This window comes from Draconibacterium mangrovi (assembly GCF_010586825.1).
Lineage (GTDB): Bacteria > Bacteroidota > Bacteroidia > Bacteroidales > Prolixibacteraceae > Draconibacterium > Draconibacterium mangrovi.
Window position 1 is genome coordinate 173,015 of record NZ_JAAAGB010000004.1, and the last position, 57,671, is coordinate 230,685.

At 41.4% G+C, this 57,671-nt stretch carries 41 protein-coding genes (2 of these 41 running past the window's edge); 19 read left to right on the plus strand and 22 right to left on the minus strand.

The features are described 5' to 3' along the window. From G4420_RS12465 to G4420_RS12480, 4 genes are all read right to left on the minus strand, one after another. Nucleotides 1-553, minus strand: partial view of an ABC transporter permease gene (locus G4420_RS12465; RefSeq protein ID WP_163323965.1) — the beginning only. Its footprint begins 668 nt before the window's first position; the window shows 553 of its 1,221 coding nt (coding positions 1-553); the start codon lies at nucleotides 551-553; the stop codon falls past the left edge of the window. 35 nt (nucleotides 554-588) lie between these two features. Continuing rightward, nucleotides 589-1,809: an ABC transporter permease gene (locus G4420_RS12470; protein ID WP_163323966.1), complete on the minus strand. Its 1,221-nt coding sequence runs from the start codon at nucleotides 1,807-1,809 to the stop codon at nucleotides 589-591. Between the two features lie 112 nt (nucleotides 1,810-1,921). Beyond that, nucleotides 1,922-2,665, minus strand: coding sequence for an outer membrane lipoprotein-sorting protein (locus G4420_RS12475; protein WP_163323967.1), 744 nt, complete (start codon nucleotides 2,663-2,665; stop codon nucleotides 1,922-1,924). Then, nucleotides 2,662-3,264 (minus strand): TetR/AcrR family transcriptional regulator, encoded by a 603-nt coding sequence (locus G4420_RS12480; RefSeq protein ID WP_163323968.1) that lies wholly within the window; start codon nucleotides 3,262-3,264, stop codon nucleotides 2,662-2,664. The genes G4420_RS12475 and G4420_RS12480 overlap by 4 nt, the downstream gene beginning before the upstream one ends. 286 nt (nucleotides 3,265-3,550) lie before the next feature. Here G4420_RS12480 and G4420_RS12485 point away from each other — a divergent pair, with 286 nt between their 5' ends. Both G4420_RS12485 and G4420_RS12490 read left to right on the plus strand, forming a co-directional pair. Beyond that, the gene (locus G4420_RS12485) at nucleotides 3,551-5,323 is read left to right on the plus strand and encodes a hypothetical protein (protein WP_204273676.1); all 1,773 of its coding nucleotides are present in this window, start codon (nucleotides 3,551-3,553) and stop codon (nucleotides 5,321-5,323) included. Between the two features lie 214 nt (nucleotides 5,324-5,537). Then, nucleotides 5,538-7,442 (plus strand): CocE/NonD family hydrolase, encoded by a 1,905-nt coding sequence (locus G4420_RS12490; protein ID WP_163323969.1) that lies wholly within the window; start codon nucleotides 5,538-5,540, stop codon nucleotides 7,440-7,442. A gap of 25 nt (nucleotides 7,443-7,467) precedes the next feature. On the opposite strand, the gene G4420_RS12495 is transcribed toward G4420_RS12490, so the two are convergent. The 3 genes from G4420_RS12495 to G4420_RS12505 form a co-directional block, all read right to left on the minus strand. Beyond that, nucleotides 7,468-8,424, minus strand: coding sequence for an L-threonylcarbamoyladenylate synthase (locus G4420_RS12495; protein ID WP_163323970.1), 957 nt, complete (start codon nucleotides 8,422-8,424; stop codon nucleotides 7,468-7,470). Nucleotides 8,425-8,529: 105 nt separating this feature from the next. Next, a complete protein-coding gene (locus G4420_RS12500) occupies nucleotides 8,530-9,102 on the minus strand; it encodes a DUF2179 domain-containing protein (protein WP_163323971.1) in 573 nt (190 codons plus the stop codon). A gap of 77 nt (nucleotides 9,103-9,179) precedes the next feature. Next, the gene (locus G4420_RS12505) at nucleotides 9,180-10,754 is read right to left on the minus strand and encodes a peptide chain release factor 3 (RefSeq protein WP_163323972.1); all 1,575 of its coding nucleotides are present in this window, start codon (nucleotides 10,752-10,754) and stop codon (nucleotides 9,180-9,182) included. Nucleotides 10,755-10,868: 114 nt separating this feature from the next. Between G4420_RS12505 and G4420_RS12510 the strand changes: the two genes are divergently transcribed. Together G4420_RS12510 and ovoA are read left to right on the plus strand one after the other, a co-directional pair. Beyond that, nucleotides 10,869-11,405: a GNAT family N-acetyltransferase gene (locus tag G4420_RS12510; protein WP_163323973.1), complete on the plus strand. Its 537-nt coding sequence runs from the start codon at nucleotides 10,869-10,871 to the stop codon at nucleotides 11,403-11,405. A 112-nt stretch (nucleotides 11,406-11,517) separates the two neighbouring features. Beyond that, a complete protein-coding gene (gene ovoA, locus G4420_RS12515) occupies nucleotides 11,518-13,617 on the plus strand; it encodes a 5-histidylcysteine sulfoxide synthase (protein WP_163323974.1) in 2,100 nt (699 codons plus the stop codon). A 96-nt stretch (nucleotides 13,618-13,713) separates the two neighbouring features. Here the strand turns inward: ovoA and G4420_RS12520 are convergent, their stop codons facing one another. Next, nucleotides 13,714-14,832 (minus strand): gamma-glutamyl-gamma-aminobutyrate hydrolase family protein, encoded by a 1,119-nt coding sequence (locus tag G4420_RS12520; protein ID WP_163323975.1) that lies wholly within the window; start codon nucleotides 14,830-14,832, stop codon nucleotides 13,714-13,716. A 165-nt stretch (nucleotides 14,833-14,997) separates the two neighbouring features. On the opposite strand from G4420_RS12520, the gene G4420_RS12525 reads away from it, so the two are divergent. Beyond that, nucleotides 14,998-15,816 (plus strand): prohibitin family protein, encoded by an 819-nt coding sequence (locus G4420_RS12525; RefSeq protein WP_163323976.1) that lies wholly within the window; start codon nucleotides 14,998-15,000, stop codon nucleotides 15,814-15,816. 184 nt (nucleotides 15,817-16,000) lie between these two features. Further along, complete coding sequence (locus tag G4420_RS12530; protein WP_163323977.1) at nucleotides 16,001-16,483, plus strand: PaaI family thioesterase; 483 nt, start codon at nucleotides 16,001-16,003, stop codon at nucleotides 16,481-16,483. A gap of 51 nt (nucleotides 16,484-16,534) precedes the next feature. On the opposite strand, the gene G4420_RS12535 is transcribed toward G4420_RS12530, so the two are convergent. Next, nucleotides 16,535-16,720 (minus strand): hypothetical protein, encoded by a 186-nt coding sequence (locus G4420_RS12535; RefSeq protein ID WP_163323978.1) that lies wholly within the window; start codon nucleotides 16,718-16,720, stop codon nucleotides 16,535-16,537. Between the two features lie 152 nt (nucleotides 16,721-16,872). Here G4420_RS12535 and G4420_RS12540 point away from each other — a divergent pair, with 152 nt between their 5' ends. After that, on the plus strand, nucleotides 16,873-18,780 hold the full coding sequence (locus G4420_RS12540; protein ID WP_163323979.1) for an OmpA family protein: 1,908 nt from the start codon (nucleotides 16,873-16,875) through the stop codon (nucleotides 18,778-18,780). 72 nt (nucleotides 18,781-18,852) lie between these two features. After that, nucleotides 18,853-20,202 (plus strand): outer membrane protein assembly factor BamB family protein, encoded by a 1,350-nt coding sequence (locus tag G4420_RS12545; RefSeq protein WP_163323980.1) that lies wholly within the window; start codon nucleotides 18,853-18,855, stop codon nucleotides 20,200-20,202. A 24-nt stretch (nucleotides 20,203-20,226) separates the two neighbouring features. Here G4420_RS12545 and G4420_RS12550 read toward each other — a convergent pair whose 3' ends face one another. The 5 genes from G4420_RS12550 to ilvD form a co-directional block, all read right to left on the minus strand. Continuing rightward, the gene (locus G4420_RS12550) at nucleotides 20,227-22,311 is read right to left on the minus strand and encodes a TonB-dependent receptor family protein (RefSeq protein WP_163323981.1); all 2,085 of its coding nucleotides are present in this window, start codon (nucleotides 22,309-22,311) and stop codon (nucleotides 20,227-20,229) included. 117 nt (nucleotides 22,312-22,428) lie between these two features. Further along, entirely contained in the window at nucleotides 22,429-23,538 is a 1,110-nt protein-coding gene (locus G4420_RS12555) for a mandelate racemase/muconate lactonizing enzyme family protein (protein WP_163323982.1), read from the minus strand. Between the two features lie 388 nt (nucleotides 23,539-23,926). Next, on the minus strand, nucleotides 23,927-24,469 hold the full coding sequence (gene ilvN / locus G4420_RS12560) for an acetolactate synthase small subunit (RefSeq protein ID WP_163323983.1): 543 nt from the start codon (nucleotides 24,467-24,469) through the stop codon (nucleotides 23,927-23,929). Nucleotides 24,470-24,503: 34 nt separating this feature from the next. Further along, nucleotides 24,504-26,201, minus strand: coding sequence for a biosynthetic-type acetolactate synthase large subunit (gene ilvB, locus G4420_RS12565; protein WP_163323984.1), 1,698 nt, complete (start codon nucleotides 26,199-26,201; stop codon nucleotides 24,504-24,506). A gap of 71 nt (nucleotides 26,202-26,272) precedes the next feature. Beyond that, entirely contained in the window at nucleotides 26,273-28,102 is a 1,830-nt protein-coding gene (gene ilvD / locus G4420_RS12570; protein ID WP_163323985.1) for a dihydroxy-acid dehydratase, read from the minus strand. Nucleotides 28,103-28,494: 392 nt separating this feature from the next. Between ilvD and G4420_RS12575 the strand changes: the two genes are divergently transcribed. Together G4420_RS12575 and G4420_RS12580 are read left to right on the plus strand one after the other, a co-directional pair. After that, nucleotides 28,495-29,961 carry a TolB family protein gene (locus G4420_RS12575; protein ID WP_163323986.1) on the plus strand — a complete coding sequence of 489 codons (1,467 nt, stop codon included), beginning with the start codon at nucleotides 28,495-28,497 and terminating at the stop codon, nucleotides 29,959-29,961. A 10-nt stretch (nucleotides 29,962-29,971) separates the two neighbouring features. Further along, nucleotides 29,972-31,732, plus strand: coding sequence for a DUF6057 family protein (locus G4420_RS12580; protein WP_163323987.1), 1,761 nt, complete (start codon nucleotides 29,972-29,974; stop codon nucleotides 31,730-31,732). A 39-nt stretch (nucleotides 31,733-31,771) separates the two neighbouring features. On the opposite strand, the gene G4420_RS12585 is transcribed toward G4420_RS12580, so the two are convergent. From G4420_RS12585 to G4420_RS12610, 6 genes are all read right to left on the minus strand, one after another. Continuing rightward, a complete protein-coding gene (locus G4420_RS12585) occupies nucleotides 31,772-32,968 on the minus strand; it encodes an MFS transporter (RefSeq protein ID WP_163323988.1) in 1,197 nt (398 codons plus the stop codon). Nucleotides 32,969-33,217: 249 nt separating this feature from the next. Next, nucleotides 33,218-35,080, minus strand: a complete 1,863-nt coding sequence (locus G4420_RS12590) for a RagB/SusD family nutrient uptake outer membrane protein (RefSeq protein ID WP_163323989.1) — start codon at nucleotides 35,078-35,080, stop codon at nucleotides 33,218-33,220. A gap of 29 nt (nucleotides 35,081-35,109) precedes the next feature. Beyond that, nucleotides 35,110-38,541 (minus strand): TonB-dependent receptor, encoded by a 3,432-nt coding sequence (locus G4420_RS12595; RefSeq protein ID WP_163323990.1) that lies wholly within the window; start codon nucleotides 38,539-38,541, stop codon nucleotides 35,110-35,112. 134 nt (nucleotides 38,542-38,675) lie between these two features. Then, a complete protein-coding gene (locus G4420_RS12600) occupies nucleotides 38,676-39,644 on the minus strand; it encodes a FecR family protein (protein WP_163323991.1) in 969 nt (322 codons plus the stop codon). 128 nt (nucleotides 39,645-39,772) lie between these two features. Further along, nucleotides 39,773-40,372: an RNA polymerase sigma factor gene (locus tag G4420_RS12605; RefSeq protein WP_163323992.1), complete on the minus strand. Its 600-nt coding sequence runs from the start codon at nucleotides 40,370-40,372 to the stop codon at nucleotides 39,773-39,775. Between the two features lie 119 nt (nucleotides 40,373-40,491). Beyond that, a complete protein-coding gene (locus G4420_RS12610; RefSeq protein WP_163323993.1) occupies nucleotides 40,492-42,147 on the minus strand; it encodes an alpha-L-fucosidase in 1,656 nt (551 codons plus the stop codon). A 240-nt stretch (nucleotides 42,148-42,387) separates the two neighbouring features. Here G4420_RS12610 and G4420_RS12615 point away from each other — a divergent pair, with 240 nt between their 5' ends. From G4420_RS12615 to G4420_RS12630, 4 genes are all read left to right on the plus strand, one after another. Further along, nucleotides 42,388-43,113, plus strand: a complete 726-nt coding sequence (locus tag G4420_RS12615) for a FadR/GntR family transcriptional regulator (RefSeq protein ID WP_163323994.1) — start codon at nucleotides 42,388-42,390, stop codon at nucleotides 43,111-43,113. Between the two features lie 14 nt (nucleotides 43,114-43,127). Then, the gene (locus tag G4420_RS12620; protein ID WP_163323995.1) at nucleotides 43,128-44,561 is read left to right on the plus strand and encodes a transglutaminase-like domain-containing protein; all 1,434 of its coding nucleotides are present in this window, start codon (nucleotides 43,128-43,130) and stop codon (nucleotides 44,559-44,561) included. Nucleotides 44,562-44,661: 100 nt separating this feature from the next. Beyond that, entirely contained in the window at nucleotides 44,662-45,849 is a 1,188-nt protein-coding gene (locus tag G4420_RS12625; protein ID WP_163323996.1) for a C40 family peptidase, read from the plus strand. 18 nt (nucleotides 45,850-45,867) lie between these two features. Beyond that, entirely contained in the window at nucleotides 45,868-46,881 is a 1,014-nt protein-coding gene (locus tag G4420_RS12630) for a dipeptide epimerase (RefSeq protein ID WP_163323997.1), read from the plus strand. 80 nt (nucleotides 46,882-46,961) lie between these two features. On the opposite strand, the gene murQ is transcribed toward G4420_RS12630, so the two are convergent. Then, complete coding sequence (gene murQ / locus G4420_RS12635; RefSeq protein WP_163323998.1) at nucleotides 46,962-47,783, minus strand: N-acetylmuramic acid 6-phosphate etherase; 822 nt, start codon at nucleotides 47,781-47,783, stop codon at nucleotides 46,962-46,964. 8 nt (nucleotides 47,784-47,791) lie between these two features. Further along, entirely contained in the window at nucleotides 47,792-48,625 is an 834-nt protein-coding gene (locus G4420_RS12640) for a hypothetical protein (protein ID WP_163323999.1), read from the minus strand. A 217-nt stretch (nucleotides 48,626-48,842) separates the two neighbouring features. Between G4420_RS12640 and G4420_RS12645 the strand changes: the two genes are divergently transcribed. The 5 genes from G4420_RS12645 to G4420_RS12665 form a co-directional block, all read left to right on the plus strand. Next, nucleotides 48,843-51,815: a golvesin C-terminal-like domain-containing protein gene (locus G4420_RS12645; protein ID WP_163324000.1), complete on the plus strand. Its 2,973-nt coding sequence runs from the start codon at nucleotides 48,843-48,845 to the stop codon at nucleotides 51,813-51,815. Nucleotides 51,816-51,834: 19 nt separating this feature from the next. Beyond that, entirely contained in the window at nucleotides 51,835-53,295 is a 1,461-nt protein-coding gene (locus G4420_RS12650; protein WP_163324001.1) for a glycosyltransferase family 2 protein, read from the plus strand. A gap of 116 nt (nucleotides 53,296-53,411) precedes the next feature. Continuing rightward, complete coding sequence (locus G4420_RS12655) at nucleotides 53,412-54,350, plus strand: DUF4922 domain-containing protein (RefSeq protein ID WP_163324002.1); 939 nt, start codon at nucleotides 53,412-53,414, stop codon at nucleotides 54,348-54,350. Beyond that, nucleotides 54,347-55,678: a SpoIID/LytB domain-containing protein gene (locus G4420_RS12660; protein ID WP_163324003.1), complete on the plus strand. Its 1,332-nt coding sequence runs from the start codon at nucleotides 54,347-54,349 to the stop codon at nucleotides 55,676-55,678. The genes G4420_RS12655 and G4420_RS12660 overlap by 4 nt, the downstream gene beginning before the upstream one ends. 1 nt (nucleotide 55,679) lies before the next feature. After that, nucleotides 55,680-57,671, plus strand: partial view of a glycoside hydrolase family 9 protein gene (locus G4420_RS12665; RefSeq protein WP_163324004.1) — the 5' portion only. The gene runs 462 nt beyond the window's last position; the window shows 1,992 of its 2,454 coding nt (coding positions 1-1,992); its start codon is at nucleotides 55,680-55,682; its stop codon lies beyond the right edge, outside the window.

The window sequence follows — 57,671 nt, forward strand, 5'->3', positions numbered from 1 at the left end:
CTGCAACCCGATAGCCTTTCGATGACAGATCACCATTAAAATCAACTAACTGTACATTTATTTTGGTACCAACTTTTAAGCGTAGTTTATCGGCCAGTTTTTTGCCCACCAGTACCGGCGGCATGCGGCTGGTTTTTTCAAGGTAAGTGCCATCAACCAGGTGTTCCCAAATATCAGTAACCTGTTTCTCTTTTTCCGGATCGATTCCTAACATTTTACCGCCGCCCGTTCCGTGAGCTGCCATTATAAAAGGCTCAGCAATCAGTCGGGGAGAGGCAGCCTCTACCGAATCGAGCGCTGCAATTTGTTCGGCCAGTGCAAAACCATTTGGTATAAATAATTCCGATTCGGTGTTGTCCAAAAAATGAGGAGCGTGCACCTGTATGTGCGACAACTCCGATCGGGTGGCCGATTCAATACGCGAGTTGTACATTCCATTCATAAATGCCATCATGAATATGCCTGCAAAAAGGCCCAGCGCAATGGCCGCAATCATTACTAAACTGCGGGTTTTGCTTCGCCAAACGTTTCGCCATGCTATTGAAAGTATCATCGTTTTAGTTTTTTCGTGATTAATTGTTTTAAGGCTTAACTGCGCATTGCTTTCGTGATTTTTAACCTGCTAACATTTGTTATCGGGAAAATCGCTATAAACAGGCTGATGAGGAAAACCACAATGATCTGGTTGTAGAAGAGCGAGGCTTTCATCGAAACGAACATGTACGGTTCCATGCCATAAATTTCGGTGGCTTTTGCCATATCGCCGGTAAGCGGAATCGGATTGTAAAAGAAGTACAGACAGAAAAAGTAACTGATTATCAATCCTACTGCACATCCGATAAATCCAATAAAAAGAGTTTCGATAAAGACCAGCGATGCTAATTTTCTTTTTTGCATACCTACGGCGTGTGTCACTCCAAACTCGCGCTGGCGTTCTTTTACCATCATAATAACTACGCTAAACATACCGAAGGCAATAACCAGGTAGAGAATCCCAAGCATGATAATTCCACCGCCGCGGTCGCTTTGAATTATTTGCACCAGTTCAGGTGTCATTTCTGTCCAGGTCATTACCGTGTTCTTTTCCGGCAGAATTTGCTCTATTTCTTTTTTTATGTGATTAACGCTGTAGTGATCATCGGTCATTACAACCAGCGAAGTAGACAAACCATAAGCTGAATAAAACTCACGGGCTGTTTCAATGTCCATGTACACCAGGCGTTTGTTAAACTCAGCATTGGGGTGTTTTATAATTCCTTTTATCGGAAATAAAGCACTGGCACTTATTCCGTGATATCCCTGCGAGATCATTACCAGCGTATCGCCCACCTCCAGTTCAAGATATTTGGCCAGTCCTCCGCTGATCACTACCTCTTTATCGCCTGACTTAATAAATTCTCCCGACAGCATTTTTTTCGAAAGGTTCGTAATCTGATCCTCTGCTTCGGGCTCAATTCCCATCACCATGGCCGGTTTACTTTTCATATGGTCGGCAGCCAATGAAAACGATTCCAGCCGGTTGGAAACCAGCGAAACGTCTTTTATATTTTTAATCTGGTTTTGTAATTCTGCATCTACTTTGAAACTATTGTCAAGCGTACGTTCGTCCCAGTAGGCGGTATCCTGCACCTGCAGATAACCGGTGTAGAACTTAACCGAATTGTCAATCATGCTGTCGTACGAACCTTCCTGCATCGACCGCATCCACGAGGCCAGCAGCACGCTGAACACGATAGAAGATATGGCAATGATTGTCCGGCGTTTGTTGCGCCAGAGGTTCCGCCAGGCGAGTTTTATGTTTGTTTTCATTGGATAAGGCTTGAATGTTCTTCTATTAGGTGTCATTTCGACGAGTTAGCGAGGAGAAATCTGTATCCTTGAAAGAGATTTCTCAGTCATTCTTCCTTCGAAATGACAGTCTTTATCGTATCCTTTTCATATTCTGCTGCGAAAAAAAGCTCTCCTTCAAATCAACATCAAACTCAATTTTATCAAAGATCATAACCGTTTTGTTGCCTTCTTCGTCGGCCGGAATCATTTCCAAACGTGTTGGCATTTCGCGGTCGTCCATCATTTTTACATCCGTCAGAATTTCGGTATTCACGAGGTAGCCGTCTTCATCGTAAAACTCAGCTTTCAGCCAGTGCAATTCTTCTTTCGATATCCACATAATCACTTTTCCCCAAACAACGGGCGCATCTTCGTGGGGTATCAGTTCAATTTTATAGCACGAATAGCCGTCAACTTCTTCTTCGCCAAGCAGTTTGTTCGAATAGTCTTTTGCCATTTGCGATTCCTTAACCAAATTGTCGTTGGTAAAATCCGAGCCCATCCACGACTGCATCATCATCGACGGAGGAATTTTTATCATCCTTTCGATGTTGGGTACCCAGTTCCACATTTCTTTGTCACGTTTCAGAAAAACCTGGCCTTTTTCTTTAGCCGGTGCGGTAATGTATATCAGCGAGTAGTCGTTTCCCAGGGTCCAGTTTTTCATCGAAACGGTGCGGCTCCATCCCGGGCGTTCAATAATCATGGTCATTTCTCCACGGCTGGATTCGCCTCTGAATTTTTCGTCGGCTTGTTTTATAATTGCTGTCATATCCTGGGCCAGCACAAAAAGGCCCACAAGCACAAAAGTTAGTGTAAGTTGTATGCGTTTCATTTTGGTAATTGTTGATTGTTAACGATTTTAAATGCTGCGGTAATTACGGCCTCTTCCAGTTTATCTATGGGGAAAACATCGGGGGCAGCCACACAATATAAAAAGGCGCCTTCTATTAATGAGGAAATGGCCATGAGGTCGCTTTCAGGATCTGTGCTGCCCTGATCTTTTATAAAACCATAAAATAGATTGAAAATGGGGGCCGCTTTTTCGGCATAGGTATCAGCAAAAGTTTGTGAGATTTGTGGTTGCAGCAAGAGTGAAAAAAACAACTTCCAGTGCTGCATGTTATCGCGAAGGTGTTTAAAATTTTGCCGAATGAAATAGATAAATTCTTCCTGGGAGAGTATTCCGTCATGGTTAATATCCAGGTTGTCGTAGATTTCGTTAAAACCATGTTCCATCAGTTCATCAAGTATTTCTCTCTTGCTGCTGAAGTAGTTGTAGGTTAGTCCCTTGGAGATTTTTGCTTTAGCTGCAATCTGGCTAATTGAAGTGGCGTGATAACCATTTTCTGCAAATAGTTCAAGAGCAGTTTCCATGATTAAATGTTTCTTCTGCTTTCTGATATCGTCGAATTGTTCCGGACTTCTTGGCATCTTTTTTATTTATTGATTGAACGGTCGGTCAAAGTTAAAAGATGTATTTTGAAATTCCAAGAAAAAATTGGATTAATTGACCGATTGGTCATACGTCTATAATTGAATTATAGACGAAAAAGTTCGAATTAAAAGTTTGTGATTGAAAATAAATAGGAAAATAATGGTCAATTTTGTCAATGCATCAATAGTTGCAAGCAAATGTAAAATAAGTTGCTTTCTTTGCGCCCAATTGATTTTAATTGAAACGGGGCGTAATTAACCCCGTCTTACATAATTTACGTAAATGAAGATATTTGAAGGACATTCTTTCCATATACCCGTTCTGGGTGTAGGATATTCAATGGACACACCTGTTAATGTAGCACCTTTTGGAATTTCGTCGGTGATCTCGCTTGTTGATGATTCGCTGATGGAAACGATACGCGAATTCTACTGTAAAAAGTTTGATTTGCCGTTTACAGCTATCTCAAAAAAGGTCGACGATCACAGAGCAAAACGCATAACATCGTACCTGAATACGATGGAAGAGATTGTAAATAAGAAGGTTGATGGACTAAAAGCTTCTTTGTCGAATGTTGGTGGCGAGTTGGAAAAATATTACGACATGCTTCCCGAGGCATCGGAATTGAAAAAGAAATTCAACAACCTTGGCTTTAAGAAATCGGTTACCGAAGAGCTTAAGAAATGGGTGAACGAAAAGTTGCCGGTGGGTTCGATTGATGTAAACATCATGACAAAACTCGACCAGGTTAACAAAAAAGATGGCGAGGAACTTCCCATCGAGTATAACGATGCACATGCGGCATTGCGTGGTTTTGCCAACAGTAACCTGAGTTCGTCGTTGGTACTTTCGGCCGGAATGAGCCCGCGCTTGTACAGCTACATCGAAAATTTCAAAGACTTTTTCCCTGATATTAAAGGGAAGATCAAAAAGAATATTATTCTGAAAGTTAGTGATTTTCGATCGGCGCTTGTGCAGGGTAAAATGTTGGCTGCAAAAGGACTTTGGGTTTCGGAATACCGTATCGAATCGGGTGTAAACTGTGGAGGACACGCTTTCCCGACCAACGGTGTTTTGTTTGGGCCAATTTTGGATGAATTCAGACTGAACCGTCAGAAGTTATTCGATACTTGTGTTGAAGTTTATAAAACGGCTTTACAGAAAAAAGAGCTTTCGCAACCCGCTACCGAACCTGATATGAAAATTACCGCTCAGGGCGGCGTTGGTAACGTTGAAGAACATAACTTGCTGCTCGATCATTACAACATGGACAGTGTTGGCTGGGGATCGCCATTTATGTTGGTTCCTGAAGTTATCAGTATCGATACTGAAACCATGAACCTGTTGGCTGATGGTAAGGAAAAAGATTATTACTACAGTGGTTTGTCGCCGCTGGGTGTTCCGTTCAACAGTATTAAAGGGGCATCGATGAGTAATCTGCGTTTGGCAATGGCTGCCGATGGAAAGGCAGGAATGCCTTGTACAAAAGGATTTTTGAAGTATAACACTGAATACACTGAAAAACCGATCTGCACATCGTCGCGCCAGTACCAGAGTAAAAAGTTACAGGAACTGGAGGAACTGAATTTGCCGGAATCGAAATACAAAAAAGCTTACGATAAAATTATCGAGCCGGAATGTTTGTGCATTGGGCTTGGAATTTCTATGCTGCAGTCGAAAGGTTTCGAAGTGAAAGAAAACGAGAAAGTAACTGTTTGTCCGGGACCAAACCTCGCATATTTTTCAAAAATCTCTTCTCTGAAAGAGATGGTTGACCATATTTACGGGCGCATCAATTTGTTGGATAAAGGTTATCGTCCTCATATGTTTTTGAAAGAACTAAGTATGTATCTTGATATTTTTAAAGAGCGTATCGAGGCTTTTCAGCAAAACACCGACGACGTAAAAGAAAAGCGTAACCTGGTGAAATTCAAAAGTAACCTGCAGGAGGGAATCGAATACTACAAAAACCTTTTTGGTGAAAAGAAAAAGGATGTGGTGCTCGAACTGGAAAAACTTATTCAGAAATATTCAGTTCTGAACGTGGAGTTGTAATTGTTTTCATAAAACTATATAAAGGCGGGATCCATTTAGTTGGGTTCCGCTTTTTTGTTTTGTGAAATCTGAAGGTGTTAATGCAAAATGAAATTATTTGTAGGTAGTAATTGTAAATATGACAAAAAACAGCACCATGTGATGATAAACTGTTTATATTTGGGCGAATTAAAAATCTGGTTGTCGTTCGATGCCACAAATTATTAGATCATTTATGAAGCGTTGTCATTTATTCCTTTTGGTCTTCTCCCTGTTTCTTATTAGTGTAAATGTTAAAGCCGAAGATGCTGACTCGTTGTATGTTGCAACACATTACAACGAATCGGAATACTTCATTGAAATGCGCGACGGAGTAAAATTGTTTACGGTGGTTTACACGCCAAAAGACGAATCGAAAACTTACCCGATGTTGATGAACCGTACATGTTACAACGTAGACGGGACACGCAATAACAAACTCAGGGCGCCATCAGATTACCTGATTCGTGGCGGATATATTCTGGTTTATCAGGATGTTCGTGGTCGTTACATGTCGGGCGGAACTTTCGATAACATGCGCCCCAATATTCCGGGTAACGATGTGAAAAACAAAAAAGACATTGATGAAAGTTCGGATACTTACGATACCATCGATTGGCTGATCAAGAATATAAAAGGCAACAACGGCAAGGTAGGCATTTACGGTATTTCGTACCCCGGACATTACAGTGCAGCTGCTTTGCTTGATGCGCACCCGGCCTTAAAAGCATCTTCACCTCAGGCACCGATTTCTGATTTCTTTTTCGACGATTTCCACCACCAGGGGGCATTTTTGCAATCGTACATGGCAGCTTTTCCGGTGTTTGGTTACCAGAAAGATTCGTTAACCAACAAAGCATGGTACGCCGATAAAATGATGCGTTTGTACAAAGATCGTCCTGCGGATGGTTATGAGTTTAACCTGGCGCTGGGGCCGCTGAAAAACATTACTAAAAAATACCATTACGATAACTTTTTCTGGAATCAGGTGGTGGAGCATCCTAACTACGACGAGTTTTGGCAAAAGCGTTCAATCCTGCCACATCTGAAAGACATAAATCCTGCGGTGTTGACTGTTGGTGGCTGGTTTGACGCCGAAGACCTGTTTGGGCCGATAAACATTTATAAAACCATTCAGCACAACGACCCGGATGCAAAAAGTACGATTGTTATGGGGCCGTGGACACACGGTGGCTGGTCGCGCGAACGTGGACAGCAAACCATAAATCATATTTACTTTGGCGACAGTATTTCAACTTTCTTTCAGCGCGAAATGGAAAAACCATTTTTCGATTACTACCTGAAAGATGAAGGAAAAATGACTTTGCCGGAAGCCTATATGTTCGATACCGGATTAAAAGCGTGGAAAAAATACGATGAATGGCCACCAAAAGATGTGGCTCCGGTTACTTTTTCGTTTGGCGAAAACGGCAAATTGCTGATGAACGAGAATATCGACCCCAATGCTGAATTTAGCTATGTAAGCGACCCGGCAAAACCGGTGCCTTACCGTTCGGAGGTGGAAGGTTTAACGTTTACGCCACGCTTGTTTATGACCGATGATCAGCGCCATGCTTCGTACCGCCCGGATGTGTTGACCTTTAAAACCGAGATTCTGGACGAAAATGTAACTATTGCTGGCGAAATTCTGGCTCAACTGGTGGTTTCAATGACCGGCACCGATGCCGATTTTGTGGTAAAACTGATCGATGTTTATCCGGATGATTTTCCAAATTACGAGCACAATCCTAAAAATATTATAATGGGTAGTTACCAACAGCTGGTGCGTCATGAAGTATTTCGTGGCCGTTTCCGCGACAGTTACGCAGAGCCGAAACCTTTTGAGCCCGGAGTGCCAACCAATGTAACTGTTCCGTTACAGGATGTGTTGCATACGTTTAAAGAAGGTCACCGCATTATGATACAGATTCACAGTACGTGGTTTCCTTATATCGACCGTAACCCACAAAAATATGTCGATAACATTTACAAAGCGGATGAAGAAGATTTTATCAAATCTGAAATTACCATTCACGGTATGTCAACCGTAAAAGCTGGTGGTGATTTACCAACAATTGAATTGCTGAAAAAGGTGGATTAATGAGAAGCGATTTAATCGCTTCAGCTTATTTGTCCCGATACTGATAAACGGCTTTTTTTAGCCTGTCCATAATTGCAATTCCGATACCGACTTCAGGTATCGGTTCTGCAATTATCAGGTCAACATCCGAATCTTCCAAACGATGCAGTGCTTCAAAGAATTTTGCTGCAGCTTCGCCTAAATCTCCGTTGTCTGATAAACGCTCAATCAGGTGATACTTTTCTGGCTCTTGTACTTCAGAGAATGCCAAAAAACCATATTTTTTGTTTTCCAGATGTTCCGGCTCATTGCCGAAAAGGTACATGGGTTTGCGGGGGCTGTAATGCGATTTTAAAAGCCCCGGCGATTTGATCGGCGAATTGGCTTCCGTGGTTTTACTTTGCGGAAGCACTTTCAGTAAATCCTGCTCTGTAATAAATCCGGGGCGCAGTATTTTAAATTCTCCCTGACACAGTTCGATAACTGTTGACTCGATACCTACTTTTGGGAGTTCGCCGTTGAGTATACATTTTAGCTCAGGAAGTTGTTTCTGAACGTGCTCAGGAGTGGTAGGACTTAACATTCCAAACCGGTTGGCACTGGGTGCTGCAATGCACTTTCCGGAAAGTTTTAACAGTTCCCGGGCTGTGTGGTTGGCCGGCATCCGAACGGCCACCGTATCCAATCCTGCGGAAACAATATCGGGTACCGATTTTTGCTTTTTGGCAACAATTGTTAATGGGCCCGGCCAGAAATGTTCTGCCAGTTTAAGTAGCGCATCATCAATTTCAACAAAAAGTTTTTCCAGCTCCGAAACCTCTCTAATATGCACAATAAGCGGATTAAATGTTGGTCGTTCTTTTGTTGCAAAAATTTGTGCAACCGCCTCGGCATTAAATGCATCTGCACCTAAACCATATACCGTTTCGGTAGGAAAAGCCACCAACTCACCATTTTCGATTAGTTTGGCTGCCAATTTTGTATCGTTGATAATCGAACTCATTCTTTGCTTCAAATTTGTGGGCACAAATATCTAAAAAATAAGGGAGAGTTGTCAAAACAAATCTCTCTTCATGATTAAAGTTTACATGAAATGCCGGTAAGTTAATTATTTTCCTTTACGCAAACGGAAACGAGCCGAGGGAATAGGGAAGACACCTTCATTTACAAATTTGATATCTTCCACCGAATAGAATGCTTTTGGGTTGGTTGTTTTTACAATCGACTCTACTTTCTTAATCTCCGAACGTTTGATGATACTGTGAATAATACTAACTTTTTCGTTTGCTCCTTGTGCATTATGATGGGTAATACCATATCCCGCCACTTTCAGATTTTCTATCAGTTTGCTGGCATCCTTTTTTGTAATAATCTGTAGTTTAACTATACCCAGCGCCAGTTTTTCTTCAATGAGTAAACCGATGTAATTTCCGGCAGCAAACCCCAAGCCATAGGCAATGTAACAAAGCCAGTTGTCGAGATTTTCTATAATTTTTGTAATGGCAATCAGCCAAATTAACACTTCGAAAAATCCCAGGATAGGAGCCCAAAGTTTGTGGCCTTTCGATACCATTACAATACGAATGGTTCCAATAGTTACGTCAGCGATTCGCGAAATAAAAATTAAGCCCGGAAGTAGCAGATAAATGAATAGACTACTGTCGTAAAAACTTGTATCCATAAAAGTTAATTATTGATTCTGTTTTTATTTCAAAGGTAGAGATTTCCCTCCGCTTGAAGAAGGAAATGACAGAACCATTAAAACTCCGAAGTAAAATGGAACTTAATGTCTTTGAATTCGTCTTGTGCCATTTGTAAAATGAAAGATGAATCGGCCATAAAAACGTCGCGACCCAGTTTATCTTTTGCCATTTTCTGGTGTTTGCGTTTCTTGAATTCAGTCAGAACTTTTTGGTCGTCACACTGAATCCAGCAAGCTTTGTGCATCGACAGCTGCTCGAACCGGCATTTTGCACCGTATTCATGTTCCAAACGATACTGAATAACTTCGAACTGAAGTTGTCCGACAGTACCAATAATTTTGCGTCCGTTAAAAACACTGGTGAAAAGCTGTGCAACACCTTCGTCCATCAACTGGTCAACTCCTTTTGCCAGCTGTTTTGATTTCATTGGGTCGGCATTTTCAACAAAACGGAACATCTCAGGCGAAAAGCTCGGCAGTCCTTTGAAGTGGATATCTTCTCCATCGGTAACAGTGTCGCCAATAATGTAGTTTCCGGTATCGGGCACACCGATAATATCGCCAGGGAAAGCTTCCTCAACAATTTCTTTTTGCGAAGCCATAAATGCGGTCGGGCTCGAAATACGGAACGATTTTCCCAGCCGAACATTTTTATACATTTTATTTCTTTCGAATTTACCCGAGCAGATTTTTACAAAGGCAATCCGGCTGCGGTGGTTCGGATCGATGTTGGCATGTATTTTAAACACAAAACCGGTAAATCCTTTTTCTTCTGGTTTTACAACGCGTTCTTCCGTTTGGCTTGGTTGTGGCGTTGGTGCAATTTTTACAAAAGAATCAAGTAATTCCTGCACCCCAAAATTATACAGTGCACTACCAAAAAATACTGGTGCCAGTTCTCCCGAAAGGTAGTCTTCGTTGTTAAACTCCGGGTAAATTCCTTCCACCAGTTCCAGTTCTTCGCGCAGTACATCGGCATCTTCGCCAATGTGGTCTTCCAAAGTCGGATCCGAAATATCTTCAAACCTTATACGCTCTTCAATTTCCTGAATATCGGGTGTAAAAAGTTTCAGGCTGCGATTAAATATGTTGTAAACACCTTTAAAGTCGGGACCATTGTTAATTGGCCAACTCAACGGCCGCACTTTAATTTTTAGCTGGTCTTCGATTTCGTCCATCAGGGTAAACGGATCTCCCGCCGGGCGGTCCATTTTATTTACAAAAACGATAACAGGCGTTTTGCGCATCCGGCAAACGTTCATCAGCTTTTCGGTTTGCGGCTCAACCCCTTTTGCTGCATCAATAACGATTATTACGCTGTCGACCGCGGTAAGCGTGCGGAAAGTATCTTCCTGGAAATCCTGGTGACCCGGGGTATCCAGAATGTTTACTTTGTATCCGTTGTATTCGAAACCCATTACCGAAGTAGCCACAGAAATACCACGCTGGCGCTCGATTTCCATAAAATCGGAAGTGGCACCTTTTTTAATTTTGTTGCTTTTTACAGCACCTGCCACGCGAATTGCTCCACCAAAAAGAAGTAGTTTCTCGGTTAAGGTGGTTTTCCCGGCATCCGGGTGACTCACAATTCCAAAAGTGCGACGACGTTGTATTTCTTTAAAAAAACTCATTTGCTATCGTATATGTAATGCGGCCGCAAAAATAGAAAAGATATTTTAAATCAATCTTATAAAACAGAAAGAGCTGTTTGGTGTTAATTCTAAAACAGAAAAAGTAACAGCTACATGATATTTATAAATATCGATGAACTGAAATTTGAAGCCTATAAAAACGATCTGGTGAATTTATACATCGATTCATTTTCGGCAGGTAAAAGTTTTCAGTATCATTCTGAAGAAGAAACTGCAGCATACCTTCAATCGATTTTTGATGTTGGATATGGGATTCTTGCCATGGAGAAAAATGAATTAGCCGGCGCAATTCTGTTAACACCTTTCAGTTTTGATGAACTGCTGCCCGAAGAAATTGCACACGATTTTGATGTGACACGTTCGGTTTATGTTGCTGAAATGATGGTTGAACAATCAAAACAAGGGCAGGGGATAGGTAAAAGGTTACTGACCTTTTTTCTTGAAGAAGCAGATCGAAACAAGTTTGACCATTCTTTTATAAGGGTTTGGATAGAAAACAAAGCTGCTGTTGGTTTGTACAAAAAAATGGGTTTCGAGGTTTGTGCAACAATCGTTCAGCCCAAATTACTGGCCGATAAAAGTGGTACTTTCGATTTCCAGAAGATCTATCTTCATCAGCAACTCAGCTGATTTTCCGACTCAATATTTATCAATAACTTAAACAATTATGATCGTTGATTTGCTATATGCTGATTATATTCGTTAATATTTTAAAACCCGATTCTCAAGGATATATTACATTATGAACAATTTGATAACCCATACAACCGATTTGATTAACGGAGATGCCGAACAAAAAAAGGCAGAAATCCGCGATTACTTTTTGAAAACATATACGCTCGATGAAAAACTATACGAGTATTTAAAAACCGATGAAGCTTTTTATCGCAGGGCCGATCCGTTGCGACATCCGCTAATATTTTATTACGGACATACCGCTGTGTTTTTTATCAATAAACTGGTGCTGGCTAAAATTCTGGATCATCGAATTGACTCCCATTTCGAATCAGTTTTTGCCATTGGTGTTGACGAAATGAGTTGGGACGATTTAAACGAATCGAATTATGACTGGCCTACCGTAAAAGAGGTGTTTGAATACCGCATGAAAGTAAAAGAAGAGGTGTTAAAGGTAATCGACTCAACTCCGCTGACTTTACCCATTAACTGGGAAAATCCGTTTTGGATAATTATGATGGGAATTGAGCATGAGCGCATTCATATTGAAACTTCGTCGGTGCTGATACGGCAATTACCGCTGAAATATTTAAAACCAAATGTTTTCGATGCTCCATGTAAGGAGTCAGGAGATGCACCTGAAAACCACATGTTAAACGTTGAAGGAGGAGAAGTGATTATCGGAAAACCATACGATCACCGATTTTACGGTTGGGATGTGGAATATGGGGAGCATCAGGTAGAGGTTGATGCCTTTAAAGCGTCGGAGTATCTGGTCTCAAATGGTGAGTTTCTTGAGTTCGTTAATGACGGTGGTTATAAAACAAAAGAATACTGGACTGAGGAAGGCTGGAACTGGTGCCAATACAAAAAAGCTGAATTTCCATTGTTTTGGCGAAAAGATGCTGATAAATATTTTTTGCGGCTTTTTGATCAGGAAATTGAAATGCCCTGGAACTGGCCGGTTGAGCTGAATTATCTGGAAGCAAAATCATTTGCCAACTGGAAAACAAAACAAACAGGTAAAACTTATCGTTTGCCAACCGAAGCGGAATGGTATCGACTGGCGGAACAAAACGGCATAAACGATGCTAATTTTGCAACTGTTGCGGCAAATATTGGTTTGGAGAAGTTTGTGTCGCCATGCCCGGTAAATCAATTTAAACAAGGTGATTTTTATGATATCATCGGAAATGTTTGGCAATGGACGGAAACGCCGGTTACAGGTTATCCGGGATTTAAAGTGCACCCTTTGTACGACGATTTTTCAACGCCAACTTTCGATGGCAAACACAACATGATAAGAGGTGGTTCGTGGATTTCAACCGGAAACGAAGCTACCTGGCATGCCCGTTATGCCTTTCGCCGTCATTTTTATCAGCATGCCGGATTTCGTTTGGTAGAATCGGAAAATCCATTGATTATCCGTAATGACTCGTACGAGACTGACTCGGAAGTGGCACAATCGTGTGAATTTAATTATGGAAAGCCGGTTTTGGGCTTCGATAATTTTCCTAAAAGTATTGCCGAAATCTGTAAACAATATGCTAGTGATCAAAAGTCGCTGAAAATGATCGATTTGAATTGCGATACCGGACGAACAGCTTTTGAATTGTCCGATTCTTTTAAACAGATAACAGCAATTGATTTTTCGGCACGTTTTATACGAATGGCGATTCATTTGCAGGAGCAGGGTTTTGTTCGCTACATTACAAAAGATGAAGGTGAATTGGTGCATTATAACGATGTGCAATTGTCAGAACTTGGGTTGAATGCGAAAGATAACCTGCAATTTATGCAGGCTGATGCCAACAATCTAAAACCAATTTACAGTGGCTACGATGTAATTTTAGCCATAAACTTATTGGAAGAATTATATAATCCGAAACATTTTTTGACACGCATTCACGAACGATTAAATGCCGGAGGAATTTTTATTTTGGGTTCAGGCTACGACTGGGAAAAGAACAATATAAAACGCGAAAACTGGCCGGGAGCGTTTAAGCAGGATGGAGAGCCGGTAACATCCTTTGAAGGCATAAAAGCTTTGCTGCAAGATAATTTTGAATTGGTGAACGAGCCAATTAACCTGACCGCGGCAAAAGCAATATCATCCCGTAATATTGAGATTTCGGTGGTTGAAATCTCAGTTTGGCAGAAGCTATAAAGAGTCGGGGAAAAGAGAAGCCCGGAGTTGATGTAAATTCAAACTCCGGGCTTCTCTTTTTCAGCCAATCGGCATGTTCGTATTTTGTTGAAACCCTCAACGCAATTTCGACTTTTTTACGTCTTTAAACGATTCGGAAATATGTTTCCAGTAATCTTTATGAAATTTCACATCTGATTTTCCAAGGATATCATGATAGGTTTTTGGCTCATCATCCGGATGAAAAATCTTTAGTCCCATGTCCTCGTATAAAGCCGATACTTCAGGATGAAACTGAACGGCAAATACATGTGGGTAAGTGCTGTGCGCAACTCCTTCAATAATTTTACCATCGGTCGATAAACAGGTTACTTCCAAACCTTTTCCCAGCTTTTCAATGGCCTGGTGGTGACTGCTGTAAATGCGTGGAGTAGCTTTCTTTGACATTTTTATGGTTTCTCCAAAAAACGGGTTGTCAGTAAATTGAATGGTGTGCAGGTTGATACCCATAAAAAGCGAATCTTCCTCGATTAACTGCCAGTAGTTGCGGTGCATGTTGGCACGGCCTATTGCAACGGTTTCTTCGGGCGTTTCGGCATTATAAACCTCAGCAGGAATGTCCTGGATCAATGTCCCGCCGGTACCCACATTCATGGTTTGCATGCCCAGGCAAAAACCGGTTACCACATAATCCGGCCGCTCGGCAAGGAAGGGTTTAAATGATTCGTTCTGGTAGCCTCCCAACAAGTGAAACATAAAAGTGGCTTCGTAATAATGACGGGCAGGAGTGAACACATCGGATTTTGTATTTTCCTCGCCATAAATGGCCGGAGGAATATCGGCACCACCAAAAAAGATAATTCCGATCGAATTGTCAAATACCTTTTTTAGCTGGGCTGTAACATCGTTTTCCTCGTACAAATTTGTCTCGTTAAGCTCGCCCGTAATTTCGTGCAGATAAAAATTATGGAGCCTGTTTTCGTTGATGTATTCTTGTGTTTTTGTGTAATCGGTTTTTTGCCCTTCGTAATAAACGCCAACAAATTTCACCTTGTTTTTATTTACCTGCATAATGTTATTATCCGTAAGGTATTGAATGGTTTTTATACGATTAACCGTGGGGTCGCAAAGAATGATGTATTTCTTGCGGGTATTAAAATCAGTATCGAAAAAATGTTGCGCGAACGAGGTGCTAACCACCAGGAACGCAATCGTTAGTAAAAGCAGCCTTTTCATTTTTTATATTTTCATTTTTTTTTGACCAGAGTTTTCATCATCAAAATTAAAAGAATAGCGCTTTCAACAATGCTATCTGCGAAGTATTTAAATAAAACATAATTTAGGCAACACACATTCTATAAACTTTGTACATTTGCCTAATCATATAAAAGAAAAAAGGTTATGAAGTTCAATTTTAAATCATCTTACCTGGTAGTAGGTGCTGTTGCATTAATTGTTTTGCTGCTTTTTGGCGGCCGCATGTTTAAAATATTAAAGCCTGGTGAAAAGGCAGTAATTTTTAAACCTTACACCACCGGTTTGGATAAGGATAATATTTTTGGGGAAGGATTCCATATTATAGCTCCATGGAACGAATTGGAAGTGTATAATGTAAGGGAACAACAGCGCGATGAAACAATGGATGTGCTCGACAAAAACGGACTTTCTGTAAATGTGGATGTTACCGTACGTTTTAATCCTTCGTATAGTAAAATTGGATTTTTGCACGAACAATTTGGAGTCAACTTTATAAATGTATTGGTTATTCCCGAAGTTCGGTCATCTGTACGCCAGGTTGCCGGTCGTTATACTGCAGAAGAAATTTATTCTACAAGAAGGGCTGAAGTAGAGCAGACTATAATTACAGAAACAAAAAAAGCATTAAGTGCAAACTTTATCGATATGCGTGCTTTGTTAATCCGCTCAATTAATCTACCTGCTCAGATAAAAGGTGCAATTGAAAATAAACTGCAGCAGGAACAGGAAGCGTTAGCTTACGAATTCCGTTTGCAACGTGAAGAGTCGGAAGCAGAGAGACGCAGGATTGAGGCTGAAGGTATTGCCAATTATAACCGCATTATTAATGCGAGTTTAACCGATGCTATCTTAACTCAACGCGGTATTGAGGCAACAACATCGCTGGCAGAGTCGCCCAATTCGAAAGTTATTGTAATTGGTGGTGGCAAAGATGGACTACCTATTATTTTAGGAAATAATTAGAAGATTAATATAGTTGGATAAGCGAGCTGGTTTATACCGGCTCGTTTTGGTTAAGGAAATTTTATCACAACTAACTTGTTAACCCCTATCGTAACTTCGTTCCGATTGTCTCCGTCAGCTGACGGAGGACAGGAGCGCCGAAGAAGCGACAGGGGGTGAGCTTACAAATGTTAATTTATTAAGCATGAAAAAAATCAAAAATCCCTGGAAAGATCCTAAGAACATTGGTGAATACAATTGCTTTGCATGTTCGCCTTACAACAGTGCGGGCCTTCAGCTCGAATTCTGGGAAGATGGTGGCGAGATTATCACAAAATGGGAGCCGGAGCGTAGTTACGAAGGTTGGATAGGTGTTTTGCATGGCGGAATTCAGGCCACTTTACTCGACGAAATTGGCGGTTGGGTTGTAATGTTAAAACTAAAAACAGCAGGTGTTACCACTGATATGCAGGTGAGTTATTTAAAACCGGTGAAAGTTTCAAAAGGTGAAGTAACCATAAAAGGAAAACTGGTATCGCACGAAGGACGTACAGCGAAAATAGACGCATCGCTATACGACGGAAGCGGCGAGGAGTGTGCAAAAGCAGAACTCTCGTACTTTGTTTTTCCTGAGAAAATAGCCAAAGCACGTTACCAGTACCCCGGTATTGAGGCCTTTTACGATTAATTGATCTGCAGCCTCTGCTTTGCAGAAAAGATGAAATAATATGGAAAGAGATTATTCTTCGTCGTCGTCGAAATCAGAAGAATATTCTAACATATCGTCATCGTCATCCTCATCGAATTCGTCGTAAATAGAATATTTATGTTTTGAACTTTTTTCACGGGAACCACCGTGTTTTTTTTGTTTTCGGTCGAATTTGTCCAATTCCGGGTGTCGGGTTTTGTTCACTTTCTTTTTCATCACGTCAGCAAACCAATGTCATTAATTGTAAAACTGTTATATTAATTAAATTTACGTAGGCAAAATAGAAAAAAAATAAATAAAACAAATCATTCGTTTATTATTTTTACCAAATTGTGCTTTTATACGAAAGTAATTGTAAGATGTTAGCAATGAGTAGATTAAAAAACATTCTATTTTTAGTAATCTGTGGAATGTGCTGGATTGGCACATTGGCACAGGATAATAAGCGTTCAGATAAGCTGTTTGAAGAGGCCAGAAAGTACTATGTGGAAGATAGTTATCCGGCAGCAATTGAGGCTGCTGACAAGATTTTACAGAAAGATCCGGAGTACGCACCGGCGCATCTTCTTTTGGCTGAAATTTATAAAGATATCGACTCATCGCGGCTGGAAATAAAGCACTTGACAAAAGCCGTGGAGCTGGATGATAACCCGCTTATCGATTTCAGACTTGGAGAAGCTTTTTACAAACTGGGCATGTATTCTGAAGCACTCAGTTTTTATGAAAAATATACGGAAAATAAAAATATCCCGGAGAAACGACAGTTTCTTTTGGCCTGTAAAATAGCCAGTTGTCGTTTTGCCATAAACAGCATCGAGAATCCCGTGGCATTTGAACCCACTAATTTGGGCGATGAAATAAACACCGCCAACGATGAATATTGGCCTACGCCTTCATTAGATGGAAAACATCTGGTGTTTACCAGATTGATGAAAGACGGTGGCAGGCCACAGGAAGATTTTTTTATGGCTGAGATCGATTCATTCAACTGGGACAATGCCGTGCCAATGGGCGATGTAAATACTTCAGATAATGAAGGTGCACAAACATTATCCGCCGATTCAAAAATACTGTTCTTTACCGCCTGTAACCGCGAAGACGGATTGGGAAGCTGCGATATTTATTTCTCGCGTTTGGTTGAAGGCAAATGGACTGTGCCGCAAAATGCAGGAGCGCCGTTAAATACTTCGTCGTGGGAAGGACAACCTTCGTTGTCGTCGGATAACCGTTACCTGTATTTCTCAAGTAACCGGACAGGGGGAAAAGGACAAAAAGACATTTGGCGAATTGCTTTTAACGGATTTTCAGCCGAAGGAAAACCGCAGTGGGGAATGCCAGAAAACATGGAGGCGCTGAATACTTCAGGCGATGAGATTTCACCGTTTATTCATGCCAATAACCATAACTTTTACTTTGCTTCCGATACACATGTTGGTATGGGAGGACTTGATTTGTTTACCGCCGAAATAAACGAAAACGGCAAGGTGGAGAACATGAAAAATATGGGCTACCCGATAAACACCTACAAAGATGATATGGGCCTGACCATTAGTTCGATTGGCGATATTGCCTATTTTTCGTCGGCAAGAGAATCGGATAACGGGCTTGATATTTTTTCGTTTAACCTCGATCGTGGTTTGCAGCCGCGACCTGTAACTTATATCAAGGCAAAAGTGACAAATAAGACAAGCAAACAGCCGGTTATGGCCGATATCGAACTGCTTAACCTGAATTCTGCCGTAAGTGAGCCGCGCATCGAAAAGGCCGATGAAAATGGCCAGATTATGCTGGCATTGCCCGTTGGCCGTAATTATGCATTTAATGTTTCGGAAGATGGGTTTATGTTTTACTCACAATCCATGCGTTTGGCGGATGAGAATTCCTTAACTGATCCGTTTATTCTGAACATTGAATTGGAGCCGATAGAAGTTGGAGCCGAAATGGATCTTCACAATATCTATTATGAAACCGATTCGTTTGCTATTCTTTCCGAGTCAGAGCCGGAACTTCAGAAACTGGTTGACTTTTTGAAAAACAACAGTGGTTTAAAAGTCGAGATTCAGGGACATACCGATAGTTCGGGTAATCCGGAAAGTAACCTTGAACTTTCGAAATTAAGGGCAAAATCGGTAGTTGACTACCTCGTTGAAAATGGTATTCCAGGCGGTCGTTTGCAATCGGAAGGATATGGCGATACAAAACCTGTAGCTACCAACGAAACGGTTGAAGGACGCAGGTTAAACCGTAGAACAACGATTAAAATTATTGCAAAATAAAGTTTTTTGGATACCACCTTTGTTAGTTGTTTCATTTGTCTAATTTTATGATGTATACCAAAAAACTGATAAATGAAACAACTACTTTGTACCGCATTCTTATTGGTGTGTATTGTTTTCACCGCTTCTTCGCAAGAAAATTATCTCAATCAATGGCCATCGTTTCGGGGGCCGTTTGCCAAAGGTTTTGTTGAAAATGCAAAAACAGTTAGTAGCTGGAATGTTGAAACCGGAGATAACGTTCTCTGGATAACTCCAATACCGGGACTGGGACATTCAAGCCCAATAATTTGGGACGATAAAATTTTTATTTCCACAGCAATAAGCAGTTCCGGCGATAATGAAGTAAAGATCGGATTATATGGCGATGGCGATGCTGTGGAAGACGAGTCGGTTCATGACTTTAAATTGTATTGCCTCGATAAAAACACGGGCGAAATAGTTTGGGAAAAGCTGGCCACCAAACGCGTTCCCAAAGTAAAACGTCATACAAAAGCATCGCACGCCGATGGTTCACCTGCAACCGATGGAAAACACGTGGTTGTGTTCTTTGGCTCAAACGGGCTTTTCTGTTACAGCATGGATGGTGAGCTGGCCTGGCAAAAGGAATTCGATAAAATGAATGCAGGACCTTACAATGCTCCCGAACTGGAATGGGGATTTTCAAGTTCTCCAATAATTCACAACGATAAAGTCATCGTTCAATGCGATTATTTAGGCGATTGTTTTTTGGCTGCCTACGATGTAAATACCGGGGAAGAAAAATGGAAAACACCCCGTGAGGAAGTTTCAACCTGGAGCTCTCCAACGGTGTTTGAGAAAGATGGAAAAACACAGGTGGTGGTAAACGGCTGGAAACATATGGGAGGGTATGATTTTGAAACCGGAGAAGAAATTTGGAAAATGAGCGGTGGGGGCGATGTTCCTACACCAACACCGGTAATTGTGAACGATTTGATATTTATTAATAATGCACATGGCCGCTATTCGCCAATTTATGCCGTTAAAACCGATGCAACCGGCGACATAACACTCGGGGATAATGAAACAGAGAACGAAAGCATAGTCTGGAGTATAAAACGTGGTGGCGCGTATATGCAAACTCCTCTTATTTATAACGGCTATTTATATAATCTGCAGGGAAACGGATCACTAAGTGTGTTTAAAGCAAGCACCGGTGAGTTGATGTATAAAGAGAGCCTTGGATCGGTTGGTGGTTTTACGGCTTCGGGTGTGGCCGCTAACGGGCAGGTGTATTTGTGTTCCGAACAGGGTGATGTATTTGTTGTTAAGGCTGGCCCTGAGTTTGAAATTTTGGAGCACAATAAAATGAATGATGTGGTTATGGCTTCACCTGCAATAAATGGTGATGTTTTGTATTTCAGAACACAAAAGTCGGTGATCGCCATAGGAAATGATTAGCTGCGATTTCTTCTGCGAAATAGTTTAAGGTGTGTTATTTCCGATGAGACCAATTAATATACTGATATAGAAATTTCGCGGATTTCCGGGATAGTAATAGCGGGGTGGATTGCCGCCAAACGATGGGGCATTAACGGCCAGCATTGAGGTATAATGAATATCAAATATATTTTGAATGCCTCCGCGTATATCAAATTTAAAGTTATCCTTTTTCCCTTCGTACCTGATTTCTGCATTGGTTAATCCAAATGCATCGGAGAAAGTGGAATTGGCATCGTCAGCAGGCATTTTGCCGTTATGGCGATACCAACCGTTTATTGATATATTTTTGATCGGTATAAAAGTGGAGCCAACAGTAAAGGTTTCTTTTGCCGTTCCTGGAAGAAGATTGCCGGAATAATCGTTTCCCAAATTCACAAAATCGTTAAAATGATAGTTGGCCAATGTGGCGCTACCGTATAGGGTTAGCAATGGATTTCGTTTGTGCGTAATGGTTACCCAGGTAAATTCGGTTTCAAAACCCGGATGCACTGATTGCCCTGCATTAACACCCACATAAGCATCTTCGCCGGTGCGGTGCGCCACAAGCAGGTTGTCGATATAAATGCGGTAGTAGCTTGCTGAAAGTTTAAAACGGTTGGTAATTTGGGTTCTGAATCCCGTTTCAAAACTCCATCCCGATTCCGGTTTGATGTCGGGGTTAATACTGCCTTCAGGCATCAAAGTTTCTTCGAATGAAGGCGTTGAAAATCCATGGCTGATATTTCCATAAATAGAATTCTCGTGATTCAAAAGAAAATTAACACCCAAACGCGGCGACAAAACCGGTTTGTAATTTCGGTTGCCCGACTGGTCGCCGTTTTCGGTAAAATGATCGGTGTATTTAAAACGCGTGAGGTTCCCGTTTAATCCGGCAGAGATAAATACGCGCTCTTTAATGTTCGATTCCAACTGAACAAAGAGATTCTCGTATTGGCGTTTTTCATTGTTGTCCGAAAGAAGTTGGTCGTTATCATTGTCAAAAGTTTGCCAGTCGTAGGTTTCGCGGAACATTTCAGCTCCGGTTGTCATTACCAGACGAAACTCTTCGGTGGCAATAACTTTTTGAATGTAAGCGCGCCAGCCGATATAGTCTGATGATTCTTTCAGTCGGTTAAAAGGGCGCAGTTCATCCAACTCGCGGATGCTTCCGAAAACGCCAACTGATATTTTCCCGTCGTTAAGTGTAAAACGGTTAAACGAAGCACCAAACTGCGAGTTCGTATATTCTTCAAATCCCCTTACCGAAGCCCAGTTTTGTGCGGCACTTTCCGGATTATTTTCATAGGTATCCAAATCGAGCGAACTCGGTATATAACCTTTCATTTTTGTGGCTTTTAGCAAAAACTGAAGGTTCGATTTTTCTGAGAAATTGTAAATCGAATTAATAAGCAGATTACCCCGGGTGGTCGAATTATTTTCGCGGTAACCATCGCTCGATAGCAATGCCCCAAGCGTGTAAATCTGTAATTTATTGGCAGTAACTCCGGCCGACAGCGTGTTTTTAAACGTTCCAAACGAAGCCACTGTAGTTTTGTTTTGAACAAAATCCTTCACCACCGTTTTTGGATGAAAGAGCAATACGCCGGCAAGTCCGGCACCGTATAAGCTCGATGATGGCCCTTTGATAATTTCAACGCGTTGGATAGCCGAGTTTTCAAGATCTTCCAGAACCGTTTCGCCATCGCCTGTAGTTAATGGAATTTCTCCAAAATAAGCCTTGATTTTGTTGGTGCCGTACGGTGTGCGCGAGCCAATTCCGCGAATGGTTAAACGGTTGGTGTTAAATGTTCCGTGGTGCATCAAAATGCCGGGAATGCGGTTCAGCGCATCGATGGGAGTGAGCGCATCGCCCGATTCCAGTTGCTCGGGCTGCAGCAAATTTACCGGTGCCGGCGTATTAAAAATGTTGTACGGCGAACGAAATGCGGTAATGGTAATTTCTTCTATCTGATCACTTAGCGGCGTTGTATCCTGGCGCGTTACCGGTAACTGGGCAAACAACACACCGGAAGGAATAAACCCGGAAATGAGCAGAAAGATCAGAAATGTACACCACCTCGTTTTCATCACACGCTTTTTTTGTTCTCAAACCAAAGTTAACAAAAAGTAAGCAATATTTTAGGCCGTAATAATGTGTGAAAACGAAATGGCGATATTTGCGTCTTTTCTGGTTATTCGCTTCGTTTAAACGCTTATCTTTTTTAATCCCATTAGAAAATCTTCTTTAATGCTGGCGCCCAGTCCAGGTGTTTCGGTAATGGTAATTTTACCTTTCTCGCCATAAAGAATACCTCCATTAACCGGATCTTCTTCCATCATTAACGGTGTATCAAAATCGTAATAAACAATATTCTTTGACGAAAGAGCAAAATGGGCTGCTGCCGTAAATCCCAAACGCGTTTCCAGAAAACCGCCAACCTGGATTTCCATTTTTGCAGCCTTGGCGTGTTGGACAATCTTCATCGCTTTAAAAATACCGCCCGATTTACTCAGTTTAATATTGATCAGGTCGCAGGCATACAAATCGATCAGTCTTTTTGCATCGATATGGTCGCAGCAGGTTTCGTCGGCCATAATAGGAATAGGGCTGAATCGTCTGATTTCAGGCAGGGCCATGTAGTCCCAACGCGGAATAGGCTCCTCGCAATGTTGTATTTTATAAGGTGTGAGTGCTTTTAAAATATCGAGTGCTTCTTCGGTTTTCCATCCCTGGTTGGCATCTAAACGTATCGGAATTTTCGGACCAATTGTTTCGCGTATTTTTTTTATGCTTTCCACATCCTGTTCTTTCGAGTGGCCAAGCTTTACTTTTATAATCTCAAAACCGTTATCAACAATGCGTTTGGCATCGGCAGCCATTTTTTCCGGATTGGTAAGACTTACTGTGTAATCAATTTGCATTTCCTTGTTGTTTTGTCCTCCAAGGAATTGATAAAGTGGCACACCGGCCTTTTGTGCTGAGATGTCATACAACGCCATATCAAAAGCACTTTTTATGCTCGAATTACCATAAATAGTTTTGTCCATTGCGTGCGTGCAAGCCTCAATGTCTTCCGGGTTTTTCCCTTTTAAAACCTGGGCGAGATACTGACCAACAATAAAACAGGTTTCCATGCTTTCTCCGTTAATGGTCATAAACGGACTGCATTCGCCAAAGCCTGTAATGCCTTGGTTTGTGTGAATAACAACGATCACATTTTGGGCGTGATACATGGGGCCTAATGAAATAACAAAAGGTTCTTTTAATTTGATGGGAGATTGGTAGATATCAATCTTGTCGATTAGATGTTTCATTGTAAAAGTGCAGTTTTTTACAAAGTTGATAAATCTTTTTAAGGAATTTGTATGACAAATGATATAATTGTGGTGCTTAACAAAAGAATTAAGATTGGATTATTTTATGGTTGAAGTGAAATACAGATCACTTTTCTCGATTTGTTGCGAGATACAAACAGGAATAGAGTTGATGTTTTGATTTCGATTTAGCTTAGTAGGAACATTGAAATTGAAAATCCAAATTGATTTCGCACGGAGAGGAAATGAAAATTGAAAGTTGGAATTAATTTCCCGTGACGGGAAAATGCACTCAAATAAAAATTCTCTCGTTTGCCTGTTAAATATAAATGAAAAAAAAAGCCCGTCAGAAAAGCTGACGGGCAGGTAGTTTTGGACTATAGATTTTTTAATCTAAACTTGTTAAAAACGCATCGCGCTCTTTCAGGAATTCGGACAAACGCTCAATTGGGTCGCGTGTTATCGCAACTCTTCCCGAGCGGATAAACTGCATTACCTTAAACTGGTTTAATTCTTCGAACAGCGCTTGTGTATCTTCCTTATGACCGGTCTTTTCAATTACCACATAGTCTTTGGTAATTTCAAGAATACGGGCGCCTGCTTTACGCACGATCTTTTCAATGGTATCACTCTCGTAAATCGGCTCTATTGGAACTTTATACAGAGCAATTTCCTGGAAGATCATTTCATCATTGGTGTGATAGAAAGCTTTTAATACATCGATTTGCTTTTCAATCTGGCTAACCAGTTTTATCGCCATAGCATCGGTACAGTGTATCACTATTGTAAATTTAAAAATGCCATGCAATGCCGACTCTGATACGGTAAGACTATCGATATTTGTTTTTCTGCGTGTGAAAACGTTTGTGATCCTGGTTAAAAGACCAATGTGGTTTTCAGAATAAACTGTAAGGATATATTCTTTTTTCATTTTTTTACTTTTTTTCGTTATTCAGGTTACGAATTTAAGGCTCTAAAATTACGTCGGAAACTGATGCGCCCGTTGGAACCATCGGGAACACATTGTCTTCTTTCTCAATTTTTACCTCAAGTAAATAAGGACCATCATGGTCGAGCATTTTTTGAATACTTGCATCCAGATCCTCGCGTTTGTCAACGGTGTGGCCGTCAATACCAAATCCTTTACCTATAAGGATAAAATCAGGATTATGCAGTTCGGTAAACGAATAGCGTTTGTCGAAGAATAGTTGTTGCCATTGCCTTACCATTCCCAGGAAGTTGTTATTCAGCAACATGATTTTTACCGGCAACTTGTTCTGCGCAATTGTGCCCAGTTCCTGAATGGTCATCTGAAAACCACCGTCGCCAACCACTCCAACAACAGTACGTTCTGGTGCTCCAAGTTGCGCTCCCATGGCAGCGGGCAAACAAAATCCCATTGTTCCCAAACCCCCGGAGGTTACGTTGCTTCGTGATTTTTTAAATCCGAAATAACGCTGAGCGATCATTTGGTGCTGACCAACATCGGTAACAAGAATAGCTTCGTTATTAGTTTTTTCAGAAACTATTCTGATGGCTTCTCCCATTGTTAAACCCGGTTTTGTTGGGTAAAGGTCTTTCTGAATAACCTTTTCGTTTTCAATGGCATCGCATTTTTTAAATTCGTTGTGCCAGCTTTCATGCGTGTTGGGATGTACATTGCCGATAAGCATTTTTAATGCTTTTTTGGCATCGCCCAATACGGCCACGTCTGTTTTAACGATCTTATCAATTTCAGCCGGATCTATCTCAATGTGGATGATCTTGGCCTTTTTGGCGTATTCGCTAACCTTGCCGGTAACACGATCGTCAAAACGCATTCCCACAGCAATAATCAGGTCGGCTTCGTTGGTGAGTTTATTTGGTCCATAGTTTCCGTGCATACCCAACATACCAACATTTAGTCGATGGTTGGTTGGCAGTGCAGAAAGTCCTAATAAGGTCCAGGCTGCAGGAATTCCTGTTTTTTCGATAAAAGCTTTTACTTCTTCTTCAGCACTGCTGAGAATAATTCCCTGGCCAACAAACAGTAATGGTTTTTTAGCTTCGTTTATTAAATCAGCAGCGGCTTTAATCTGGTGCGGATCAATATTGGTTTCCGGCACATAACTGCGGATTTTTTTACATTTCTCGTATTTATATTCCAGTACACCAAATTGTGCATCTTTAGTTACATCAATTAAAACCGGACCCGGACGGCCTGTTGTGGCAATATAAAATGCCTGTGCCATTACTTCAGGAATTTCTTCTGGAGTAGTTATCTGGTAATTCCATTTGGTAACCGGTATCGACATACCCACAATGTCCGATTCCTGGAAAGCATCGGTTCCCAGAAGTGGCGCGGCTACTTGTCCGGTAATACATACAAGCGGAGTTGAATCTATCATTGCATCTGCAATTCCTGTCATCAGGTTAGTGGCACCAGGGCCTGAGGTTGCAAAAACAATTCCAGGTTTGCCGGTGACGCGGGCATAGCCCTGGGCTCCATGAATGGCTCCCTGTTCGTGGCGGGTTAAAATATGTTTTACCTCTTTGTCAAAATCATACAACGCATCGTAAACGGGCATAATTGCACCGCCTGGATACCCAAAAATGGTATCCACCCCTTCTTCCATAAGCGACAGGATCAATGCTTGTGAACCGGTAACTTTTTTTGCTGTCATATTGTTTACTTTTTAAGGCCGGCGCTGTTAACCGGCTATCTGTTTGTTCTTTGTTTTATTCTTTTTCTCAATTAGTCTATTAATCTCACGGCTCCCATATCGGCCGATGAAACAAGGCTTGCATAAGCTTTTAGCGCTTTCGATACATTACGGACCCGATTTGCAGGTTTCCATGCTTTTGCTCCTTTGGCTTCTTCTTCGTCGCGGCGTTTTTGCAATTCTTCATCAGAAATTACCAGGTTAATAGAACGCTCGGTAATATCGATCGCAATTTTGTCGTTGTTGCGAATCAGTCCGATTGCGCCGCCACCTGCTGCTTCAGGTGAAACGTGCCCGATAGACAATCCCGATGTTCCACCTGAGAAACGTCCGTCGGTAATCAGTGCACAGTGTTTATCCAGTTGCATTGATTTCAGGTACGAAGTAGGGTAGAGCATTTCCTGCATGCCCGGGCCTCCTTTTGGTCCTTCGAAACGAATAATGATTACATCACCTTTTTGAACTTCATCACCAAGAATGCCGTTAACTGCATCATCCTGCGAATCGAAAACTTTTGCTGTTCCCGTGAATTTAAAGATCGACGGATCAACACCTGCAGTTTTTACAATACATCCTTTTTCGGCGATGTTACCAAACAGAACAGCTAATCCGCCGTCTTTGTTGTAAGCATTTTCAAAATCGCGTATACAGCCGTTGGCACGGTCATCGTCCAGTTCTTTGTAAAAGCTTTGTTGCGATCCCATAACCAGGTTTCTACCTCCGCCCGGTGCCGATTTGAATCGGTTAATAGCATCTTCGGTAACGGTATCGCGTTTGATATCGTATTCGGCAATGGCTTCGCCCAAAGTCCTTCCATCGATGCGCGAAACGTTGGTTTCCATTAAACCGCCGCGTTCCAGTTCTCCTAAAATGGAAAGGATTCCGCCGGCACGGTTTACATCCTGAATATGATAATGACCGTTTGGCGCCACTTTACACAAGTTAGGTGTAATACGCGAAAGCTCGTTAATGTCGTTCATGGTAAAGCTTACTTCGGCTTCGTGCGCAATGGCCAGCAGGTGAAGCACCGTGTTGGTTGATCCACCCATGGCAATATCGAGTTTCATGGCATTTAAAAAGGCATCGCGCGAACCGATACTTCTTGGAAGTACCGAATCGTCGCCTTCGAAATAATAGGCTTTTGTTGCTGCTATAATCTTTTGTGCAGCTTCTTCAAAAAGTTTCTTTCTGTTGGCGTGAGTGGCTACAATTGTTCCGTTTCCGGGAAGTGCCAAACCAATCGCTTCGGCCAGACAGTTCATCGAGTTTGCAGTGAACATTCCCGAGCACGATCCGCAGGTAGGACAAGCATTTTCTTCCACCTTTTGAACATACGAATCTTCAATTGTTGTATCGGCAGCCATAACCATGGCGTCAACAAGGTCAAGGAATTTATCGTCAACTTCGCCGGCTTCCATTGGTCCGCCCGAAACAAATACTGCCGGAATATTCAGTCGCATAGCGGCCATCATCATTCCCGGAGTAATTTTATCGCAGTTCGAGATACAAACCATTGCATCCACTTTGTGTGCATTACACATATATTCAACACTGTCGGCAATCACATCGCGCGAGGGAAGCGAATATAACATCCCATCGTGGCCCATTGCGATACCATCGTCGATGGCAATGGTGTTAAATTCAGCAGCAAAATAGCCTTCTTTTTCAATTAAACTTTTTACATACTGGCCAATTTCGTGTAAATGAACATGGCCCGGAACAAACTGCGTGAACGAGTTAACAATTGCGATCAACGGTTTCCCAAAGTGTTCTTCTTTCATTCCGTTAGCTCTCCAAAGGCTGCGTGCCCCGGCCATTCTTCGGCCCTGCGTGGTTGTGTTGCTTCGTAATGTGTTATGCATACTTTTTTGTCTTTTTCTGTCTGTAATAACATTAAAAAAGCCTTTCTCTGTTTTGAGAAAGGCTTATAAATATCTTTAGTATCTATACAAATTAATGGCCTTTCTCAGTATTTCCAAGAATGACAACGAGTAGGACAATAACATTGATAGATAAAATTCTCATTTGCTTTTGTAATGTAGAAGCAAATGTAAAAATTATAATTTATTATCAAAACGAATTGAAATCAAAATCTCGTATTTTGAACGAATTTTAAAGATATTTGAAGATTTACTTCTGAATTGTAATTGTTTTCGTTGTAAATCTATCAATTTTTCCCGATAATTTAAGAAGTGTAGTTTGAATGATTTTATTAATTTCAGGCTTTGCAATAAACGCGATCATAAAACTAACAATGAGCCTACGGTACCATTTAATATACTTTGTCGGTTTGCTATTTCTATTCTCCTGTGTGTCAAAACCCAATGGGGAATTTTCAAAGAATAATAATCCGGTAAAAATATATCCCGACTACACTGAAGTTATTATTCCGGTTAATATTGCTCCTCTGAATTTTTTAGTAGAAGAAGCGGGAGATGCTTATTATCTGTCTATTTCTGGAGAAAAGGCAGGGAGTATAGCCGTTTCATCGCGGGATGGTCAATTTCGATTTTCAGAAAAGAAATGGAAAAAACTTCTTGGAGAAAACCTGGGAGCAAAAATCAGCTATCAAATTTCAGTAAAAAAGGAGGGCAAGTGGATTCAGTATCCTGCTTTCAACAATACCGTTTCTTCCGAAAAAGTTGATCCGTTTTTGTACTACCGTTTGTTATATCCGGGGTATGAAAGCTGGACCGAACTGAGCATAGTACAACGAAGCCTCGAGAATTTTAAGGAAAAGACGGTGATTCAAAATAACGTTGTGGGGCAAAACTGCGTCAACTGCCATGCTTTTAATAACCGAAATGCGGATGATTTTATGTTCCACATGCGTGGTAATTTGGGTGGTACTTATTTTGTTGAAGATGGAGATTTGAAAAAAGTGAACCTGAAAACCAAGGAAATGAATAACGGGGCAGTATATCCGCGCTGGCATCCGTCGGGGAAATATGTTGCTTTTTCATCCAATAAAGTGGTTCAGCAGTTTCATGCCAAGGAAAACAAAAAAATCGAAGTTTCAGATTTGAACTCTTCACTGGTACTGTACGATGTTGATGAAAATGAAATAATGCAGGTGCCTGTTGATTCGGAAAAACAATTTATGGATACTTATCCGGAATGGTCGGCTGATGGCCGGTTTCTGTATTTCTGTCGGGCTGCTCAAATTGCCGAGAATTACGATTACCGGGATATAAAGTATGATTTGTATCGGGTGGCGTTTGATCCTGAACAACGAAAATTTTCGGACCCTGAGTTGGTTTTCAACGCTGCAACTTTGGGGAAGAGCGTTTCTTTTCCACGGATAGCACCGGCCGGAAACGTGTTGATCTTTACCTTACACGACTATGGTTGTTTTTCGATCTGGCACAAAGAGGCTGATCTGTATTCGATTGATTTGTGGAATTTACAGGTGAATAAATGTGGAAATAACAGCGATTTTACCGAGAGTTACCACAGCTGGTCGTCGAATAGTAAATGGTTGGTATTTAGCAGTAAACGTGGCGATGGTCTTACAGCCCGCCCGTATATTTCGTTTGTTGATGAAAACGGTGTGACAAGCAAACCTTTTGTGTTGCCGCAGAAAGATCCCGGATTTTACAGGGAATTTGTAAAAACATTTAATATCCCTGAATTTGCTATAAAAGATGTTGATCTTGCTCCGGGAGAAATAAGAGAAACTGCAGGAAAAGAAGCCATACAAGCGCAATGGGCAACTAACTAAACCAATTGAAATGAATTCAGTTCCAAAAAAAACCAAAGCAATTACCCGCTTTTTTCCTGCAGTGTTACTATTTCTGTTCGCCACAGTATTTCTGTACCGTTTTACCGACTATATTTTCTTTTACCAGGAGAAATCATCCTTATTTCAAACCGGTTTTTCTTTCCTGCAACAGCATTTAGAGAGGCCGGGCGGTTTTCTGGAATATCTGGGGAAGTTGCAAATTGCATTCTATTATTACCCTTTGGTTGGAGCATTGATTGTGAGCACGCAGATATTACTAATTGTTTGGTTAATCTCCGGAATAGGAAAAAAATTGGGAGCAGAAAATTTTCTGTTTGCGGCATTTTTAATGGGAGCTCTATTGTTTTATCTGCAAACCAATTACCAGTATCAGGCAATAAATAATCTGGGAATTTTAGTTCAGCTACTTTTATTTGTTGGATTAATTCAGAGCAAACCCAAATCTGAGTGGAGGGTGGTAATTCTGCTTCCCGTTATATACTTTCTGTTTGGTAGTTTCTCTATTCTGCTCCTCGGTATTACAACTGTATACTTTCTGTTACAAAAAAGTTGGGTGAAGCCGGCATTGAGTTGGTTCTGTTTTGCGGTTTTCTTTTGGATCGGCAAGGAATTCTTGTTTTTCTATACCACTGAGTCACTTCTGGTGTTTCCGTTTTCGGTTACCACTATCGGGGGACAGGTAGTTCTATTCGGTTTGGTGATTTTATTATTGCTGTTCGTACCTGTATTTGTCAGATTCAGAATTAATCTAATCGAGCGGATAAAAATCAGACAATTAAAATTGGCCATGTTTTCTCCGTATTTGATTTTGGCTTTGCTCGCTGTGGTTGCTTTTCAGAATATTGATGAAAAGAGTAAACACTACTTTCATGCTGAGAAATTATTTTACGAGCAGAAATATGATGAGCTGATTCGTTATAATTATGACGATCCCACCAACAATAAGCTGACGCTGTTTTTAAATAATGTGGCTTTGGCCGAAACCGGACGTTTAGCGGATTCATTTTTTAAATTCAGGCAGAGTGACGATGGCAGTACACTGTTTTTAAAGTGGCAAAATGTTAATCAGTTTATACGATTAGGCGGATATTACTATTATGCCATTGGTGTGATAAACGAGGCGCAGCGTTGGGCATACGAATACAAGGTAATATATGGCTACACGCCCGAAACACTAAAAATGCTGATTAAAACCGAACTGATCAAAGGAAATTACCGAACGGCGGAAAAATACATAACGATTCTCGACCGATCGTTGTTTTATAAGGAGGATGCACGCAATTTCAGGAAATTCCTTAACGATGATGCTGCCGTTTGGAGCGACGAGGAATTGGGAAAAAAGAAGCAACAGGATAGTAAACTCGATTTTTTTGTAAAAAGCGATATGCCCTGGTTAAACCTGCTGCCTGTATTAGATGCTGATTCGAATAATCCGATGGCCTTGCAATACGAACTGTCTTGGCTGATGCTGCAGAAAGATATGAAAGGAATTGTTGAATTGTTGCCGGCCTTGGAAAATGCAGGGCTAAAAAAGATTCCTAAAAATGTTGAAGAAGCTGTTGTTACCTACAAATTATTGCGGGTGGGAGAGATGCCTGAGCTTAAACAGTTGCAAATTGACCCTGAAACCGAACAGCGATTTCAACGGTATTACCAAATATATCAGCAAACCCGGTCGAACAAAAGAAAAGCTCAAATTGCGCTTCGTGAGTTTGCTGATACTTACTGGTATTATGTCTTTTTTAATTAACGGTTTGCCTTGCTGAATTTTATTGAATCTTGCTTGATATTATTGCGATTTTAAAAGCTCATCGTTGTTTTTAAATAACAACATAAATGCGACCACCAAAACCACTGAACTTAGCGTGGATATTCCCCAAATTGCATTCCAGTTATAGCCTGCATCGCTTTTAAAATTGGCTATTAATTCGCTGCAAATAAAGTTTCCAACCAAAAGACCGGCACCAAAAGTTACCAGGAAAATAAAACCTTGTGCTTGTGATCTTAATTCGGCAGGTGCTTTTTTATCGATGTAAATCTGGCCGCCAACATAAAAGAAACCAAATATTAATCCGTGAATCAATATTCCGATATAATACATCCAGCTTTGGTTGATAATACCGCCTGCATAAAACGAAAAGTAGCGTACGGTTAAGGCAAGCAAACCAAAGATCATCACTTTTCGTAAGCCAAACTTTTTAATGGCCGGCGGAACCAGTAGTAAAAATCCCATTTCGGCCAGCACGCCCCAGTTCATTGTAACTGAAATGTATTTTGTATTAATGTTCAACAAAAACTCGGAAAAGAACGAGTAATACATCGCAAAGGGAATTAGCGACAGGAAAGAGAAAATGATAAATAGGGCAAAATTCTTATCGCGCATTAATTCAACTGTTCGCAAGCCAAAAGCATCAATTATCGAACCTTTTTTCCCTTTGGCCGGAGGAGGGGTATTTGGCAATGTAAGGTTAATAAATACGGCTATTATACTTACTGCAGCACCGCAATAAAACGGTATGTTTGTTCCGTCGAAATCAAGGCCTAAAAAGCGAATAAAAATTACACTAAAAATGCCGGATGCTACCCATCCAATTGAACCAAACACCCTGATCTTTGGGAATTGTTCAGACGGAAGGTGCGCCATTGCAATAGAACTGGTTAAACTCCAGCTGGGCATGTAACCCAACATGGCAATAAGCAGAAAAATAAATAGTAAATCGGGTTGGTTTGTAGTTCCGGCAAGCAATAACATTACAGCATTCAGCAAGTTTAAGGAGGCCAATACTTTTTGTCCGGGGAAAAAACGATCGGCCAGCATGCCAATAACCGGCGATACGAGGCAGCCAATAGCCATTGAACTTAAAATCATCGATTTTTCGAAACTGCTAACGTCGAGGTTGGTTAAATAAGCAGCAAGAGGAACCCACCAAACAGCATACATCATGTATTGGAGGAGCATCATCAGGGACAGTTTTATTCTAATCATGACAATAGGATTTTAGGCAATGGGCAAATACCAGTGCATAGATTTAAGCAATACTATTAATTTGAGAACCGTTAACCTCTTCAGGTTCAGATAAGGTTAAGTGAATGTTTGGAAAATTCAGATAGTATTTTTCTGAATTTCAGTTATTGAAATTTGTCTTTCTTACTGTGAAAAATACGAAATGAATAGGTTGATATAAAAAGACCGGCAACTTGAGCCGGTCTTTTATATACTAACTAAACTAAACGACTAGTTGTAACCGGGATTCTGTTGCAACTGTGGAGCTTTGTTTATTTCTGTACGTGAAATTGGTAACCAGTAGTTGGCATCATTCCACGATCTTGCATCAGCATCTGATGAAGTGTCGTAGAACCATTCGTGGCTACCATCTGCGTAATGATAGATTTTTATTGGATGAACGGTTTTAATGACGTCTTCTGCAATCATCCATTTACGAATCATATACCAGCGGTCGCCTTCACCAAAGAACTCTACCATTCTTTCGTGACGATACCATTCTCTGGCTTCTGCCTGGTCAGTTGTCATTTTATCAGGTAATCCTGCACGGTTACGAATCATATTCAGTGCATCCATACCTTTTTCAACTTCATTCAATTCAATACATGCTTCTGCATAGTCCAGAACAACTTCAGCGAACCTCATTTCTATCCAGGCATTTTCGTTGTTAAAATATTGTCCAACGGTTGCCGGATCCTGGTATTTTTTGATGTAGTAACCGTTTTTAGTACCGTTCCATGCTTCGATTGGTCCCTGGCGGGTATCAACTCCGGCAGTTTGTGTACCATCGGCTGCAATATAATAACCGGTTTGAACACGATTGTCCGGGTCGAATGCTACTGCATCGGTTGGGCGTTGGATCCATGCTGCGCCATCAAAAAGAACAGTTGCATAAAAGCGTGGTTCCCTTCCAACGTATGGATTAATTTGTGGATCAGCTGCCAGTTCAGCAGCTGTTGCTTCGCGTACTTCTTCATCGCCCGGATTGTATTTGTCCCAAACGAAAGAACTACCATCGGCCATTTCGAATTCGCGAACTGCAAGTTCGTTCGGACCGTTGTTTCCCCAGTTGTGGTAACCATTCGGTCCCCACCATCTGTTTTGAGTAGTTCGGTTACCCTGCGACTGCAAGTGTTGCACACCCCAGATAGCTTCATCATTCCATTCGCCTTTTTGCGTAAAAATGCTAAAGAAGTTTTCAGAATAAGCATCAATATCAGCATCAGTTAATGGAGAAGGAGGATCGTCAGTTCCACCTGTTAATGAGTAATCTCCATAGTCTCCGTCCATAATTCCTTTGGCAATGGTTTGCGCCTGAGTGAGTAAAGACGTTCTGCTATGCGACTGGAACGAAACCAGCGGATCATCAGAATAAGCTCCATGCATTAATTCACCAGCACTCCAGCTTAAAATACGCGATTTTAACGCTGCAGCAGCACCTTTTGTAGCGCGGCCCTGATCCATACCATCTTTGGTTGGAAGTCCGGCAATTGCTTTATCAAGGTCGGCAATAATAAAATCAAGTGTTGCATCTAGCGAAGATCTGTTAATAGATAAGAAATCTTCACCCAGTTCGAATGGCTGGTCAACCAGTACCAGACCACCGTACGAGCGCATTAAGTTTACATAGTCGAAAGCACGGATAAAATAAGCTTCGGCAATGTATCTTGCCAGATCTTCTGCGTCTTTTGATTCTGGGGTAGGCACGTTTGGCGCATTTGCAAGAAATACGTTTACGTTTTTAATATTGCTGTATAGCCCCCACGTAATCCAGTTGAAACGCCAGTTTCCAAAGTGTCCCAATTCATCGGGGCTCATATTACCCTTTACAAACGGGTAACCTGCCGGACGGTGTATACACATTAATTCATCGGTAGCTCCAGCCAGTAGGTCTTCTCTTAATCCTAATAACATATTGTTATCAACGCCAATATAGTCGTAACATCTGCCCAAATATGCTTTTGTTAGGTTTAAGTCTTCAAAAACAGATTCCTCGTTAAAAGCATCAACCGCCTTTTGGTCGAGAATATCGTCGCATGATGTCGTTGCAATAATCAGCGTCAACACCAGTATCGAACCTAATATTTTTTTCATATTCTTCATTTTTCAAAATTCATTAATTACTAAAATGTAACTTTAACACCAAGAGCCATAGTTCTTACAGCAGGATATTGCATAGGAGCTCCAATTTCCGGATCGAAGTTCTTTTGAGCAGCATAGAGCAGGAACAGGTTGTTTCCTGCAAAATATACCTGAGCTCGTGAGATTCCCAAATCGCCAAATACAGTATTTGGAATGGTGTAAGTAAGAACGGCATTTTTCAATCGGCAATAAGCCATATTATCCAGGTGGTAAGTACTCATATGGTTATCAAACGACCAGTATAAGTCATCGCGGTTGTATGCTCTTGCTACATCAGTATTGGTGTTTTCAGGTGTCCAACGGTTGTCGAAACTCCACTGGAAATAGTTACCTGCTTCACCACGACGTCCATCCGAAATGTTCATGCGGTAATATTTACCCTGACCTTGTGCCAGTACTGATAAGTGCCAGTTTTTGTAGTCTACGTCGATAGATAAACCGTAACTTACTTCAGGCATATCGGTTTGGTCGATAAGAATCTGGTCATCGCTGGTAATTGATCCGTCACCATCCACATCGCGGAATATAACATCACCTGGTTTTGCATTATCCCAGTGAGGATAAGCATCAACAGCTGCCTGATCCGCAAATACGCCAATAGCATCGTACATTAACCAGGCTCCGTAGGGGTGTCCGGTGCGTTGTTGCCATGGTTCTGCTCTTTCTGGCTCATCCATAAATACCACTTCGTTGTGATTGTATGAGAATTGACCGGTAAGGTCAAGACGAAGGTCGGAAGTAATATTTTTATGGTATCCGGCTTCCAACTCAAAACCACGGTTATCAACTTCAGCAATATTTTCATCAGGTAATGCCAATCCTGTAAATCCCGGAACTGAAGCATCTCTTGACGCTAGGATATCAGAACGTTTGCTGTAGAAAACATCTGCATCGAAAGAGATTAAGTTATCAAGAATTTGCGATTCGAAACCCAAGTTGTAAGTAGTTTGTTTTTCCCAGGTAATGTTTGGGTTAGCTACAACTGATTGTTGAACAACAGTTTCAACCTGTTTTCCTGAGCCCATGGTTAAACCGGTTCCCAGTCCATATTTATTCATGTATTGGAATGGATCACCCGGGTCCATACCCATTTTACCATATGATGCCTTCAGTTTGAAGTAGTTGATAGCCGATAGATTATTTTGCCAGAAACTTTCTTCAGAAGCTCTCCATCCCAACATTAAACCAGGGAAATTACCCCAACGGCTATCAGGTGGAAATTTTAACGAACCATCGCGACGGAACAGTGCTTCAACTAAATATTTTCCTGCATAACTATAGTTGGCACGACCAATAATTGATTTACGTGCGTAAATATACATTGATCCCCAGTTGTCTTTATCGGTATCGGAACCGGCGTCAATAGTTTGTACAACGTCAGAGATGTAGTATTTACGGAATGCTCCCATTTCATTTCTATTTTGTTCTATCTGTTCGTAGGCTCCGAAAATAGAGAATGAATGCTCGCCAAAGTCGCGTGCATAGTTGAAGTTGAAGTTTGCTAATTTCCTGATATTTCTGCGATAGGTTTCAGCAAGTTCAGGAGAAGAGTATCCACGTTTAGCGGGAGTCAGATCCATATCAATAATATAGCCTTCTGAATCATAAGTAGCAGAATCCCAGTTTTCAGTGTATAATGTCCATGGTTTACGGAATTCTTTTCTGTACCAGTTTGATATATCGTATGAATAATATCCGCTAAGAGTTAAGCCTTTAACCATTGGAGGTGTAATGGTTGCCTTAAAAGTTAACTGGTTGATGTAGTCTTTCTGGTCGTTATAACCACCTTCAAAAGTAGAAGTTACAACAGGGTTATCACCATATTCAATATCCGGTCCCGGTAATCCGTTTGGCCAGAATGACCAACGGGTAGGAAGCAAACGGGTTGACTGGCCATAAATAGCACCTGCACCTTTTGTTGGGTACAATTTGTTATTTAAGAAACCCGCGTAATCAATCGATGTGGTTAACCAATCAGTAATAGGAAGTTCCAGCTTTGCACGCAGGTTGTATTGCTTGTAATTGGTTGATTCCTGTTTGTAAATTGCTTCTTCGTTTTTGTAACCCAACGATACGTAGTAATACATTCCGTTAGTACCACCATCGATACTAAAGTTATGTTTGCTGGTAGTTGTCCATTTGTCTACTAAGTCGCCAACCCAGTCACTATTTGGGTGTACCCATGGGTCTCGGCCACTGTAAAACAATGCAATCTCATCGTCAGAATAAGTACGCTCTTTGTTTTCGTAGTCCTGGTATTCACTCAACATCGTGGCATAGTCGCCGGCGTTGGTTACTTTAGGAAGAATAGTTGGAGTCATAAAACCCTGGTAAAACTGGTAGTTTAATCTTGGTTTTCCTGATTTTCCTTTTTTGGTAGTTACAAGGATAACACCGTTTGCTGCAGTTGAACCGTAAATAGCAGCCGACGCATCTTTTAGTACCGATACGCTTTCAATATCAACCGGGTCAACATCGCTTAGCGAACGACCTGGGATTCCATCAATAACTACAAGAGGAGCAGTTAATTCCGGGTGGTCATCACGATCACCAAGTGTAGTACGTCCACGTACCAACAGAGTAGCATCACTCTGTCCCGGTTCACCTGTAGTTTGAATACCGGTAACACCACTCATACGACCCGATAGTGTGTTGGTAACGTCGGCAGCAGGGATAGCTTCAATTTGCTCTCCGCTAACAGTTGCAACCGAACCTACCACATTTGCTTTTTTCTGAGAAGCATAACCTACGGCAATTACTTCTTCAAGACCAATTGCCTCAGCCTCGAGGGTAATGTTGATGGTTGTTTTGTTGCCAATGTTTACTTCCTGGGTTTTCATCCCTACGAATGAAAAAACAATCACTTTGGCATCAGCCGGAATACCGGTTAAATTGTAATTACCGTCAACATTGGTTACAATACCAACGGTTGTTCCTTTAACGATTACCGATACACCCGGAAGAGGCATACCTTCTTCGTCGACAACAGTACCTGAAATTGATTTTTCCTGAGGATTGTCCGAACTGCTAACAGATGTTGCTTTGCTGGCTTCAGGATAAACAATAACTTGTCGGTCAATTACCTGGTAAGCTAGATGGTGTTGTGGTAAAATTTCATCTAAAATTTCTTCAACACGTGCATCTTCAGTCGTTACCGACACTTTTTGATTGTCGTTTACAACATCGTTGTTGTAAACAAATTTGAACTCGCTTTGATCAGCGATGGTTTGAAATACCTCTTTCAGGCTGGCCTTTTTCATTTTTAAATCGAACTTAACCGATTCAGAATACGTGCTGGCCTGTACACTAACAGCAATCGCCAGTAACAATGCCATAGTGACACCTGCTACGCGACGAAATTTTGTTAGCCATCCCGATGAACAGGAAAGCTTAGCATTAATGCATTTTTCCATACAATAATAGTTTAGTTTGTTAAACAATAAAATTTAGTTCATTTAAATCTCCCGTATTAAAGAGTTGATCAGACTCACGGGAAGATTTTCTGTTTTGTTCTTAATTCATCATTTTTAATCGTGTCTTTTTTTATTTATTCTATAATTATTCCATTAGTATTTATTTTGTATTCAAATGTTTTGGCCACGCTCAGTAATTCGAGTATTCGTTCCAGCGATTCTTCTTCAAACTCTCCAGAATATTTCAGTTTGCCTGTAACTGAGTCGGAAACAAAAATCCTTGTTTCAAAATGGCGCTCCAGTTTTTTCGAAATGCTAAACAAATCTTCATCATAAAACCGCAATATTCCATCTCGCCATTGAGCCGGTTTTCCCAGATCAGTATGCAATAGTTTCATTTTTCCGGTGTTGGTGTTGTAATAAGCACGATCTCCCGGATTCAAAATGGCAGTATTGTTATTCGTGTTCGGATTTAGCTGAACCTTGCCTTCGTATAACGAAATCTCATGAATATCGTCGGTGGGGTAGGCTACTACATTAAAATGTGTTCCCAAAACTTTTGTTTTAAGGTTCGAGGTTTCAATAATAAAAGGCTTCTCTGCATCCGGAGCAACCTCAAAATAAGCTTCGCCAAACAGTGTAACTTCTCTTTTATCGCCAATAAATGGTTCGCTGGCAATTAACAACGACGAGGAGTTTAACCATACTTTGGTTCCATCGCTTAAGGTAACAGTCTTAATTTCTTTGGCTTTGCAACTGTACTGGTTTAATGTAGGTGCCTGCTTTTTTTCTATGATATAGTTTATTGAAAATGCCATTGATACTATTAATAATACAGAGGCTGCAATTCCGATCCATTTCCAGTTATTAGTTTTCGGACTTTGGTGATATGTGAATCCAAGCTTTTTTTCAGTTTGCTGTATTATAGCGTGTTTTTTTGCTTTTGGGAAATAGTTCCTCCAGAAGGTATTAATTAGGGAATAACTTCGGGCAGTGGATTTATTTTCGTCCAGCTCGTTGTTAAGAAGTCCATCTTCTTCCTCGCTAATGGATTCTGTTAGCTTTTTAACAATGAGCTCGTAGGTATTGTCTTTGTTCGTCATCTTTTGTCTTTCTACCTAAAAAGACGTTTGTATTTTGTACTATACCTAATTCAACAATAAAAAAAATAATAAATATTAGTTGTTAATGAAAATGGAAGGGGATGACAGTTATAACGTAGAGCGTTTTTTTACCAGATGAAAGAGAATAAACTGGCTTGTTTTAATGGCGAATTTTTTGCTTTCTTTTTCTTATCAATGCCAAGCGCTTCCGTTATTTTTTTAAGTGCAGTTACTAGGTGGTTATTTACCGTTTTTTCTGATATGTTCATTATTACGGCAATTTCGCGGTGTTTGAAGCCATTTATTTTTGCAAGAGAAAAAGCTTCTCGGCATTTAGGAGGCAGCTCACCAATGGCTTCGTAAATTTTATTTAGCATTTCTTTTTCCAGCGTCTCCTCATCATTGCTTTCTACTGCGGGGAATAAAAAATCATTGTATTCATCGATGAATACAATTTTTTCATTTTTCATTTTCCGGAGATGTGACAGACAGCCATTCTTTACTGCAATAAAAAGGTAGGACCTGATATTTTGGATAGTGGGGAGTTCTGATCTTTTATGCCATATTTTAACATAAACATCGCTTACAAGTTCTTCTGCAATTTCCTGATTGCGTACAAAACTTAACGCGTACTGAAGTAATTCATCAGAGGTGACTTCCATTAATAATTGAAAGCTTCTGGTATTTCCTTCGGCAATTAACAGTTTCGTTCTTTGATCGTTTAGCATCTAGTATAAGCAAGTTGTGCAGCTCATTTATTAAAGAGATACACTTTAGTTTAGTTTAATGAAAATAAAAGTAGTGAACCTTAATGTAAAAAAAAAGGATTTTGTAAAAAATGATTTTGCTAGTTTGTTGAAATTGTTCTGTAGTTCCCATAAATAGTAGCTTTTGGATGTTTCGCAACCGTTCGGTACTGGTAGGTAATTTTTTTGTTCTTAATCGGAAGCCTGAACATAAAGAAGTTATCCTCGATTTCCAGATTTTTTGTTTCGATCCATTCATTAGAATTTAGCTCATTAATAAAGTCGGGACGCGGGCGATATTGAAAGCAAACTTTAAGATTTTCCGGATCGCCTTGTTCAATTATTTTTCCGTTGAATTGTATGTAACTCGTGGCGCCGGATAGTATAATTTCGGCTTCTTCGGTAGCTACAACGGGTGGAATAAATGCAGGTTCAGCATTGGTAATTTTTAAAACAAGCGGATTGTTCCACTTATGATTATTGTATAAACGTTGTGCACGCACACAGGAAATATGTAAACCATCTTCTTCCTGTTTAAAAAATGTAGTTGCATTAATGTCAGGCATGTATTCAACGCGTTTTCCCGATTGCCCTAATACTTCAACGTTGGTATTTTCGGTAGTGTTAACCGATTTCAAAACAAACTCGCGACGTTCGCCACGTGGCCACTCCGCTTGTTTGGTAAGAATTGCATAAAGTGTTTTTTCTTCCGGTTTCCAGGTAAACCATATATTTTCTTCGTTCGGTATAATCCAGGGTTTTGTAGCTTCAATAGCTTCGCCGTTAACATAGTTCCAGGCCGCAATTTCACGCAACAGATTTTCCTGTTCTTCGGGAATATCACCATTTGGTTTTGGCCCGATATTAAGCAGTTGGTTACCTCCTTTTGCACGTGATTCAACCAGTATTTCAATTAATCGGGTACCGGTTTTATACACTTCATTGGCAGGTTTGTAGGCCCATTGTGTTCCCATGGTTAAACACGCTTCCCAAGGATCGGAAAGCGTGGTGCCTGGCACGGTTTGTTCCGGTGTTTCCATAGCACCGCGTGTTATTACCACGTCGGGGTGAAGTTCCCAAGCTACTTGTTTACATTTTTCAAGCAAAGGTCCTTCGCCTCCATCGTAAAAAAGAATATCAATATCGCCGTATTTAGCCATTAATTCAATGGTTTGCAATTCATTCAATTCTACATATTTCTTCATTAAATGTGGTGGAATGTCGTTAATGTTTGTGCGGCGAATCTCAAGTCCGTTTTCATGCAGAAAATGAAAATCCTCAGGCGAAAAATAGAATCCAACTGCCAACCCTGCTTCGCGTGTAGCTTCAACATATTCTTCTAACATGTCTTTTTTATAAGGAGTATTGGTGATGTTAAAGTCGGTGGTTTCGGTGTCCCACATGCAAAAACCCGAGTGGTGTTTTGTGGTGAACACAATGTATTTCATTCCAGCAAGTTTGGCAAGAGTAGCAATTTCGTTTGCATCAAAATCTTTCGGATTAAACGTTTTTGGAAGCTCGTTAATGTAGCGGTTCAGGTAATCTTCGGACGCACCTACCATCGAGTGGCTGATTACAATTCCCAACTGGCTGTCGAAACTAAAATGGATGAATAGTCCAAAACCAAGATCACGGAACCATTCAACACGCTCGGGTTTGTTCAGGTTTAAAGTTTCGGTGTTGGTTGTTTCTGACGATTGTGCCCACAGAATTACTGAAAATATTACTAACAGAAATGTTATACCTGACTTTATCATAGCAAGAAAGATTGATGTTTTAAGGACTGTTAAAGTACTAAAAAATTATTGGGGCACAAGTTGTAAAAATGGTCATATTTTTACAGTAAATGCAATGTTTTACTAATCAGAGGTATACGATTTTTGTGTATTGAAATTCAACCAATATGATTGTATAAATATGTATATTCTATTAAAATGCTACATTTGTAATATGTAGTACAATTAAACGTATTTACCACTTGACCAAAATTTACGAAAATGGATGAAATCTTTAGAAAAATTGGAAGTAAGCTAACTTTGAGCCAAAAAATTGAGCGAAGGATAGAAGCTGCTATCAGGGAAAAAAAACTACCTGTAGGCTCCAGGCTTCCAACAGAACGGGAGTTGTGTGAATCATTCGGAGTTAGCCGAACAGCATTGCGCGAAGCTTTGCGTAGGTTAAGTGCACGCGGATTGGTAGAAATAACAAAAGGTAGCGGAATGACGGTTACCGGGTTAAGGATTGATGATGCCATTGAAAATCTGAATTTGTATTATGACATGCAGTTCGATCATAACCTGATTGCTCAAATTATTGAAGTACGCAGGTTATTCGAACCTGAGATTGCCGGCCTGGCAGCCAAACAGCGAACACAAAACGACTTAAGCGATATTCAGGATAATATTGAAGCTTTTAAGGCTTGCAATCCCGATAATATTCAAATGGAAGCCGACCTTGATAATAAATTCCATTTGCTGATCGCCAAGGCAACGCATAACCCGATCGTGCAGATTTCGATGGAGCCAATTTATTCGCTTCTGCCACGCATGCGAAATCTGATTTATGCAAATGTGGAGGGTGAAAAGGACATTACGCTCGAATATCACCTGAAAATATTTGATGTAATAAACAAGCAAAAAAGCGACGAGGCAGCTGAGCTGATGAAAGTGCATTTACGTCGTACAATGGAAATCTACCAGAAATACCTCCACAATTCTTATTAGTGTACAACGGTTTTATGAAACTTTTAAAAGGCGTATTTTTTATTGGTTTGGCATTGCTTGTTTTTGCATGTCAAAGTAGGAAAGAGGAAGTGTTCAACTATCAAAATTATTTATCGCAGGGAAAATTCAAAGAAGCTGAAAGCAGGTTGAGTGAGCAACTTTCTGATGATCCTCAGAATAACCAGTTGATTATTCAGTTGGAAACTATTCGGCGTATACGAAAAGAGTTTCCTTACACGCGGGCCGATGTAAAAGAACAGTTGCACGAATATTTTCCTGATTTAACAGATGAAGATCTGACCCAATGGGAAAATGCCAGGCAGCTGGAAATGCGCGTTATCGATGGTGAAAAGCGCTATTTTTCAAGGGCAGTCAGCAATTTCTTTCGTTTAAACGAAACAGCCGGAAAGATTAGGGAAGAAAAGAAGGGGAAAGCTTACGATGGTGTGGAAGATTTTCAACAGACCGTTATTCCGCAGTGGTTTGAAAAAGCTATTGAGCCGCGAAAGCCTTTTAATCCGCAACGCATAAAAGTAAATTATACGATTACGCTCGACGCCAACGCAGTGCCGGCAGGCGAATTGGTAAGATGTTGGTTGCCTTATCCGCGAACCGGATCGCAGCGTTTGCCAAAGGTCGAATTTTTGGAGGCCAGCCAAGAGGATTATACAATTGCTCCGAATGAAACGATACAGCGAACCGTTTATATGGAGAAAAAAGCGGTGGAAGGTGAGAAGACGGTTTTTCAAATCTCCTATATCTTTGAAACTGCAGCTCAGTGGTTCAATATTAAACCGGAAGATGTAAAGGTTTACGATAAAAACTCGGAGCTTTATAAAAAATACACCGCCGAGCGTTTGCCACATATTGTGTTTAACGACCAGATAAAATCATTAGCTAAAAATATTGTTGGCAACGAAAAAAATCCGGTTAAGCAGGTCGAAATGTTGTATTATTGGATAAACGATAACATTCCGTGGGCCGGTGCGCTCGAATATTCGGTTATGCCTTGTATTCCGTGTTATGTGCTCGAAAATATGCACGGCGATTGCGGTATGCAAACTTTTTTGTTTTTGAGTATGGCTCGTAGTCTCGATATTCCGTGTAAATGGCAAAGCGGCTGGTATTTGTTGCCGCAAACCAAAAACCTGCACGACTGGGCCGAGGTGTATTACGAAGGAGTGGGGTGGGTGCCTGTTGATCCCTCGTTTAAGTTGATCGATTCGGAAGACCAGCGTATAAAAGAGTTTTACCTGAACGGGCTGGATTGTTACCGACTGGTGGTAAACGATGATTTTGCCTGCGAACTGGTTCCGCCTAAAAAGTTTTATCGAAGCGAACCTTTTGATTTTCAGAGGGGAGAGCTGGAATGGGAGGGTGGTAACCTGTATTTTGATACATGGGATTATCATCTCGAATTAGAATATTTGCCGGCTACCGAAAACTAATTGTATCTTGATGTTAAGTATGAATTTTTCGAGTGATAATTCTTCGGAAAAATCACTTTAAAATTTATATTTGTAATATGTAATACAAATTTGACAAGGCATGAAATTTACTCACATTATTTTTCTATTCTTTTTGGTTATGGCATCTTGTACGCAACAACAACAATCATCTGACATTGAACAGCAAATTGATCAGTTGATCGATCAGCAGATTAAAGATAAACGCGTAGATTATTGTAAGATAAGTGTTTCGTTTAACGAAGGACAGCCGGCAATAACCGGAGCCACAGTTTCGAAAACTACTTTTGATGCCTTAAGAACGTTTGCATCTGAAAAGGGATGTGATTTTTCTGTAGACCTGTTACCTGATGGCGCTTTCAGCGAAAATCCATGGGGCATTGTTACAATTTCAGTTTGTAATATTCGGAGTAACTCAAGGCATTCGGCCGAGATGTTGACGCAGGCCATTATGGGAACTCCCGTTAAGGTATACCGTAAAGAGGATGGCTGGTATTTAATTCAAACGCCCGACCGTTATTTTGGCTGGGTTGATGGCGCCGGAATTGCCGTAAAAAGCAATAACGAAATGGCCGAATGGAAAACGTTTAAGAAAGTACTTTATAAAAATCAATATGGTTTTGCCTATACCGAAGCGGATGCTAAATCAAACATTTCAACCGACCTGGTACTTGATAATCTGCTAAGTGTGGTGGATGAAACAGCTGGATTTTATAAAACAGTTTTTGCAGACGGTCGTGAAACTTTTGTGAAAAAGGACGAATGTATGGGCCTTGATAATTGGTACAATAAAAGTGTTGTCGCAAAAGATGTGCCGGCAACCGCCGAAAAATTTATGGGCGTTCCGTATTTGTGGGGCGGTACCTCGGCGAAAATGGTTGATTGCAGCGGTTTTGTAAAATCGGCTTATTACCATTATGGAGTAATTCTGCAACGCGATGCATCGCAGCAAACATTATACGGAGAGTTGGTTCACACAGACAACGGATACGAAACCTTGGAAGCAGGAGATTTGGTGTTTTTCGGACGAAAAGCTACCGAAGACCAACGCGAAAGAGTAACGCATGTTGGGTTGTGTTTGGGCGATCAGGAGTTTATCCATGCATCGGGGAAAGTGCGTATAAACAGCTTGAACCGCAACAGCGAAAAATATACCGAACATTACGAAAAAGGTTTTGTACGTGCCCGCCGAATTATCGGTAACGTTGATGGAGACGGAATTGAGTGGGTAGTTGACAACGCTTTTTTCAAACAGGTTTTACCGGAATAACATCAAGAATCAGAACACATGCAATTACGTTTTAAACCTTTTGAACTTCAGTTAAAACATACTTTTACGCTGGCTACAAGTTCGCGAACAACCACGCCTGTAATGTTGGTTGAATTGGAGCACGACGGGCTAATTGGATATGGAGAAGCTTCCATGCCGCCTTATTTGGGCGAATCGCACGAAACAGTTGCCCGCTTTTTGAATAAAGTGAACTTGTCGAGATATAACGATCTGTTCCGTATGGATGAAATTCTGGAATATGTGGATCAGCTGGAGCCGGGAAACCGCGCAGCAAAAGCCTGTATTGATATCGCTTTGCACGATTTGGTGGGTAAAATATTGGGGCAACCCTGGTATAAAATCTGGGGATTAAAACCTGAAAATACACCATACACAACCTACACCATTGGTATTGACACTCGCGAAGTGGTAATCGAAAAAACCAAAGAGGCCGCTGAGTTTAAAATGCTAAAGGTAAAAATGGGGCGCGATAACGACAAAGAGCTGATTGAAACCATTCGTTCGGTTACCGATGTGCCTTTGTGTGTGGATGTAAACCAGGGTTGGAAGGATAAACACGAAGCACTCGACATGATTCACTGGATGGATGAAAAAGGGATTGTTTTTGTGGAGCAGCCAATGCCCAAAGAACAACTGGACGATATGGCCTGGCTAACGGCGCACAGCCCGCTGCCAACTATTGCCGACGAAGCTTTTCAACGCATTCACGATATTCCGAAATTTAAAGATGTTTACTCGGGAATAAACATTAAGCTGATGAAAAGCACCGGTATGCGCGAGGCAAAGAAAATGATTGATGTAGCACGTGCTCTGGATATGAAGGTTATGATCGGGTGTATGACCGAAACCTCGTGTGCTATTTCAGCAGCTTCGCAGTTGTCGCCACTTTGCGACTGGGCCGACCTTGACGGCGCTTTGCTAATTACCAACGATGTTTTTGATGGTATGAAAGTGATTGACGGGAAAGTTACACTGAATGATCTTCCCGGAATTGGCGTAGTTAAGCGCTAAGCGCATATAAAAAAAAGAACCGAAAAACTGATGACTCAGTTATTATCGATTCTTTTCTTTCGCATAGATTGTAATCTGTCCTAAACAGATTTCTGTCCTGATTTTTTGTAATTATCGAGTACGGCCCGAACTGATCCGTGTAAGAGTAACAGGCGTTTGGCTTCTTCAAACTCAATGCCCAGTTCATCAACGATCATTTTCGATCCGCGTTCAACCAGCTTTTTGTTGGTAAGCTGCATGTCAACCATTTTGTTGCCTTTTACGCGGCCCAGTTTTATCATCAGCGAGGTGGTGATCATATTCAGTACCATTTTCTGGGCTGTTCCGGCTTTCATTCTGGTACTGCCGGTTACAAACTCGGGGCCTACAATTGGTTCGATGGCAATTTTTGCCACCTTGGCAATTTCCGAGTCCGGATTACAGGTGATACAAGCGGTAAGTAATCCGTTGTTATTGCCATCTTGCAAAGCACCAATAACATATGGTGTGCCTCCAGAAGCTGCGATTCCAACAATGGTGTCGCGCTCGTTTACTTGAAACTTCTGCAGGTCTTCCCAACCTCCATGAATATTGTCTTCTGCGGCTTCAACAGCCTTGCGAATGGCACGGTCGCCACCGGCAATAAGACCGATTACAACGCCATCAGGCATACCATACGTTGGCGGTATTTCCGACGCGTCAAGAATTCCCAGTCGCCCGCTGGTTCCTGCGCCCAAATAAAACAAGCGACCGCCTGATTTAATGCGCTCAACAAGTTGAGTGACTAATTTCTCTATCTGTGGAATTTCTTTTTGTACGGCAACATGAATTTTTGCATCCTCGTTGTTAATTCCGGTTAACAGTTCTTCAACTGTCATCTGGTCGAGGTTGTCGTATAAAGATGATGATTCTGTGACCCTCATTTTTCTTCTTAATTGGTGTGGAACTTTTTAAGTCCGTTTATAGGTTTATCAATAATATTTCCGATCTCTATCTTTCGGTTGAACGCAACTTCCTTAAGTAAATCTGAATAGTGGTACGCAATCGAACCCACAAAGTTTACCGTGTAGTTTTGATAGTCGTTATAGCGCTCAATATTCCTAAAAAAGAAATCGGTAAAACTTCTTTTTATCAGATTCTGAACGTAAATATGATTTTTATTTTTGCTCAAAAATTCTGAAAATTTAGCAAGGTAGCGACTCGGGTATTCCTGGCGATAAACTGCGTTTAAAACATCTACCATCTCCAGGTGCAGATCGCTTTCCATTTTGTGTTTCAGGTCTTCGGGAACGGCGCGTTTAAAATAGTCGTTCAACAGAAGTTTTCCAAGGTAAGCACCGCTTCCTTCGTCGCCCAGAATGAAACCCAGCGTTGGCACTTTGTCAATAATTTCCGATCCGTTGTAAAGGCACGAATTGGTTCCGGTGCCCAAAATGCAGGCAATTCCCGATGATTTTCCCAACAGTGCGCGTGCCGCTCCTGTAATATCGTCTTCAACAGTTATCGATGCTTTTGGAAATACTCTTTTCAGCGCATCCGAAACAACATGGTCGGTTTTGCCCTTTATGCATCCCGCACCATAATAATGTACTTCGCTTACCTCTTCTTTTTGATCGTTTGTAAATGTGCTTGAAAGAGTGGCAAAAATTTCGTCGGTTTGCTGGAAAAAAGGATTAATTCCAGGTGTGTTAATTATAAATTCTTTTTCAGGACTAATAAATAACCAATCGGTTTTTGATGAGCCGCTGTCTGCTATTACAATCATTCTGATACTATTGGTTTATTTTCAGAAATTTTCTGTCGCAAATGTACAAAATCTTTTTTAATTGGTAATATGTAATACAAATTTTGCATACATTTGTTGCCATTATCTTAGTCGGAAAACTATGAAATGAGCATGTTTATGGATTCGTGCCATACAAAATGACTAAATTTAAATTGCGAATTCCATACGATGCTAATCGAGTAAACAATTTTGTCGTATGAAAAATTTAAACCTGACTAAATCACAAATCCTTAAAGTAAGCAAGAAAATGGCAAAATTTCTGTTTTTCTTGGTCCTAATTCTCGTTGCTACTTCTGTAAGCGCTCAGCAAAAAGAATCGCTGAAAGAGCAATTGAATAAAGTGCTGAAGCAAAAAAGCAGTGCCGCATTCTACGTGGGTAACGAAAATTACATTAACGGAAAAAGGGTGGCGCTTGACACTGCCTACTTCTCGCCAGGTAACGATACATTGTATCTTTATTTTAACAAAGCGCTGGCAGAAATGCCTTTTCGGGAAAACAGTTTGTCGGCAGTTCGCGATTCGATTCAAAATATTTTACCCGATTCTTTAAAAGAGATCTCTTTAAAAATAAGGGCCAACCAGTTGGCATTAGAAGAACTGGTGCCTAATTATTACAGAAACGAAATTTCTGTTGATAAAAACAGGTTGACTCCGGTGAGTAGAAACCGCAAAAATGTGGTTCAAAAGGTACGTCCGTATTCGATTTCTGAAGGTTTGGACGGCGCAAATATTGCCTTATGGAACAGTCACGGCTGGTATTACGAACCTGCCCGCGACCGATGGGAATGGCAACGCGCACGTTTGTTTTCCAACCTTGAAGATATTTCGCCCAGTTCGTTTGTAATCCCGTTTATTATTCCGATGCTGGAAAATGCAGGAGCCAATGTTTTTAATGCACGCGAACGCGACTGGCAGATCAATGAAGTGGTTGTTGACAATAATAAATCAACTGGTAAAAGCAAATTCAAAAAACCACGAAAACGGAATGCTGACGAAAAAGGATTTGCTTACGCTGAATTGATTCAGGGAACCACAAATCCTTTTCAGGAAGGAACGGCAGTCCGATTCGAAAGCCGGAATAAACCAAATGTTGCCACCTATATTCCTGATTTCCCCGAAGAGGGTGAATACGGTGTTTATGTTTCGTATGCAAAAGGAGACGGGCCGGTGACTTATCGCGTAACGCATTCAGGAGGAGTAAGCGATTTTTTGGTTGACCAACGAATGGGCTATGGAACCTGGATTTATCTCGATAAGTTCTATTTCAATGCCGGAAAAGATAAAGAGGCCGCCAAAGTAGAGTTGATTGTACCCGAAGGCGAGGGAAAACATTTCTCGGCTGATGCTGTACGTTTTGGCGGAGGTATGGGAAACATAGTCCGCAATGGGAGACCTGGCGGGTTAGCCCGTTTTTATGAAGGAGCCCGATACAACCTGCAATATTCCGGAGCACCCGATACGCTCGTGTGGAACCTGTTCAACGGCGAAGACGACTACAAAGATGATTATATGAGTCGTGGGGAATGGGTTGACTGGTTGATGGGAGCGCCTTTTGGCCCGACGAAAAACCGCATGGCTCAGGGGCTGGAAATTCCAATCGACCTGGCTTTTGCATTTCATACTGATGCCGGAATTCTGCCCGACAACCAGATTGTAGGAACGCTTGGGATTTATTCGACCGACCGGGATACTTCCGTTTTTCCTGACGGACAATCGAAATATGCCTCACGCGATTTAACTGATTTAATACAGACGCAGATTGTAAGCGACATAAATGCCGTGTATAAAAGCAACTGGACACGCCGCGGAATGTGGAACTCGCAATACAGCGAAGCTTATCGTCCGCAGGTACCAACCATGTTGCTGGAGTTATTGTCGCACCAAAACCTGGAGGATGTAAAATATGTGCTGAATCCAAAATTTCGTTTTGATGTTTCGCGTGCCATTTATAAAGGAATGTTACGTTTTATTACATCGCAAAACGGGCAGGATTATGTGGTGCAGCCTTTGCCGGTTGATCATTTAAATGCCCGGTTTATCAACCAACAGGAGGTGAAATTATCATGGAAACCGGTGATTGACGAATTGGAACCAAGCGCAGTACCTGATCAATATTTGGTTTATAAACGGGTTGGCGATAACGGTTTTGATAACGGTACCCTGGTAACTGAACCAGAAATTATATTGACCGGTTTGGAGCCCGGAAAAGTCTATGGATTTCGGGTTACTGCTGTAAACGCCGGTGGCGAAAGTTTTCCTTCGGAAACGCTGGCAGTTGGAATGGCCGAAAACAGCAAAGGCGAAGTTCTGATCGTAAATGGTTTCGACCGTATTGACGGACCTGCTATTTTTGAAACCGATTCGCTGGCGGGCGTTTGGCGATTTCTCGATCATGGTGTGGCTTATGGATATGAAATGTCGACTACAGGCGATCAGTACGATTTCGAACGCAAATCTAACTGGTTGGATGACGATAGTCCGGGATTTGGAGCCAGCTATGCCGATCTGGAAACAACCATTTTCAGAGGTAATACTTTTGATTTTTCGCTGGTTCATGGAAAAAGTCTGTTGGCCAATGGCTATAGTTTTGTAACGTCGAGCGATGAAGCGGTGGAAGAAGGTTTGGCTGATCTTGAAACCTACAAACTGATTGATCTGCTTTACGGTGAAGAGAAACAAACTTTTCTGCCGGGTAAGGATTCTGTTCCTTATTTCGAAATCTACACTGACAAAATGATAAATGTGCTTTCTGAATATGCAGAAAATGGCGGAAACATTTTTATGTCGGGTGCGTATGTTGGTACGGAAATTCCAAAAGATAAAACGCAAAAAGAACGCATTGGTATGCTGTTTGGATTTAAATGGCGAACCGATCATGCGGTAAAAAACGGGTTGTTTTATTCCGCGAATACAAATAGTACCTTTACAGGAGCGTTCAATACCGATTACACCTTGGAGCAATACCCGGTTGAAGCGCCCGATGGAATAGAAGCGTACAATGAAAATGCGAAAACGATTTTTCGATATGCTGAAAATGGAATTAGTGCAGGCGTTTTTTATGAAAATAAACACAAGTCGCTGGTGTTGGGATTTCCTTTTGAAAGTGTAAAAAGCCAGAATGAACGTGATGAGTTGATGCGCGAAATACTGAAAATGTTAAATTATTAAGAGAATAAAACAAGAGATAATGACTAAAATTAACTGTTTCGTACCCGCTACGGCCTGGTCGCAAGTGGCGGAAATGATTGGCGAATTACAGGCCAATCCTTCAGTAAATAAAATATTTTTACCCGAAAATGTGGCTAAAGAAGCCGGCGAAAAGGCAGAAGCTTTTTCGTTTGATACGTTAACTTCAACTGTAACGGTAAAACAAATGGCTGCTTTGGCAGAAGACATGGATTACGTATTGTTGCTGACTAAAGTGACAGCTGTAAAACTGGGGCAGTTTGCCATCGAGCGATTGGTGGACACTGCTGAATTAACCGGCGCTGTAAAAGTGTATTCCGATTACTACGAGGTGAAAGAAGGCAAGTTGACAACGCATCCGGTAATCGATTACCAGGAAGGCAGTTTGCGCGACGACTTTAATTTTGGGTCGCTGGTATTGTACAAAGCCGATACATTTCAAACGGCGGTTAAAAACATGACGCAGGATTTCGAACATGCCGGAATGTATTACCTGCGTTTAAAAGTGGCGCAGCAAGGCGAGTTGTTCCGCATTCCTGAGTTTTTATATACCATCGACGAGACTGACAACCGCAAAAGCGGTCAGAAAATATTCGATTACGTAGATCCGAAAAACCGTCAGGTGCAGGTTGAAATGGAACAGGCAGCAACCGAACATTTAAAAGATGTGGGTGCGTGGATTAGTCCTGATTTTACTTCGGTTGAAATGGATGAAAAGGCTTTTGCGAAAAAAGCGTCGGTGATCATTCCGGTACGTAACCGCGAAAAAACCATTGCCGATGCAATCGAGTCGGTGCTGATGCAAAAAACGGATTTCGATTTTAATCTGATCGTTATCGACAATCACTCTACAGATAAAACCACTTCCATTATCAACTCATTTGCTGAAAAAGATGATCGTGTGGTACATATTATTCCTGTACGCGAGGATCTTGGAATTGGCGGATGCTGGAACCTTGGAGTTCATGATTTGCGATGTGGAATGATTGCTATGCAGCTCGATAGCGACGATATTTACAAAGATGAAAATACTTTGCAAAAGGTGGTTGATGTTTTTGAGACGGAAAAATGTGCCATGGTTGTAGGCACTTACCAGTTGGTGAATTTCGATTTGGAAGAAATTCCTCCGGGTATTATCGACCACAAAGAATGGACGCCCGATAACGGAAAAAACAATGCATTGCGCATTAACGGTTTGGGGGCTCCGCGTGCGTTCTATACGCCGGTTTTGCGCGAAGTAAAAATCCCGAATACCAGTTATGGTGAAGATTATGCAGTTGGTTTGGCGATTTCAAGAGATTATCAGATTGGCCGTATTTACGATAATTTGTACCTCTGCCGTCGTTGGGATGATAACTCGGATGCCGCGCTGGATATTGTGAAAATGAATGCACACAATACCTACAAAGACCGGATTCGTACCATCGAGTTAAAAGCTCGTCAAAGAAAGAACAGAGGGTAGAATTTAAGTTTCACGCAAAGGAAGAAAGAAGCGCAAAGTGCGCTAAGTTTTGTTTCTAGTCTTGATCCTTTGTGGTCTTTGCGATAATCTTAGCGAACTCTGCGTGAACAAAAAAAATGAAATCAATTTCAACAGAAATAAAACAACTGCTTGCCGACCAGAAAACAGAATGGGAACTGGCGGGAAAAAACTTTGCCGGACTGGAAAATGTGCAGGTGCGCGAATTTCAGTTTGACGGATTTACGGTAAAAGTTCAGTTTAATCCCGGCCGAATTATTTCGTCGGCAGCTAAAGTGGATAAAAAGTCGATTGAAGCACGCCCGTGTTTTTTGTGTGCGGTAAACCGTCCGGCTCAGCAACGTGGTGTAACTTTTGACGATTACGAGGTGTTGGTAAATCCGTTCCCGATATTTCCCGAGCATTTTACCATTCCGGCTTTTGCACACACACCGCAGCAGATAAAAGGAAACTTTGGCAATATGCTTGATCTGGCACAGGCGATGGAAGGTTTTTCCTTGTTTTACAACGGACCAAAATGTGGCGCATCGGCACCCGATCATTTTCATTTTCAGGCAGGGAATGCAGGTTTTATGCCCCTGGATGAAGAAACAGCCGCATTAAAAGAAAAATACGGTGATAACTGGGAAAAAGAGGTAGTGAATTACTACGCCATAAAAGATGGCCTTCGCAACTTTATCGTACTGGAATCGGCTGATAAAATGGCTTTGATTAATGCGTTTACACACATTTATACAGAGCTTGAAGATCAAAAAAGCGATGAGGAGCCGATGCTGAATATTCTTACCCGTTATGACGATGGAGGCTGGCGAATTCTGATTTTTCCTCGTGCCTTGCACCGGCCGTCGCAGTATTTTGCTGAAGGAGAGGAAAATATTTTGATCAGTCCGGCTTCTGTTGATATGGGCGGCGTTTTGATCACACCTCAGGAAAAGGATTTTTTGAAGATCACCAAAACCGATATTGAAAGTATAATGAAACAGGTTTTATGGCCTGACAACCAATTCGATAAACTAACTACAAAACTTAAACAATGAGCAGTCCAAATATTCACGTAGGCATAATGAGTGCCGATAAAATCGATTTTAAACTTCACGGCGAATACCAGCTGGTGGGGACAAAACATACTTTTTCGGGCGATGGATCAGTGCGTTTCGAAAATGGGAACCTGCAGCTTGCCGACTCCAAAATCAGCGGCGATAAATTGTATTTTATGCCGCTTGACAAGGAAAACTCGGAGTTCGAATTAAAAGATGTTACCATCGGTGTAAATTTTCACTGGGAGCAAAAGGAAGATCAGAAATTTCAGGGAGCCTTAAAGTTTATAATCGAAGAGGGACAAATTACAGCCGTAAATATTTTGTCGATTGAAGATTACCTGATCAGCGTAATTTCGTCGGAAATGAGTGCCAAAAGTTCGCTCGATCTGCTGAAAGCTCACGCCATTATTTCGCGCAGCTGGTTAATTGCACAAACTGAAAAGCAGGATAAACTGACCGATGCCGGAGAATCCTACGAAAGTTCGTTTGAAACCGACGACGAATATATAAAGTGGTATGATCGCGAAGATCACACGAATTTTCATGTTTGTGCCGACGATCATTGTCAGCGCTACCAGGGAACAACGCGTTCGCATAATCCGAATGTGGTGAAGGCGGTAAACGAAACGGCCGGCGTGGTACTTGCGTACAAAGGCGTGATTTGTGATGCACGTTTCTCGAAATGTTGCGGTGGTATTGCCGAGCTTTTCGAGAATTGCTGGGAACCGGTAAATCATCCGTACTTAACTGCAGTGATTGACAATCCGACTGCGCCAAAAGGTTTTGAAACTGATCTTACTGTAGAAGAAAATGCAGTTCCGTGGTTAAAAAATGCACCGGAAGCCTTTTGTAATACCGATGATGAAGAGGTATTGAAACAGGTGCTGAACGAGTACGACTGGACAGCAAAAGATTTTTACCGTTGGACCGTTGAATACAAACAAGACGAGCTTTCTGCGTTGATACTGAAACGCTCGGGACATGATTTTGGAAAGATTCTGGATATGATTCCGGTTGAGCGCGGTGTTTCAGGGCGATTAATAAAACTAAAGATCGTTGGCTCGAAAAAGACCTTGACAGTTGGTAAAGAGCTGGAAATCCGCAGATGGTTGAGTGAGTCACATTTATACAGCTCAGCATTTCTGGTTGAAAAAGAGGATATTGTTGATGGTGTGCCCGGTCAAATTATTTTGCAGGGAGCCGGCTGGGGACATGGTGTGGGATTGTGCCAGATTGGTGCCGCCGTAATGGGGCACAAAGGCTATAAATACGATGAAATTCTGAATCATTATTTTAAGAATATAGATCTCGAAAAACGATACTAACATGACCAAACGGGCGTTTCTCTCATTTGTTCTGGTGATTGTTGCTGCATGTGTTTTTGCGCAGCAGAAAGTTATTCGTGTCAATCAATTGGGCTACTTGCCGCAGTCGGTAAAGGTTGCTGTTTTTCTTTCAACAGAAACGGAAAACGCCGAACAGTTTCAGATGTTTGATGCTTTGAACGATAAGCTTGTTTATGAGGAAAAAGTAATACCGGTTGATGGCACCGATTGGGGAATGAAGACCGCTTTTCGTCTTGATTTTTCCGCGTTGACAAATCCGGGTGGTTATTACCTTAAATTGGGCGAAACCCGTTCTCCGGCTTTTCAAATCGCTTCGGATGTGTATGAAGGAACAGCAGATTACCTTTTGAATTACATGCGCCAGCAGCGGTGTGGCTACAATCCGTATTTGCAGGATTCCTGTCACCTTCACGATGGAATTATTGTGGATCATCCAACCAAAACAGGACAGAAAATCGATGTGACCGGCGGCTGGCACGATGCCTCGGATTACCTGCAATACCTTACAACTTCGGCTAATGCTACTTATCAGTTGATGTATGCCTACGAGCAAAATCCGGCCGTATTTAAAGATGAATACCGGGAGAATGGTGAGTCGGGAGCAAACGGAATTCCCGATATTCTGGATGAAGCAAAATGGGGCCTCGACTGGATGGTAAAAATGAATCCCTCGACAGGGGAGATGTACAACCAGATTGCCGACGACAGAGATCACCGCGGTTATCGTTTGCCTAATAAAGACACGGTTAGTTACGGTTTGGAAGGAACTTACCGACCGGTGTATTTTATTACCGGAAAACCACAGGGGCTGGCTGAGCATAAAAACCGCACCACAGGTGTTTCATCGAGTGCAGCAAAATACGCATCATCATTTGCTTTGGGAGCTTTAATGATTAACGAGTATTACCCGGAGTTCGCTAAACAAATAGCAGAGAAAGCTATCGAAGCCTATTCTTTTGCTTTGAGCGATCTGGGGGCTTGTCAAACAGCGTGTAACGTGTCTCCGTATTTTTACGAGGAAGCCAATTATGTGGATGACCTGGAACTGGCAGCTACAACTCTGTACCAGCTTACCGGTGATGCTTATTATTTGACCGAAGCCAAAAAATGGGGAAGTGTTGAAAACGTTACACACTGGATGTCGGCAGGTTTTGCGCGTCATTACCAGTTTTATCCTTTTGTGAACTTGGGGCATGTAAAGCTGGCCGAAAAGGACGAAAACTTTGCAACTTATCTGAAACAGGGATTAGCGCATCTGTACGATCGGGGAAAGGATGATCCTTTTATGAATGGTATTCCGTTTATCTGGTGTTCGAATAATTTGGTGGCGGCAGCGATTACGCAGGCCCGCGCTTACGAAGAAATTACCGGCGACCGCTCGTTTGCCGAAATGGAAGCAGCCTTGCGCGACTGGCTATTTGGCTGTAATCCGTGGGGAACAAGTATGGTCTGTGGATTACCTGCCGGAGGTGATAATCCGCAAATACCACATTCATCCATCACAAAAATTCTGGGAGAAACCACTTATGGTGGTTTGGTTGACGGGCCGGTTTATAATTCAATTTTTTCCGGGCTTATTGGTATTGAAATCCAGCAACCCGATCCGTTTGACGCTTTTAACAAAGGCAAAGCGGTTTATCACGATGATCTGGGTGATTACTCATCAAACGAACCCACCATGGACGGCACGGCAAGTTTGAGTTACTATTTGTCGTCGATGGAAAAAATGGGGGCTGCACAGCAAAACGCGTATGAAAAAGATACACAGGGAGCTATCCGGCGCATTCAGCCTTCGGAAAATACTATTTACCTGGTGTTTTCGGCACACGACAAAGCCGAAGGTGCAGCGCATATTTTAAAAGTGCTTGATAAAAAAGATGGTAAAGCATCGTTCTTTTTTACCGGCGACCTTTTACGCGACAAACAATTTCAACCGATCATAAAACAAGTAATAAAAGACGGGCATTATTTG

Excerpts from the sequence above, each read along its gene's own strand:
- G4420_RS12470 (WP_163323966.1), bottom strand. The coding sequence starts at position 1,809 with ATGAAAACAAACATAAAACTCGCCTGGCGGAACCTCTGGCGCAACAAA.
- G4420_RS12475 (WP_163323967.1), bottom strand. The coding sequence starts at position 2,665 with ATGAAACGCATACAACTTACACTAACTTTTGTGCTTGTGGGCCTTTTT.
- G4420_RS12480 (WP_163323968.1), bottom strand. The coding sequence starts at position 3,264 with ATGCCAAGAAGTCCGGAACAATTCGACGATATCAGAAAGCAGAAGAAA.
- G4420_RS12485 (WP_204273676.1), top strand. The coding sequence starts at position 3,551 with ATGAAGATATTTGAAGGACATTCTTTCCATATACCCGTTCTGGGTGTA.
- G4420_RS12490 (WP_163323969.1), top strand. The coding sequence starts at position 5,538 with ATGAAGCGTTGTCATTTATTCCTTTTGGTCTTCTCCCTGTTTCTTATT.
- G4420_RS12495 (WP_163323970.1), bottom strand. The coding sequence starts at position 8,424 with ATGAGTTCGATTATCAACGATACAAAATTGGCAGCCAAACTAATCGAA.
- G4420_RS12500 (WP_163323971.1), bottom strand. The coding sequence starts at position 9,102 with ATGGATACAAGTTTTTACGACAGTAGTCTATTCATTTATCTGCTACTT.
- G4420_RS12505 (WP_163323972.1), bottom strand. The coding sequence starts at position 10,754 with ATGAGTTTTTTTAAAGAAATACAACGTCGTCGCACTTTTGGAATTGTG.
- G4420_RS12510 (WP_163323973.1), top strand. The coding sequence starts at position 10,869 with ATGATATTTATAAATATCGATGAACTGAAATTTGAAGCCTATAAAAAC.
- ovoA (WP_163323974.1), top strand. The coding sequence starts at position 11,518 with ATGAACAATTTGATAACCCATACAACCGATTTGATTAACGGAGATGCC.
- G4420_RS12520 (WP_163323975.1), bottom strand. The coding sequence starts at position 14,832 with ATGAAAAGGCTGCTTTTACTAACGATTGCGTTCCTGGTGGTTAGCACC.
- G4420_RS12525 (WP_163323976.1), top strand. The coding sequence starts at position 14,998 with ATGAAGTTCAATTTTAAATCATCTTACCTGGTAGTAGGTGCTGTTGCA.
- G4420_RS12530 (WP_163323977.1), top strand. The coding sequence starts at position 16,001 with ATGAAAAAAATCAAAAATCCCTGGAAAGATCCTAAGAACATTGGTGAA.
- G4420_RS12535 (WP_163323978.1), bottom strand. The coding sequence starts at position 16,720 with ATGAAAAAGAAAGTGAACAAAACCCGACACCCGGAATTGGACAAATTC.
- G4420_RS12540 (WP_163323979.1), top strand. The coding sequence starts at position 16,873 with ATGAGTAGATTAAAAAACATTCTATTTTTAGTAATCTGTGGAATGTGC.
- G4420_RS12545 (WP_163323980.1), top strand. The coding sequence starts at position 18,853 with ATGAAACAACTACTTTGTACCGCATTCTTATTGGTGTGTATTGTTTTC.
- G4420_RS12550 (WP_163323981.1), bottom strand. The coding sequence starts at position 22,311 with ATGAAAACGAGGTGGTGTACATTTCTGATCTTTCTGCTCATTTCCGGG.
- G4420_RS12555 (WP_163323982.1), bottom strand. The coding sequence starts at position 23,538 with ATGAAACATCTAATCGACAAGATTGATATCTACCAATCTCCCATCAAA.
- ilvN (WP_163323983.1), bottom strand. The coding sequence starts at position 24,469 with ATGAAAAAAGAATATATCCTTACAGTTTATTCTGAAAACCACATTGGT.
- ilvB (WP_163323984.1), bottom strand. The coding sequence starts at position 26,201 with ATGACAGCAAAAAAAGTTACCGGTTCACAAGCATTGATCCTGTCGCTT.
- ilvD (WP_163323985.1), bottom strand. The coding sequence starts at position 28,102 with ATGCATAACACATTACGAAGCAACACAACCACGCAGGGCCGAAGAATG.
- G4420_RS12575 (WP_163323986.1), top strand. The coding sequence starts at position 28,495 with ATGAGCCTACGGTACCATTTAATATACTTTGTCGGTTTGCTATTTCTA.
- G4420_RS12580 (WP_163323987.1), top strand. The coding sequence starts at position 29,972 with ATGAATTCAGTTCCAAAAAAAACCAAAGCAATTACCCGCTTTTTTCCT.
- G4420_RS12585 (WP_163323988.1), bottom strand. The coding sequence starts at position 32,968 with ATGATTAGAATAAAACTGTCCCTGATGATGCTCCTCCAATACATGATG.
- G4420_RS12590 (WP_163323989.1), bottom strand. The coding sequence starts at position 35,080 with ATGAAAAAAATATTAGGTTCGATACTGGTGTTGACGCTGATTATTGCA.
- G4420_RS12595 (WP_163323990.1), bottom strand. The coding sequence starts at position 38,541 with ATGGAAAAATGCATTAATGCTAAGCTTTCCTGTTCATCGGGATGGCTA.
- G4420_RS12600 (WP_163323991.1), bottom strand. The coding sequence starts at position 39,644 with ATGACGAACAAAGACAATACCTACGAGCTCATTGTTAAAAAGCTAACA.
- G4420_RS12605 (WP_163323992.1), bottom strand. The coding sequence starts at position 40,372 with ATGCTAAACGATCAAAGAACGAAACTGTTAATTGCCGAAGGAAATACC.
- G4420_RS12610 (WP_163323993.1), bottom strand. The coding sequence starts at position 42,147 with ATGATAAAGTCAGGTATAACATTTCTGTTAGTAATATTTTCAGTAATT.
- G4420_RS12615 (WP_163323994.1), top strand. The coding sequence starts at position 42,388 with ATGGATGAAATCTTTAGAAAAATTGGAAGTAAGCTAACTTTGAGCCAA.
- G4420_RS12620 (WP_163323995.1), top strand. The coding sequence starts at position 43,128 with ATGAAACTTTTAAAAGGCGTATTTTTTATTGGTTTGGCATTGCTTGTT.
- G4420_RS12625 (WP_163323996.1), top strand. The coding sequence starts at position 44,662 with ATGAAATTTACTCACATTATTTTTCTATTCTTTTTGGTTATGGCATCT.
- G4420_RS12630 (WP_163323997.1), top strand. The coding sequence starts at position 45,868 with ATGCAATTACGTTTTAAACCTTTTGAACTTCAGTTAAAACATACTTTT.
- murQ (WP_163323998.1), bottom strand. The coding sequence starts at position 47,783 with ATGAGGGTCACAGAATCATCATCTTTATACGACAACCTCGACCAGATG.
- G4420_RS12640 (WP_163323999.1), bottom strand. The coding sequence starts at position 48,625 with ATGATTGTAATAGCAGACAGCGGCTCATCAAAAACCGATTGGTTATTT.
- G4420_RS12645 (WP_163324000.1), top strand. The coding sequence starts at position 48,843 with ATGAAAAATTTAAACCTGACTAAATCACAAATCCTTAAAGTAAGCAAG.
- G4420_RS12650 (WP_163324001.1), top strand. The coding sequence starts at position 51,835 with ATGACTAAAATTAACTGTTTCGTACCCGCTACGGCCTGGTCGCAAGTG.
- G4420_RS12655 (WP_163324002.1), top strand. The coding sequence starts at position 53,412 with ATGAAATCAATTTCAACAGAAATAAAACAACTGCTTGCCGACCAGAAA.
- G4420_RS12660 (WP_163324003.1), top strand. The coding sequence starts at position 54,347 with ATGAGCAGTCCAAATATTCACGTAGGCATAATGAGTGCCGATAAAATC.